We start from the raw sequence: 45,897 nt of genomic DNA on the forward strand, positions 1-45,897 counted from the left end.
GGGGTCCTGCCCGAGGTGCACGGTCCGCGTCGCACGGTGCAGAGCGGCGAACTCCGCGAACCAGCGCTGGTGGGCCGGATCGAGCGAGAGGCGGTGCGTCTGGAAGTTCAGCGACTTCCAGGTGAGCGTCGAGCGGTTCCAGGCTCCGCCGCGCCCCGGGACGACGGGACGCGTGGCGAGCCGGTGGTCGTCGCGGGCGGCGGTGTCGTAGTCCTTCGGTCCGACCCGCTCGCTCGTCGGCGCGCGCCACGGATCGTCGGCGCGACGCACGAGACGACGCAGCTCGAACTGCAGCCCGATCGGAGTGAGCGGCCCGGCGACGGCCTCGGGCCGCTGCTCCGAGCCGCTGAGCTCGCCGAGACGGGCGCGCCAGGCGGACGGGAGCGGTTCGGGAGGCACGGCCCCATGCTCCCACGGCCCTCCGACACGCTCGCCGGTCCCCCGCAGGACGGCGGCGGCGAGGAGAATCGTCGCATGACCACGAGCGACTCCCCCAGCCCCGTCCGCCTCGAGATCGGGAGCGACGAGCTCCGCGTCTCCGTCACCACGGCCGGAGCCGAGCTCACCTCGCTGCGCGACGCCGCCGGGCTCGAGTACCTCTGGCAGGCGGGCCCGGAGTGGCGGCGGCACGCGCCCGTCCTGTTCCCGATCATCGGCCGCCTGCCCGACGACACCCTCCACCACGACGGCGTCTCCTACCCGATGGGTCAGCACGGCTTCGCCCGCGATCGGGTGTTCGAGCTCGCGGGCGGCTCGGGCGACGAGGCCGTGTTCCGACTGCGCAGTGACGCCGCGACCCGCGAGGTCTTCCCGTTCGACTGGACTCTGCTCGTCGCCTACGCCGTCACCGGATCGACGCTGCGCATCACGCAGACCGTCGAGAACCGCGGAACCGGGCCGCTGGGCGCGTCAGTGGGCAACCACCCGGCGTTCGCGCTGCCGCTCCCGGGCGGGAGCGGCGAGCACCGCATCCGCTTCGCCGAGGAGGAGCCCGAGGGCTTCCGCCGCGCGCCGGGGAACCTGCTCGCGGACCCGCGCTTCCCCTCGCCGCTCGAGGACGGCGCTCTCGTCGTCGACGACGCCTGGTTCGAGCAGGACGCGGTGATCTTCGACACGCCGAAGCGCCGCGTGATGACCCTCGAGGCCGACGGAGCCCGCTCGATCACCGTCGACGCGGGTGACTTCGACGTCGTCGGCGTCTGGAAGCCGGTCGGCGCCCCGTTCGTCTGCATCGAGCCCTGGCGCAGCATCCCCACCCCGGCGGGCTGGGACGGCGACATCGTCGACAAGCCCGGGCAGTTCGTGCTGGCACCGGGCGAGCAGCGGGCCTTCTCCTACAGCATCGCGCTCAGCTGAAGGTCCTCGCGCTGCAGCTGCGCGTCGAGGAGCTCGAAACGGCGGATGATCAGCCCCTCGCGGGTGGCCCACGGGCAGATCACGAGCTTCTCGACGCCGAGCGCGTCCATGGCGGCCTCGGCCACCAGGGCGCCGGCGAGCAACTGCGGCGCGCGGAGGGAGGAGACCCCGGGCAGCGCGGAGCGGTCGGCCGCGCTGATCGCCGCCAGTCGCGAGCTCCAGAGCCGCAGGTCGACGAGGTGCAGCTCGCGGCGCACCAGGGGGCCCGCGGCGCTCGGAGCGGCGCCGGTGATGCGCGCGAGCGAGCGGAACGTCTTCGACGTGCCGGCCACCAGATCGGGACGGCCCAGCGCGAGGAACGCGCGGGCGGGGTCGGCGAGCAGATCACGGGCGTGCCGTCGTGCGGCCTTGACGCTCACGGCCGACGGAGGGTCGCCCTGCAGCAGGTCGCGCGTCACGCGTCCCGCGCCCAGCGGCACCGAGACGGCCAGCTCCGGCACCTCGTCCACGCCCATCGACAGCTCGAACGAGCCGCCGCCGATGTCGAGATCGAGGATCGAGCCGGCGCCCCAGCCGAACCAGCGTCGAACGGCCAGGAAGGTGGCGGATGCCTCCGCTTCTCCGCCGAGCTCCTGGAGGTGCACGCCGGTCTCCTCGCGGACACGGGCGAGGACCTCCGCGCCGTTGCCCGCCTCGCGGATCGCCGAGGTCGCGAACGCGAGGACGTCCTCGGCGCGGTGCTCGCGAGCGACGTCGCGCGCCTCCGCGACGAACGAGATCAGCTCGCGCTGACCCTCTTCAGTGATGTCTCCTGCGGCGTCGAGGTAGGCGACCAGCGCGAGGCTGCGCTTGTGCGAGCGGTACGGGACGGGGCGGGCTCCGGGATGAGCGTCGACGAGGAGCAGGTGGACCGTGTTGGAGCCGATGTCGAGCACGCCGAGTCGCATGCGCCCACGGTAGCGCGGCGGCGACAGCGCTCCGGACACGCGGCCACGCCCCGGACGCCCGCCTGACGCGCCGGAGGGCCACGGCTGCCGCCGCTCTGCGACCGTTCGGCACCCACGGTGTCGTCCGCAACCGAGGTCGAGAGAGCCCGCGGGGTCCGTTGCGGCCTCGAGAGCCGTTCCCGCCCTCGGTCCCGAACGCGACGGAGCACGAGCGAGCAACGCCGACCCGCGCCCTCCCGCCTCCCTCGGGCGGAGCGGCCACCAGCACGCCCGCGCCAGCGGAATCCGACACCCGGGCGGACGCGGGCCTCGATACGGCGCTGCGCGCCTCCTCGACCAGCAGAGGCACCGCGGACTCCGGGTCCAGGCGCCGCGCGCCTCCCGACCAGCCGGGGTGGCGACCTCAGCTCCTGCTCCCGAAGTGCGGCGGACGACCGTCCTCGCCCCTCGCAGGGTCACCGGCGATCCGCGTGCGAGCGGATCGTCGTACCCGGAACGCGACCCGCTCCTCCCCCGGCGCCCATGCGCGGTAGCCGACCGCGCGACGATCGACGAGGAACGAGGAGAACGTCGAAGGGCCCGGTCGCGAAGCGACCGGGCCCTTCAGGAACTCAGTGGTCCCAGTTCTCCACGGGCTCCACCGAGCTGGAGGAGCCGACGACGTGCACGCGCATGTCGTTCGTGGTGCCGGCGCGCCCGGGGGGCGATCCGGAGACGACGACGACCGTCTCGCCCGGCTTGGCGAGGCCCTTGTTGAGGAGCACGGCGTCGACCTGCGCGAACATCGCGTCGGTGTGGTTCACGCGCGGGGTCACGAAGGACTGGACGCCCCAGTTCAGCGCCATGCGGCGTCGCACCGCCGGCTCCGGCGTGAAGCCGATGATGGGGATGCCGTGGCGCAGGCGGGTCATGCGGCGCACGGAGTCGCCCGACTCGGTGAACACGCAGAGGAACTTCGCCTCGACGAACTCGGCGACCTCGGCGGCGGCCAGCGTGACGGATCCGCCCTGGGTGCGCGGCTTGCTGCCGAGCGGGGGGATCCGCTCCAGGCCGTGCTCCTCGGTCGACTCGACGATGCGCGCCATGGTCTGGACGGTGACGACCGGCCAGGCTCCGACGCTGGTCTCGCCCGAGAGCATGACCGCGTCGGCACCGTCGAGGATCGCGTTCGCGACGTCCGAGGCCTCGGCGCGGGTGGGGCGCGGGCTCTCGATCATCGACTCGAGCATCTGGGTCGCGACGATGACCGGCTTGGCCCAGCGGCGCGCGAGCTCGACGGCGTGCTTCTGCACGATCGGGACCGCCTCGAGGGGCAGCTCGACGCCCAGGTCGCCGCGCGCGACCATGATGCCGTCGAAGACGTCGATGATCTCCTGCAGGTTGTCGACCGCCTGCGGCTTCTCGATCTTGGCGATGACGGGAGCCTTGCGGCCCTCCTCCGCCATGATCTCGTGCACGCGGGTGATGTCGCTGGCGTTGCGGACGAAGGACAGCGCGATGATGTCGGCTCCCAGGCGGATCGCCCAGCGGAGGTCGTCCTCGTCCTTCTGCGACAGCGCGGGGACGTTCACCGCGACGCCGGGCAGGTTGATGCCCTTGTTGTTCGAGACGTTGCCGGGGACGACGACCTCGGTGACGACGCGGGGGCCCTCGACGGCCGTGACGCGGACCGCGACCTTGCCGTCGTCGATGAGGAGCATGTCGCCCGGGTTCACGTCGTCGGGCAGGCCCTTGAACGTGGTGCCCGAGAGCTCCTTGGTGCCCACGACGTCCTCGGTCGTGATGGTGAAGACGTCACCCTCGGCGAGGGCGTACGGGCCGCCCTCGAACTTGCCGAGGCGGATCTTCGGGCCCTGGAGGTCGACCAGGATCGCGACCGCGCGTCCGGCGTCGTCGGCCGCCTTGCGGACGATGCGGTAGATGCCCTCGTGGACGTCGTAGCTGCCGTGGCTGAGGTTCATGCGGGCCACGTCCACGCCGGCGTCGATGATCGCACGAATGGTCTCGTACGACGACGTTGCCGGGCCGAGGGTGGCGACGATTTTCGCTCGTCTCATTGAGGGGGTGCTCCGTTGTTCTGCGCCCGGAGGCGCGTCGTTAGCGGGGAGGGTGAGCAGGGATTGCCAGCGCGAGACTATCGCCTCGGCGCGACTAGAGGGTGAAGCCGCGGTCGTTCGGGCCGACGGGCGCGGGGAGCTGCGTGGTGCCCTCGAGGTAGCGGTCGACCTCGGCCGCGACGGAGCGGCCCTCGGCGATCGCCCACACGATGAGGGACTGGCCGCGGCCCGCGTCTCCGGCGACGAACACGCCGGGGGCGGTCGTCTCGAAGTTGGCGCCGCGGTCGACGTTGCCGCGGTCCGTGAACGGCACGGCGAGCTGACCTGCCAGGCGGTCCGACTCCGGGCCGGTGAAGCCCAGGGCCAGCAGGACCAGGTCGGCCGGGATCTCGCGCTCGGTGCCGCTCTTGGGGACGCGGCGCCCGTCGAGGTACTCGGTCTCGGCGACGCGCACCGCGCGCACCTCGCCGACCTCGTTCGAGAGGAACTCCACGGTGGAGGCCAGGAACATCCGCTCGCCGCCCTCCTCGTGGGCGCTCGAGACCTCGAACACGGTCGGGTCCATCGGCCAGGGCTGGCTGTCCGGTCGCTCCGACGGCGGCTGCTTGCCGATCGCCAGGTTGGTGACGGACGCGGCCTTCTGGCGGTGCGCGGTGCCGATGCAGTCGGCTCCGGTGTCGCCGCCGCCGAGGACCACGACGTGCTTGCCCTCCGCGCTGATCTGCTCGAAGACGGTGTCGCCCGCGAGCACGCGGTTGGACTGCACGAGGTACTCCATGGCGAAGTGCACGCCCGAGAGGTCGCGGCCCGGGATCGGCAGGTCGCGCGGCACGAGGGCACCGGTCGCGACCACGACTGCGTCGTAACGCGCGCGGAGATCGTCCCAGGTGATGTCCTGACCGATGTCGACGCCCGCGCGGAAGCGGGTGCCCTCGGCCTTCATCTGGTTCAGCCGCAGCTCGAGGTGCTTCTTCTCCATCTTGAAGTCCGGGATGCCGTAGCGCAGGAGTCCGCCGATGCGGTCGTCGCGCTCGTACACGGCGACGGTGTGGCCCGCGCGGGTCAGCTGCTGAGCAGCGGCGAGGCCGGCGGGGCCGGAACCGACGACCGCGACGGTCTTGCCGGTGAGGCGCTCGGGCGGGTGCGGCTGCACCCAGTCGTTGCCGAAGGCCTGGTCGATGATCGAGACCTCGATCTGCTTGATCGTGACCGCGGGCTGGTTGATGCCGAGCACGCACGACGACTCGCACGGAGCCGGGCAGAGCCGGCCCGTGAACTCCGGGAAGTTGTTCGTCGCGTGCAGGCGCTCGATGGCCTGGCGGCCCTCGCCGCGCCACATCAGGTCGTTCCACTCCGGGATCAGGTTCCCGAGCGGGCAGCCCTTGTGGCAGAACGGGATGCCGCAGTCCATGCAGCGTCCGGCCTGGCGTCGCAGCACGGCGGGATCGCCCTGCTCGTACACCTCTTTCCAGTCCATCAGCCGCACGGACACCGGGCGCCGCTTGGGCAGCTCCCGGTCCTGCACCTTCAGGAACCCCTTGGGATCAGCCACCGGTCACCTCCAGAATCCGTCCCCAGACGACGTCGCCGTCGGGGTCGAGCCCCTCTTCGACAGCGGATGCACGCGTCGCGAGCACCGCGGCGAAGTCGCGGGGCAGTACCTTGACGAAACGCGAGACGGTTCCGTCGAAATCGTCGAGCATGCCCTGGGCCAGGGTGGACTCGGTCTCGGCGACGTGGCGCTCGAGAAGGTCGCGGAGCATCTCGACATCGGCGCTGTCGAGCGCCGAGAGCGTGAGCTCCCCGGAGGCGAGGGCGTCGCGGTTGACGAGCTCGCGCTGGAGCCCGTGCACGTAGGCCGTGCCACCGGACATGCCCGCGCCGAGGTTCCGACCCGTGTCGCCGAGGATCACGGCCAGGCCGCCGGTCATGTACTCGAGCGCGTGGTCGCCCACGCCCTCGACGACCGCCGTCGCCCCGGAGTTGCGGACGAGGAACCGCTCGCCGACCATGCCGCGGATGAACATCGTGCCCTGGGTCGCCCCGTAGCCGATGACGTTGCCCGCGATCACGTTGGTCGAGGCGTCGAAGGTGCTGCGGCGGTCGGGCCGCACCACGATCTGGCCGCCCGAGAGGCCCTTGCCGACGTAGTCGTTCGAGTCGCCCTCGAGCCGCAGGGTGATGCCCGCGGGGAGGAAGGCGCCGAGAGACTGCCCGGCGGAGCCGCGCAGCGACACGACGATGGAGTCGGCCGGCAGGCCGTTCTCGCCGTAGCGCACCGTGACCTCGTGACCGAGCATGGTTCCGACCGCGCGCTCGGTGTTCTTGATCTCGCGCTCGATCCTGACGGTGCCTCGGTGATCGAGCACGTTCGCCGCGAGGCGGATGAGCTCGTTGTCGAAGTGCTTCTCGAGCTCGTGCTCCTGGGCGCGGCCGTGGCGGCGCGGCTCCTCGGCCGTGAAGACGGGGCCGACGAGGATCGGCGTGAGGTCCAGGCCGCTCGCCTTCCAGTGCTCGATCGCCTGGTTGACGTCGAGCAGCTCGCGGTGGCCGACGATCTCGTCGATGCTGCGGAAGCCGAGCTGCGAGAGGTACTCGCGCACCTCCTGGGCGATGAACTCGAAGAAGTTGACGACGAACTCCGGCTTGCCCGAGAAGCGCTTGCGCAGCTCCGGGTTCTGCGTGGCGACGCCGACGGGGCAGGTGTCGAGGTGGCAGACGCGCATCATGATGCAGCCCTCGACGATCAGCGGAGCGGTCGCGAAGCCGAACTCCTCGGCTCCGAGCAGCGCGCCGATCACGACGTCGCGGCCGGTCTTCATCTGACCGTCGACCTGCACCACGACGCGGTCGCGCATGCCGTTGAGCATGAGCGTCTGCTGCGTCTCGGCGAGACCGAGCTCCCACGGCGTGCCCGCGTGCTTGAGCGAGTTGACCGGGCTCGCGCCCGTGCCGCCGTCGTGGCCCGAGACGAGGATGACGTCGGCCAGGGCCTTCGCCGTTCCCGCCGCGACCGCGCCGATGCCGGACTGGCTGACCAGCTTGGCGTGGATGCGGGCGGAGGGGTTCGCGCGCTTGAGGTCGAAGATCAGCTGCTTGAGGTCCTCGATCGAGTAGATGTCGTGGTGCGGGGGCGGCGAGATGAGGCCGACGCCGGCGGTCGCGTGACGGGTGCGCGCGATCCACGGGTACACCTTGGTCGGCGGCAGCTGACCGCCCTCGCCGGGCTTCGCGCCCTGGGCGAGCTTGATCTGGATGTCGTCGGCGTGGGTGAGGTACATGCTCGTGACGCCGAAGCGGCCCGAGGCGACCTGCTTGATCGCGGAACGGCGCTCGGGGTCGAGCAGTCGCTCCGTGTCCTCGCCGCCCTCGCCGGTGTTCGACTTGGCGCCGAGGCGGTTCATCGCGATGGCGAGCGTCTCGTGCGCTTCCGGCGAGATGGAGCCGTAGCTCATCGCACCGGTCGAGAAGCGCTTGACGATCGACTCGACCGGCTCGACCTCGTCGATCGGCACGGGCGTCCGCCCCTCGGTGTCGAGGGTGAACATGCCGCGGAGGGTCATGAGCGAGCTCGCCTGGTCGTCGACCATCTTCGTGTACTCGCGGAACACGTCGTAGCGCCGGTTGCGCGTGGAGTGCTGCAGCCGGAAGACGGTGTCGGGGTTGAAGAGGTGCGGGGCGCCGTCGCGGCGCCACTGGTACTCGCCGCCGACGGCCAGGCGCTCGTGCGCGACGACCGCGCCGTCCTCGGGGTACGCGGCGCGGTGGCGCGCGGCGTTCTCCTCGGCGACGACGTCGATCCCGATGCCGCCGAGCTTCGAGACGGTGCCCGTGAAGTACTGGTCGACGAAGGCCTGGCTGAGGCCGACGGCCTCGAAGGTCTGCGCTCCCGCGTAGCTCGACACCGTCGAGATGCCCATCTTGGACATGATCTTCAGCACGCCCTTGCCGAGCGCCTTGATCACGTTCTTGACGGCCTTCTCGGGCGAGATGTCCGAGAGCATGCCGCTGCGCACGAGCTGCTCGCAGGTCTCCATGGCGAGGTACGGGTTGACGGCGGACGCACCGTAGCCGATCAGGGTCGCGACGTGGTGCACCTCGCGGACGTCGCCGGCCTCGACGACCAGCCCGACGCGCATCCGGTTCTCGGTGCGGATCAGGTGGTGGTGCACGGCCGCGAGCATCAGCAGGGACGGGATCGGAGCGAGGTCCTTCGTGGAGTCGCGGTCCGACAGCACGAGGAACTGCGCACCGGCCGCGATCGCCTCGTCGGCCTCGCTGCACATCTCGTCGATGCGGTCCTGCATGGCGCGGGGACCGGCGTCGACGCGGTAGAGGCCGCGGATCGTCGTGGTGATGTGGCTGAGCGGACGCGGAGCGATGTGCTGGATCTTGGCCAGCTCGTCGTTGTCGATCACCGGGAAGTCGAGGACGACCTGACGGGCGTGCTCGGCCCCGGCCGACAGCAGGTTGCGCTCCGGGCCGAGCCCGAGGCGCAGCGACGTGACGACCTCCTCGCGGATGGAGTCGAGTGGCGGGTTGGTGACCTGCGCGAACGCCTGGGTGAAGTAGTCGAACAGCAGACGGGGGCGCTTGGACAGCACGGCGACGGGCGTGTCGGAGCCCATCGCTCCGAGCGGCTCGGCGCCGGCCTTCGCCATCGGCAGCAGGAGGAGGCGGACCTCCTCCTCCGTGTAGCCGAACGTGCGCTGACGGCGGTTGACGGACGCCGGCGTGTGCACGATGTGCTCGCGCTCGGGCAGGTCCTTGAGGTTGATCCGGCCCTTGTCGAGCCACTCCTCGAAGGGACCGGACTCGGCGAGCTGCCCCTTGATCTCCTCGTCCTCGACGATGCGGCCCTGCTCGGTGTCGACCAGGAACATGCGTCCGGGCTGGAGGCGGCCTTTGCGGACCACCTTCGCGGGGTCGATGTCGAGCACGCCGATCTCGCTCGCGAGCACGACGAGGCCGTCATCGGTCACGACGTAGCGTCCCGGACGGAGTCCGTTGCGGTCGAGGGTGGCGCCGACGAGCTCGCCGTCGGTGAAGACGATGGCGGCGGGGCCGTCCCACGGCTCCATGAGCATCGAGTGGTACTCGTAGAACGCGCGGCGCTTCTGGTCGATCGCGGCGGCCTGGTTCTCCCACGCCTCCGGCACCATCATCATGATCGCGTGCGGCAGCGAGCGGCCGGCGAGGTTCAGCAGCTCCACGGTCTCGTCGAACGAGGCGGAGTCGCTGCGCCCGGGAGAGACGATCGGGAACAGCGGCGAGAGGTCGCCGAGCTCCTTGCTCTTCAGCTGGGACTGGCGTGCGCGCATCCAGTTGCGGTTGCCCTGCACCGTGTTGATCTCGCCGTTGTGCGCGATCATCCGGAACGGCTGCGCGAGCGGCCACGACGGGAAGGTGTTGGTCGAGTAGCGCGAGTGCACGAGCGCGAGCTTCGAGGTGAAGCGCTCGTCCTGGAGGTCCGGGTAGAACGGCTCGAGCTGGAGCGTCGTCACCATGCCCTTGTAGACGAGCGTGCGGCTCGAGAGCGACATGAAATACACCTCGAGCTCGCGCTCGACGCGCTTGCGCAGGCGGAAGGTCAGCCGGTCCAGGCGCACCGAGGAGAGCGGGGTCCCGGACTCGTCGGTGAGGTCGCTGCGGACGTAGAGCTGCTCGATCGCGGGCATCGCCGCGCGCGCGAGCGTGCCGATCTCGTCCGGCTGCACCGGGACGGACCGCCACCCCACGACGGTGAGGCTCTCCTCGCGGGCGATGTCGGCGATCGTCGACTTGACGCGCTCGCGCTCGAAGACGTCGACCGGGAGGAACGCGTTGCCGACGGCGTACTGGCCGAGCGGCGGCAGCTCGAAGGCCGCGACCGCACGGAGGAAGTCGTCCGGGATCTGCGTGATGATGCCGGCGCCGTCCCCGGTGCCCGCATCGGAGCCGACCGCGCCTCGGTGCTCGAGGTTGCGCAGGGCGTCGAGGGCCGCGTCGATGATGTCGTGCCCGGCGGTGCCGCGCATGGTGGCGACCATCGCGAGACCGCAGGCGTCCTTCTCGGCCGCAGGGTCGTACATGCCCTGGGCGGGCGGAGTGCCGAGGAACGGCACGACGGGGACGCGGGGCGAGGGCTGGGCGGGTGCCATGTCAGGAACCGTCCTCACGAGAGTTGTGGCGGATGGGGACGTCGCTGGCCCGCAGGGTGGTGATGGAGGGTCGGCTCCCCGATCGGGAGGGCCGTGTCGTGGGGGTCACGCGCCGTCGGCGTGACCGCACGGACGACACGCGGCAGCGCTTGTGGCTGAGCCGTGGAGTGCGATCGTGCGGTTGTCGGGCACCGGATCATCGGCCGCGGGAGTCCCGCGGCCTCCGTCAGGTGCGGGAGACCGTCGGCTTCTCGGCGCCGGCGCCGGAAGCAGCAGTGGTGGGTGCGTGCGAGTCGGACTCGACGTCCTCGAATTCTACCGCAGCCTCGGCCGGCTTCCACTCCTTGCCGGGGCGGTAGGCGGACGGTTCCGCGCCGGTGTGCTCGCGCTTCTGCACGATCACGAGGACGAGGCCGATCACGACGGCGAGCAGCGCGGCCCAGACGTTCGTCCGGATGCCCCAGAAGACCTCGCTCGGGTCGACGCGGATCGACTCGAACCAGACGCGGCCGACGCCGTACCAGATGAGGTAGGCGGCGAAGACGGTGCCCCACTGCAGCTTCAGGCGGCGCTCGAGCAGCAGGATCACCGCGATGCCGACGACGTTCCAGAGGATCTCGTAGAGGAAGGTCGGGTGGAACAGCGTGCCCTCGGGCAGCCCGACCGGGTACGCGGGGTTCGAGGTCGGGACCTCGAGGCCCCAGGGCAGCGTCGTGGGCAGTCCGTAGAGCTCCACGTTGAACCAGTTGCCGAGGCGGCCGAGGGCCTGGGCGGCGAGCATGCCGGGCGCGAGCGCGTCCGCGAAGGTCCAGAAGCGGACCCCGGTCCACCGGCAGCCGATCCAGGCGCCGACGGCACCGCCGATCAGCCCGCCGAAGATGGCGTTTCCGCCCTCCCAGATGTAGAGCGTGCGCAGCAGATCCGCGCCGTCGTAGAAGTAGTCGCCCGGGTGGGTGAGCACGTGGTAGATCCGCGCCCCCACGATGCCCAGCGGGACCGCCCAGATGATGATGTCGAGCACGACCCACGGCTCGGCGCCGCGGCGCTTCAGTCGTGCGTTCGTCATGATCGTCGCGACGACGATGCCGGCGAGGATGCACAGCGCGTAGGTGTGGATCGAGAAGGTCCGGTCGAAGAGCGTGAAGTCGTACTGACTCCACGCCTCGGGCGGGCTCGGGATGCTCAGCGGTACGGACACCGGTACGTCGACCTTTCGAACGGAGGGGTTCCCCGGGCACGACGACGTCGCGCCCCGACGGGCACTGCGATTGTAGTGGGAGCCGTCAGGCGCGCAGGCGCGTGCCGTCGGCCAGACCGCGTGCCGTCTCTGCCACGGCGTCGACTCCTCCGGACGCGAGAGCGCGCACCAGGGCGGAGCCGACGATGGCGCCGTCGGCGTAGGCGAGGATCTCGGCGACCTGCTCCCCCGTCGAGATGCCCAGGCCGACGCAGGCGCTCTCGGACCCGGCGGAGCGGAGGCGGTCGACGAGCGTCCGAGCGGCGGTGTCGACGTCGGTGCGCGCTCCCGTGATGCCCATGGTGGACACCGCGTAGACGAAGCCCCGGCTCGAGGAGACGGCCTGGCGCAGGCGCTCGTCGGTCGAGGACGGTGCGGCCAGGAACACCCGGTCCAGGCCCAGGCGCTCGGAGACGGCGATCCACTCCGCGCCCTCGTCGGGGATGAGGTCGGGGGTGATGAGACCCGACCCGCCCGCCTCGGCGAGGTCGGTCGCGAAGCGCTCCACCCCGTACTGCAGCACGGGGTTGTAGTAGGTCATGACAAGCACGGGCACGTCGACGCGGGAGCGGATCTCGCGCACGGCCTCGAAGCCGTGACGCAGCTTGAAGCCGCCGGCGATCGCGGTCTGCGTCGCCTGCTGGATCACCGGACCGTCCATGACGGGGTCGGAGTAGGGCAGTCCGAGCTCGATCGCGTCGACGCCGTTCTCGGCCATGGCGACCGCGGCGTCGATGCTCGTCGCGAGGTCGGGGAAGCCCACGGGGAGGTACCCGATGAGGGCCCCTGCGGCCTCGGTGTTGCGCCGGCGGACGGTCTCGGCGACGCTGGGCCCCACTCCGCTCACGACTGCACCGCTCCCTGGTCCATCAGGCCGAAGTAGTGCGCGGCCGTCGTCATGTCCTTGTCGCCGCGTCCGGACAGGTTGACGAGGATGGTCGCCTCCGGACCCAGCTCGCGCCCGAGCACCAGCGTGCCGGCGAGGGCGTGCGCGGACTCGATCGCGGGGATGATGCCCTCGGTGCGGCTGAGGAGCTTGAGCGCGTCCATGGCCTCGCCGTCGGTCACGGCGCGGTAGTCGGCGCGGCCGATGCTCGCGAGCCACGCGTGCTCGGGTCCGACACCGGGGTAGTCCAGGCCCGCCGAGATGGAGTGCGACTCGACGGTCTGCCCGTCCTCGTCCTGGAGGAGGAAGCTGCGCGCGCCGTGCAGGACGCCGGGGCGGCCCTTGCTGATCGTCGCCGCGTGGCGCGGGGTGTCGATGCCGTCGCCGCCGGCCTCGAAGCCGACGAGTCGGACCTCGGGGTCGTCGAGGAACGCGTGGAAGATGCCCATGGCGTTCGAGCCGCCGCCCACGCAGGCCGTGACGGCCGTGGGGAGCGATCCGGTGAGCTCGAGGACCTGCTCGCGCGCCTCCTCGCCGATGATCTTCTGGAAGTCGCGCACGAGGGCGGGGAACGGGTGCGGACCCGCGACCGTGCCGAAGATGTAGTTGGTCGATTCGACGTTCGTCACCCAGTCGCGCATGGCGTCGTTGATCGCGTCCTTGAGGGTGCGCGATCCGGTCGTCACCGAGACGACCTCGGCGCCGAGCAGTCGCATGCGGGCGACGTTGAGCGCCTGGCGCTCGGTGTCGACCTCGCCCATGTAGACGACGCACTCGAGGCCGAACAGGGCCGCGGCCGTGGCCGTGGCGACGCCGTGCTGGCCCGCTCCGGTCTCGGCGATCACGCGGGTCTTGCCGATGCGCTTGGTCAGGAGCGCCTGGCCGAGCACGTTGTTGATCTTGTGCGAGCCGGTGTGGTTGAGGTCCTCGCGCTTGAGGATGATGCGCGCACCGCCGGCGTGCGCCGCGAAGCGGGGCACCTCGGTGATGATCGAGGGCCGGCCCGTGTAGCTGCGGTGCAGCTCCATGAGCTCCGCGTGGAACTCGGGGTCGACCTTCGTGCGCTCGTACTCGGCGCTCAGCTCATCGAGCGCCTCGACGAGGGATTCGGGGACGTAGCGACCGCCGAAGTCGCCGAAGTAGGGGCCGAGTTCGTCTCGGAGGGCCATGGCAGTACCGCCAGTCGGTGTCAGTGCGCCAGGAAGCTGGCGAGGGTGGAAACGGGGTCGCCGCCGGTGACGAGGGCCTCCCCGACGAGGACGACGTCGGCGCCGGAGCGCCTGTAGTGGGCCACGTCGTCGGCGGAGAGGACCGCCGATTCGGCGACCTTCACCGCGTCGGCGGGGAAGCGCTCGGAGAGGCGGCCGAAGAGGTCGCGGTCGAGCTCGAAGGTGGACAGGTCGCGGGCGTTCACGCCGATGAGACGGGCGCCGAGGTCCGAGGCGCGCTCCAGCTCGTCGGCCGAGTGGGTCTCGACCAGCGGGGTCATGCCGAGGTCGAGGATCAGGGCGTGGAGCTCGCTCAGGACGCTCTGCTCGAGCGCCGCGACGATGAGGAGCACGAGATCGGCTCCCGCCGCACGGGCCTCGAGCACCTGGTAGGGCTCGGCGATGAAGTCCTTGCGCAGGACGGGGATCGACACCTGCGCGCGGACCGACTCGAGATCGGCGAGCGACCCCTTGAAGCGGCGCTCCTCGGTGAGGACGCTGATCGCACTCGCTCCGCCCTGCTCGTACTGCGACGCCAGGGCTGCGGGGTCGGGGATCTCGGCGAGGGCGCCGCGGGACGGGCTCGACCGCTTCACCTCGGCGATGATCCGGACGCGCTCGCCCGGAGCCAGCGCGGCGAGGGCGTCGATCGCGGGAGCGCGCAGAGCGGCTCGCCGCTCGACCTCGGCGAGCGGGACGGTCTCGCGGCGCGTCGCCGCGTCGGCCAGAGCGCCGGCGGTCAGATCGGTGAGCACCTAGGCGCGCGCCTTCGGGTTGGCCTTGGAGCCGTTCACTCCGTAGCCGGCCTTGGCCATGCCCATGCCGACGAGGAGGCCGACGATCACGAGACCGGCGGAGAGCCACACGACGAGCGGGACGTCGAACCAGAAGGCGATCGTGCCGATCGTGAACCCGACCAGCATGATGACGACGGCCGTCCACGCGGCCGGCGAGTGGCCGTGGCTGTCTTCGTCGTGCTCGGTGCTCATGGTTCTCCTCCTGGACGTGCATCGGGACCCCACGAGTCTAGCGGTTCGCGCCCGAGGGCTCCCCCGCGCTCGGGGCGGGTCGTCAGCGTCCCGATGTGGGGTCGTCGCCCCGGGAGAGCTCGTCCCAGGAGACGACGGGATCGATCGTGCCGTCGTCCGTCTCGACGGTCGAGGCGCCGTGCCCGTAGCCGTCGGCGGGCTCGAAGCGGGAGACGCGCTTCTTCTTCCGCGCGTCCGGCCAGCGGCGGACGGTTGCGAGCACTCCGACGCCCAGCACGGCCGTCAGGGCGCCCGCGACGAGGGCGACGACGGGCCACGCGGTCGCGGTCGACGATCCCACGAGGGCGGCCACCGACTGCTCGCCGGCGATGGCCGTCGCCTCCGTGACGACGGAGGAACCGGCGCGCACCGGGTCGCTGAGGGCCGTCGACGCCGCCAGGACCACGGAGGCGCCGAGCACGACCTGCAGGAGGCCGAGCACGATGCGGAACGCCGGACCGGCGATGGCCAGGGCCGCAGCGAGCGCGAGACCCGCCAGCGCGAGCGCCGAGAGCGCGGGAGCCGCCACCGTGCCCGCGACGTCCAGACCGTCGGTCGCACCGGCGAGCGTCAGCACGAACCACGTCTGCGTCGAGGAGGTCAGCTCGAGCGCGGCCAGCAGGACGATCCCGAGGATCGCCCCGTACTTGAGCCGCCGAGCGCTCACGGCTCCTCGGAGGTGACGGCGTCGAGCGGGTCCACGTCGAAGCAGGAGTGCTCCCCCGTGTGGCAGGCGGCGCCGATCTGCTCGACCTGCACGAGGAGCGCGTCGGCGTCGCAGTCGAGGGCCGCTCCGCGCACGTGCTGGGCGTGGCCGGACGTGTCGCCCTTGCGCCAGTACTCCTGTCGTGAGCGCGACCAGAAGGTGACGCGACCCTCGGTGAGCGTGCGGCGCAGGGCCTCGCGGTCCATCCAGCCCATCATCAGGACCTCGCGGGTGTCGTGCTGCTGGATGATCGCGGGCAGCAGCCCGGCGGCGTCGAAGGTCGCGCGGTCGAGGACGGCGTCGAGCTCGGGATCGGTCATCGTCGGATCTCCAGGCCTGCGCCGTCGAGGGCGCGCTTCACGTCGTCGATGGTCATCTCGCGGTTGTGGAAGACCGAGGCCGCCAGCACGGCGTCGGCGCCCGCCTCGATCGCGGGCGCGAAGTGCTCGACGGCGCCGGCGCCTCCGGAGGCGATGACCGGCACCGAGCTGACCTCGCGCATCGCGGCGACCAGCTCCAGGTCGAAGCCCTGCTTGGTGCCGTCGGCGTCGATCGAGTTGACGAGCAGCTCGCCGGCCCCGCGCTCGACGGCTTCGGCCGCCCACGCGAGGGCGTCGACGGTGGTCTCGCGGCGACCGCCGTGGGTCGTGACGACGAACCCGGACGGCGTGGCGTCGCTCCGCTTGACGTCGAGCGAGAGGACGAGCACCTGCGCCCCGAAGACGTCGGCGATCTCGCCGACGAGCGCCGGGCGGGCGAGGGCGGCGGAGTTGACGCCCACCTTGTCGGCGCCGTGCGCGAGCAGGCGCGACACGTCGTCGACGCCGCGCACGCCGCCGCCGACCGTCAGCGGGATGAAGACCTGCTCGGCCGTCGCGCGGACCACGTCGTAGGTGGTGGAGCGGTCGTCGACCGTCGCGGTCACGTCGAGGAAGGTCAGCTCGTCGGCGCCCTGCTCGAAGTAGAGGCGGGCGAGCTCGACCGGGCCGCCGGCATCGCGGAGGTTCTGGAAGTTGACGCCCTTGACGACGCGCCCGGCGGCGACGTCGAGGCACGGGATGACGCGGACGGCGAGGCTCATCGCTGCCGTCCTAGAGGCGCGCGGCGTGGATCGACGTGACCAGGATGGCGCGGGCGCCCAGGTCGTACAGGCGGTCCATCACCTGGTTCATGTCGGCGCGCGGCACCATCACGCGGACGGCGACCCAGTCGGCGTCGTGCAGCGGCGAGACGGTCGGCGACTCGAAGCCCGGTGCGATGTCCGTCGCGGCCTCGAGGAGGGCGACGGGGCAGTCGTAGTCGAGCAGCACGTACTCGCGGGCGACCAGCACGCCCTGGAGGCGGCGCAGCAGGACGGGGATGCCCTCGGGCTCCCCCGCGGCCGAGACGAGCACGGCGGTGGAGTCGAGGATGACCGGGCCGAAGATCTCGAGTCCGGCCTTGCGGAGCGTGGTGCCGGTCTCGACGACGTCGGCGATCACGTCGGCCACTCCGAGCTGGATCGCGGACTCGACCGCTCCGTCCAGGCGGATGAGCGACACCTCGACTCCGTGCTCGCGGAGGAAGGACCCGACGAGCCCGGGGTAGCTCGTGGCGACGCGCAGGCCGTCGATCTCGGAGAGGTCCGTGTAGCGGCCCGCGGGGCCGGCGAAGCGGAAGGTCGAGTTCGCGAAGCCCAGGCTCGCGATCTCACGGGCCTCGGAGCCCGAGTCGATGAGCAGGTCGCGGCCCGTCACTCCGACGTCGAGGGCGCCCGAGCCGACGTAGGTCGCGATGTCGCGCGGCCGGAGGTAGAAGAACTCGACGCCGTTGCGCTCGTCGACGACGTGCAGCTCCTTGGGGTCGCGGCGGCCGGTGTAGCCGGCCTCGGCCAGCATCTGGCCGGCGGTCTCGGAGAGCGAACCCTTGTTGGGAACGGCGACGCGCAGGAGCGCGGGCGGGGTGGTGGTCACGGCAGGACGTCCTCTGGAGCTCGAGGGTGATTCGGTGAGCGGCGGTCTCGTCGTCGACACGGCGGTCGCGGACGCGCCTCGATGTGCGTGGGAGCGCGCGGCGACGGAGCGTCGGCGCACTCCGGCGATCGGAGGGAGGCTCACAGATGTCGGTAGACGTCGGCCGTCGTCAGGCCCTTCGCCAGCATCAGCACCTGGAGGTGGTACAGCAGCTGCGAGATCTCCTCGGCGGTGCGCTCGTCGCCCTCGTACTCGGCGGCCATCCAGACCTCGGCGGCCTCCTCGACGATCTTCTTGCCGATGAAGTGCACACCGGCGTCGAGCTCGCGGACCGTGCCCGACCCCTCGGGGCGCGCGGCGGCCTTCTCGCCCAGCTCAGCGAAGAGGTCGTCGAAAGTTTTCACCGGGGAAGTCTATACGCGCGGCGCCCCGGGGCAGGATCAGTGGCGGTGCAGGATCGAGGACGCGGTGTCGCGGAGGGCGGCGATCGCCTTCTCGGGGTCGTCGGCGCCGAAGACGGCCGAACCGGCGACGAACGTGTCGGCGCCCGCCTCGGCGGCGATCTCGATGGTGCCGGGGGCGATCCCTCCGTCGACCTGGAGCCAGACGTCGAGCCCGGAGTCGCGGACGGCGCGGCGGAGCGCGTGCAGCTTGGGCATCGTCTCCTCCATGAAGGACTGGCCGCCGAAGCCGGGCTCGACCGTCATCACGAGCACCTGGTCGAACTCGGGCAGCAGCTCGAGGTACTCCTCGACGGCCGTCCCGGGCTTGAGGGCGATCCCCGCGCGCGAGCCGATGTCGCGGAGCCGGCGCGCCAGGGCCACGGCGTCGCGCACCGCCTCGGCGTGGAAGGTGACGGAGTAGGCGCCCGTCTCGGCGTACCCGGGCGCCCAGCGGTCCGGGTCCTCGATCATCAGGTGCACGTCGAGCGGGCGCGGCGTGACCTCCTGGAGGCGCTGCACCATGGGCAGCCCGAACGTGAGGTTCGGGACGAAGTGGTTGTCCATCACGTCGACGTGCACGAGATCGGCCGACGCGATCCGCTGCAGCTCGGCCTCGAAGTTGACGAAGTCGGCGGAGAGGATGCTGGGGTTGATCCGTGCGGGCATGCCGACCAGCCTAGGAGATCGCCCCGGCCGGATCCGCGCGCCGCAGCAGCTGGATGAACATGGCGTCGGTGCCGTGGCGGTGCGGCCAGAGCTGCACGTGGCGCGCCCCCTCCGGCAGATCGAGCTCGTCGAGCGTCACGCGCCGGAGGACCTCCGGGGTGTCCATCAGCTCGAGGCCGTCCCCGTAGCGCTCCTGGGCCAGAGCGAGGACCCGTCGCGTCTCGCCGAGGTGCGGCGAGCACGTGACGTAGGCGAGAACGCCGCCCGGGGCGAGCGCCTGGAGCGCCGAGTCGAGCAGCTCGCCCTGAAGGGACGCGAGCGGCTCCACGTCGGCCGCCGTCTTGCGCCAGCGCGCCTCCGGTCGTCGGCGCAGGGCTCCCAGCCCGGTGCAGGGGGCATCGAGGAGGATCCGATCGAAGGCACCGGGCTGCTCGACGCCGAGATCACGGCCGTCGCCCGTGCGCACCTGGACGTCCGGGTCCACTGCGGCGAGGGCCTGGCGGACGAGACCCGCGCGGCCGGGCACGACCTCGTTCGCGAGGAGCGACGCGCCGCCCAGGCGCGCCTCGGCCGCGAGGAGGGCCGCCTTGCCGCCGGGGCCGGCGCAGAGGTCGAGCCAGCGCTCCCCCTCGCGGACCGGGAGTGCTCGCGACAGCGCCAGCGCCGCGAGCTGCGAGCCCTCGTCCTGCACCCGCACGCGCCCCTCGCGCACGGCGTCGACGGCCTCGGGGTTGCCTCCCGTGCTCACGAGTCCGACCGGGGACCAGCGGTCGGCGGCGGCATCGGGCACGTCCGCGGCGTCGGCGAGACCGGGGAGCGCGACGAGGTTCACCCGCGGAGCCGCGTTGTCGGCCGCGAGAAGAGCGTCCAGCTCGTCGGCGCGGCCCTCCGCCGCCAGAGCGCGGCGCAGCGCCTTGACGATCCAGAGCGGGTGGGAGCTGAGGGCCGCGATGCGGTCATCGGCCGAGACCGCCGCGGCTGAGACGCGCTCGCGCCACTCCTCGGCCGAGCCCCGCGAGACGCTGCGGAGCACGGCGTTGGCGAAGGAGACCGCCCCCCGGGACGCATCGGCGGCCACGAGGGCGACGCTCTCGTTCACCGCCGCGTGCGGAGCGACGCGGGTGCCGAGGAGCTGGTGCACGCCGAGGCGGAGGGCGTCGAGGACGGGCTCGTCGATCGACTCGATCGCCCGCCCGGCCGCGAGCACGATCACGCGGTCGTAGTAGCCGGACATGCGCAGCGTCCCGTAGCAGAGCTCGGTCGCGAGTCCGGCGTCGGCCGGCGAGAGTCCTGCGGCGCGGATCCGGCCGGGGAGGACGAGGTTGGCGTAGGCGTCCGACCCGCTGACGGCGCGCAGGACGTCGTACGCGACCCGGCGGGCGGGGGCGACCTCGCGACGGGCGCTCATCGCAGCACCGTGCTCTCGCGCAGGCCCCTGGCCCAGTCGGCGGCGGCCATCGGCTTCTTGCCCGCCGGCTGCACGGTGACGAGCTCGACGGCTCCGTCGCCGGTGCCCACGAGCGCACGGCCCTGCTCGACGAGGACCGCGCCCGGCTCGAGCGCCGGCGCCTCCTCGACCGCGCGAGCCGCCAGCACCTTCAGGCGGGAGTCGCCGAGGGCGGTGGAGGCGCCCGGCTCCGGCGTCGTCCCGCGGATCAGGGCGAGGACGCGACCGCTCGACGCGCTCCAGTCCAGGCGCCCGTCGGACACGTCGAGCTTGGGGGCGAGCGTCACCTCGCCGGACTGCGGCACGGACACGGCGGTCCCCGCGGCGATCGCGTCGACGACCTCGGTCGTGAGAGCGGCACCCGACGCCGCGAGGACCTCGAGGAGCTCTCCCGCTGTGCGCCCGCGCACCTCCTCCGCCAGCTCGGCGAACACGTCACCGGCGTCGAGCTCGGCCACGAGCTGGAACACGCTCGCGCCGATCGTCTCCTCCCCCGCCATCAGGGCACGCTGCACGGGAGCCGCTCCCCGCCAGCGCGGGAGGAGGGAGAAGTGCAGGTTGATCCAGCCGCGAGCCGGCACCGCGAGCAGGCGCGCGCGCACCAGCCCGCCGTACGCGACGATGACGCCGAGATCGGGCGAGAGGGCCTCGATCCGGTCGGTGACGGCCTCGTCGAGGCGGTTCGCCTTGAGGACGGGCAGTCCGAGCTCCTCCGCGACGACGGCGACGGGAGAGGGCGTGAGCACGCGCTTGCGGCCCACGGGGGCGTCCTCGCGGGTGACGACGGCGACCACCTCGTGGTCGGAGGCGGCGAGCGCGCGCAGGGTCGGGACGGCGGGGGCCGGCGTGCCGGCGAAGACGAGGCGCACGGGGTGGGCTCCTGAGTGGCGGTGGTGCGGGCGGATCTAGAGGATGTCGGGATCGTCGAGGCGGACCCGCAGCTTCGGGGCCGGTCGGAAGCGGCCCGGAGTGGTCGGCGGCCGACGGCGGCGGGTGGCGTTGCGGACGACGGCGGACCGGAGCCGGGCGGCCACCTCCGCACCGCGAGCGTAGTCGAAGCGCACGATGGCCCGGACGGAGCCGTCCTCGAGCCCGACCGGTCCGAGGACCTCGTGCCGGTCGCTCTCGTCCAGCGCCTCGAGCGCCTCCTCGACCGCGTGCGCGTCGCCGCTCACGGTGGCCAGGCGCACCGCGGGCGGGAAGCGCAGGGCCCGGCGCTCGAGCAGCTCGGCGCGGAGGTACTCGGCCTGCCGCCAGGTGGCGAGGGCGGTGGCGATCCGCCCGCCCACCCCGACGAGCAGCACCGGGGCCCCGGGCCTGGCCAGCGCGGCCGCGTTCGACCACGTGCGCAGGGCGTCGTCGGCGACCCGCAGGCTCTCGCGCGCCAGCATCCGCTCGCCGTCGAGGAGGAGGACGGCGTGGTAGCCGCCGTCGGCCCGCGGTTCGGCGCCCCGGGTCGCGACGACGAGCGCCGGCTCGTCGGTGAGGGTGAGCACCGGCCGCTGACCGTCGGCGACGACGACCTTGGCACCGGGGAAGGCGCGCCCGAGCTCCTCCGCGGTGCGGCCGGCGCCGAGCGTCACGAGACGGAGCGAGGTGGCCTCGCAGACGGAGCAGCTCCACTCCGCCGCGATCAGCCCGCACCAGCCGCAGCTGGGCCGCGCACCCGCCGAGTGCACGGCCAGCGGTCCCTGGCAGCGGTTGCAGCGCGCGACCGTGCGGCAGCGGGCGCAGGCGACGACGGGCGCGTACCCGGGGCGCGCGACCTGCACCAGCACGGGACCGGAGTCGAGGCCGATGCGCGCCTGCCGCCAGGCGGAGGACGGGATGCGGGCGGCGGCGTCGTGCTCGTCGGCCGCGGACTGCTGCGCGGTGGGCACGACGTGGGGGCGGCGCGCGGGACGCGGCTCGACCTCGGCGGCGAAGCCGATCTCGACGAGGCGCTCGACCTCCACGGTGCGGGTGTGGCCGAGCAGGACGAGGCCGGCCCCGCTCTGCTCCTGGCGGACGAGGGCCACGTCGCGGGCATGGGCGTAGGGGGCGAGGGGCTCGGCGAAGAGCGGATCCCCGTCGTCCCAGAGGGCGATCAGCCCGGGCGACGTCGAGGGTGCGTAGAGGACCGAGCGGTTGCCCACGATCACGCGCGGTCCGGGACCGAGGCAGCGCAGGAACGCGGCGTACCGCTCGGCGCCCTTCTGCCGCGCGTCGAGCCGCACCACGAGCTCCGCCGGCAGCAGGTCGGCCAGGGCGAGCTCGAGCTGCTCCTGGTCCCGGTAGTCCGGCACGGCGAGGATCGCGTCGCCGCCCGCGACGACCGCGTTGCGCGCGAGCTCGGCGAGGGTCAGCGCCCAGCCGCCGATCCAGGTCCCGGTGGAGAGCTGGACGGGGGCGGGCACGGCTCCGACGGCGAGCCGCCCGCCGAGGGGCAGCGCGTCGAAGGCGCCGTCGGCGTACCCGGCGACCGGTGCGGACGCCACCGGGACCGGGACGACCGCCCGCTCCGCCGCGAGGTGCGCCTTCTCGACCCGCACGTGCCGGCGCGGCACCGCGAGGCGCAGGACGTCGCTCGCTCCCCCGGCCGCACGATCGGCGACGCGGCGGGCCAGCGCCCACACCTCGGGGGTGAGGACCACCACCGGCGAGACGAGCTCCTCGAGCTCGCTGAGCGCGCCCGCGTGCTCGGATCCCTCGCCGACCTCGACCACGAAGGCGTCGGCGATGCGGCCGCCGGTGCGCAACGGGACGCGCACGCGGACACCCGGGCGCACCTGCGCCTGCAGCGGCGGCGGGACCGTGTAGTCCAGGAGCCGGTCGAGCTGGGGCAGCGGCGAGTCCAGGAGGACGCGCGCGACGACGGCCGACGCGCCGGAGGGGCTCTCCACCGCCTGCGCCGGGCCCGCTACGAGAGGCCCGCGGCGGAGCGGAGGTCGTCGACGCGGTCCAGGCGCTCCCAGGTGAAGTCGGGGAGCTCGCGGCCGAAGTGCCCGTAGACCGAGGTCTGCGAGTAGATGGGGCGCAGCAGGTCGAGCGCGTGGATGATCGCAGCGGGGCGCAGGTCGAAGACGGACCGGATCGCCTCGGTGATCTGCTCGTCGGGAACGGTGCCGGTGCCGAAGGACTCGACGTAGAGGCCGACGGGAGCGGCCTTGCCGATCGCGTAGGCGACCTGCACCTCGAGGCGGCGGGCGAGCCCGGCCGCGACGGCGTTCTTGGCGACCCAGCGCATCGCGTAGGCGGCCGAGCGGTCGACCTTCGACGGGTCCTTGCCCGAGAAGGCGCCGCCGCCGTGCCGCGAGGCGCCGCCGTAGGTGTCGACGATGATCTTGCGGCCGGTGAGCCCGGCGTCGCCCTGCGGGCCGCCGATCTCGAAGCGCCCGGTGGGGTTGATCAGCAGCCGCACCGCGGAGGAGTCGAGGTCGACGGTCTCGAGGACGGGTCGGATCACGTGCGCCTCGATGTCGGCGTGGATCGTCTCAGTGCTCACGTGCTCGGCGTGCTGCGTCGAGAGGACCACCGTGTCGATGGAGCGGGGCGTCGTGCCGTCGTAGCCGATGGTGACCTGGGTCTTGCCGTCGGGACGGAGGTACTCGAGCTCGCCCGACTTGCGGACGGCGGCGAGGCGCTCGGCGAGACGGTGCGAGAGCCAGCTCGGCAGCGGCATGTACTCGGGGGTCTCGTCAGTGGCGAAGCCGAACATGAGCCCCTGGTCGCCCGCTCCCTGGCGGTCGAAGGCGTCGTCGTCGGACGAGTCGGTGCGGACCTCGAGGGCGGTGTCGACGCCGGCGGCGATCTCGGGCGACTGCTGGCCGATCGAGACCGAGACGCCGCAGGAGCGGCCGTCGAAGCCCTTCTCGGAGGAGTCGTAGCCGATCTCGACGATCGTGTCGCGGACGATCTTGGGGATCTCGACGTAGCCGGAGGTCGAGACCTCACCGGCGACGTGCACGAGGCCGGTGGTGACGAGGGTCTCGACGGCGACGCGGCTCTTGGGGTCCTCGCGGAGCAGGGCGTCGAGGATGCGGTCCGAGATCTGGTCGCAGATCTTGTCGGGGTGCCCCTCGGTCACGGACTCGGAGGTGAAGAGGCGCAGGGGTCCGGAGGAGGTCATGCGGCGGGTCTCATTTCGTTCCGGGGACTGTTCGGCCGGGGCGTCGAGCGCGGTCGGCCCACGGGGAGCGAGGACCACCGACGACGGCAGCGGGGCGCGGCGTCGTGCGGACACGGATCGTCGGGCTCGGGGTGTTCCGCGTCCGACCGGCGGAGGGGCCGCGCTCGGATCTGGTCCGCGCACGCGCGGGACCGCCTGAGAGCAGCCGCCGTCGGCTAGCGCGCGACCACGTCGAGGACGCGGTCGGCCACCGACGCCTTGGTGCCGGAAGCCTCGATCACTATATCCCCGGCCCGATCGAGGACCACGACGGAGTTGCTGTCGCTCTGGAACCCCTCGGTCCAGCCGACCCTGTTGAGGACGAGCAGGTCGCAGCCCTTGCGCGCGATCTTCGCGCGGCCCAGGGCGAGCATCGCCTCGCGGTCGGGCTCGGTCTCGGCGGCGAACCCGACGACGAGCTGGTTCCCCGACCGGGCGGCCGCGATCTCGGCGAGGATGTCGGGGTTCTTCACGAGCTCGAGGACCAGGCGGTCGCCCTGCTGCTCCTTCTTGATCTTCGACTCCGAGACGTCCGCGGGCCGGTAGTCGGCCACGGCCGCCGCCATGACGACGATGTCCGCGTCGGCCGAGGCGGAGAGCGCCGCCTCGCGGAGTTCGAGGGCGGTGCCGACGGCGACGACCGTCACTCCGCGCGGCGCCTCGATGTCGAGGTTCGCCGCCAGAAGGGTCACGCTCGCTCCTCTGGCCGCCGCCGCGAGGGCGAGGGCGACGCCCTGCCGGCCGCTCGAGCGGTTCCCGACGAAGCGGACCGGGTCGAGCGGCTCGCGGGTGCCGCCCGCGGTGACGAGGACCCGCAGGCCCTCCAGGTCGCGCTTCGCGCCGGTCGTGCGGCGGTGGACGGCGAGGGCCTCGGCGACGATCGTCGCCGGCTCCTCCATGCGTCCGGCACCGGAGTCGGTACCCGTCAGCTGCCCGACGGCCGGTCCGACGAGGTGCACGCCGCGCGAGCGGAGCGTCTCGACGTTCGCGACGGTGGCGGGGTTCGCCCACATCTCGGTGTGCATGGCGGGAGCGACGACGAGCGGCGCGGTGCTCGCGAGCACCGTGTTGCCGAGCAGGTCGTCGGCGAGGCCGGTCGCGAGCTTCGCGAGGGTGTGCGCCGTGGCGGGAGCGATCACGATCAGGTCGGCCGCCTGGCCGATCGCCACGTGCCGCACCTCCGCGACGCCCTCGTAGAGCTCCGTGTGCACGGCGTTCCTCGAGATCGCCTCGAGCGTCGGCTTGCCCACGAAGCGCAGGGCGGCCTCGGTGGCCACCACGTGGACGTCGTGGCCCTCGAGGACCAGGGCGCGCACGACTCCGACCGCCTTGTAGGCGGCGATGCCGCCGGTGATGCCGACGACGACGTTCAACCGCCGAGCGGCCTTCCGGGACGAGCGCACCCGCGGGGGGCCGTGCTACTCGGCGAGGGGCTGGGCGACGAGCTTGTCCTCGTTGATCTCGTGGAGAGCGACCGAGAGCGGCTTGTCGTCGATGGTCGAGTCGACCAGCGGGCCGACGTTGTCGAACAGGCTGCCCTCGTGGAGGTCGGCGTAGTAGTCGTTGATCTGGCGCGCGCGCTTGGAGGCGAAGATCACCAGCGCGTACTTCGAGTCGACCTTCGAGAGGAGCTCGTCGATGGGCGGGTCGATGATGCCGAGGTTGTTGGCCATGGTGTCTCCTTGTTGGCTTGTCAGCTTGTTGGCTTGTCAGCACTGCGGGGCGCGTGAGCGCCGATCTGCGGCTCCGGAGGCGCGCGACGCGGCGGCGCCTCGGGGCTGGGCCCTGTCGGCGGTCGGGGCGTCGGCCCGGAGGTGGTCGGTGGCCCGGACGTCAGCGGCCCGGGTCGGCGGGCGCGCCGTCGGAACGAGGCGACATCAATTCTACGACCTCGCGGGCCGCTTCGGGCACTGTGCTGTTCACGACCGCGAAATCGAACTCGTCCTGCGCGGCCAGTTCGACCCGTGCCGTGGCCAGCCGGCGCTGCTGCTCCTCGGGGCTCTCGGTGCCCCGGCCGACCAGGCGGCGCACGAGCTCGTCCCAGCTGGGCGGCAGGAGGAAGACCAGTCGGGCGTCCGGCATCCGCTCGCGGACCTGCCGGGCCCCCTGGATGTCGATCTCGAGCATGACCTGCCGGCCCTGCGCGAGCGCGGCGTCGATCGGGCCGCGCGGAGTGCCGTAGCGGTAGGCGTTGTGCACGGTGGCGTACTCGAGGAACTCCCCCGCCTCGACCATGCGGTCGAACTCGGCGTCGTCGATGAAGTAGTAGCTGACGCCGTCGACCTCCCCTGGACGCGGCGCCCGGGTCGTCGCCGACACCGAGAGCAGGACCTCGGGGTAGTTCTCGCGGATGTAGGTGGAGACGGTGCCCTTGCCGACGGCGGTGGGTCCGGCGAGGACGACGAGGCGGGTCCGCTCACCGCGGCGCTGGCGCGCCTCGCGCTGCTCGAGGAAGGAGTTCAGTCCCTCCACCTGGCGGCGGCCGAGACCGCCGAGGCGCTTGGACGGAGCGATCTGCAGCTGCTCCATCACCCGCGGCGTCTTCACGACCCCGAGAGCCGGGACCGCGCGCAGCAGCTCGCTCACGCGCATCCGTCCCTCCACTCCGGTGGGGTCGGTCTGCGCCGCGGCCAGGACGGCGGTGGCGGGACGCTCACCCGAGGCGACGTCCTTCTTCACGCTCGCCCGGGCGCGCCGGGCGGCGATCGCGGCGGCGGACGCGGCGAGACGGTCGACCTCGGGGGGCGACGGACGGCGGCTGCCGGTCGTGACCGGTCCGGTCTCGGCGGGGCTCACGGCTTCAGCGGACAAGGGTCTCCTGGATGTCTCGGGCGCGGCGGTCGATCTCGGCGGCGATCCCCTCGGGACCGGCGCCGAGGACACTGCGCGACTCGCTCACGAGCGTCGTGGCCGCGAGGGCCCCGAACAGCCGGGGCGCGTCCGCGAGAGACGCGCCCTGGTGACCGAAGCCCGGTGCCAGCACGGGGAGCCCGGGGGTGAGCACGTCGTCGGTCCGGATGCCGTAGTCGCCGAGCGCGACCGTGGCTCCGAGCACGACGCCGACCGAGCCGATCGGCGAGCGCGCGTGTCCCGCGTTCCAGGATGCCACGTCCGCCAGCACGGCGCTGGCCAGCGGCGACCCGGCGTGCTCGCCGTCCTGCACGAGGGCCCGCTGAACGGCGCCCGCCTCCGGATTGGAGGTGGCGGCGAGGACGAAGACGCCCTTCCCCGCCTCCTCCGCGAGCTCGAGCATGCCGTCGAGGGAGCCGAGCCCCTGATAGGCGGAGGCGGTCATCGCGTCGGCCTCGAGGGGCGAGCCCGGGCGCAGCCACGCCTCGGCGTAGGCGGTGACGCTCGTGCCGATGTCGCCGCGCTTGACGTCGGCGATCACCAGGAGCCCGGCTGCGCGCGCGTCGGCGAGGACGCGCTCGAGCGCGAGGTAGCCCGCCGAGCCGTGGCGCTCGAAGAACGCGACCTGCGGCTTGACCACGCCCACGCGTCCGGCCGCGGCTTCGACGACCCGGCGGCCGAACGACTCCAGGCCGGCCGCGTCGTCGTCGAGCCCCCACGCGTCCAGGAGGAACGCGTGGGGGTCGATCCCGACGCAGAGCTGCCCGTGCGCGTCGAAGGCGCGCTCGAGACGCGCTCCGAAGGACTCGGTCACGCCAGGCGCTCCGCCCGACGCAGCGCGTAGTCCTGCAGGCTCGTGACCTCGAAGGGCTCGCCCGCCACGTCGAGCGAGGCGACGGCGGCCGCGAGCTGCGCGATGGTGGTGAACAGCGGCTTGTCGGCGGCGACCGCTGCGGCGCGGATCTCGTAGCCGTCGGCGCGGGAGGCTCCTCCGCTGGGCGTGTTGATCACGACGTCGACCTCGTCGCGGCTGACCAGCTCGACGATCGACGGCGAGTCGCCGACGGCCTCCTCGCTGTACTTGCGCACGACCCGCGTCCGGATGCCGTTGCGGTTCAGCACCTCGGCGGTCCCCTCGGTCGCGAGGATCTCGAAACCGAGCTGGCGCAGGCGCAGCGCCGGGAGCACGATGGCGCGCTTGTCTCGGTCGGCGACCGAGATGAAGACGGTCCCGCTCGAGGGCATCCCGCCGTAGGCCGCGTCCTGGCTCTTCTTGAAGGCCCTCGGGAAGTCGCGGTCGATGCCCATGACCTCTCCGGTCGAGCGCATCTCGGGGCCGAGAAGGGAGTCGACGATCTGGCCCTCCTTGGTGCGGAAGCGCTTGAAGGGCAGCACCGCCTCCTTGACCGCGATCGGCGAGTCCATCGGCACGTCGGAGCCGTCGCGCTCGGGCAGCAGGCCCTCGGCCTTGAGCTCGGCGATCGTCTCGCCGACCATCAGCCGCGACGCCGCCTTCGCGAGCGGGATCCCGAGCGCCTTCGAGACGAAGGGCACGGTCCGGGAGGCGCGGGGGTTGGCCTCGAGGACGTAGAGCACGCCCTGCCCGATCGCGAACTGCACGTTGAGGAGCCCGCGGACCCCGACGCCCCGGGCGATGGCGAGGGTCGCGTCGCGCACCTCGTCGATCTGCCGACGGCCGAGGGTCACGGGCGGGAGGGTGCACGCCGAGTCGCCGGAGTGGATCCCGGCCTCCTCGATGTGCTCCATGACTCCGCCGATGTAGAGCTGCTCGCCGTCGTACAGCGCGTCGACATCGATCTCGATCGCGTCGTCGAGGAACCGGTCCACCAGCAGCGGGTGCGTCGCGTCGATGATGCCCTGGTCGGCCATCCGCTCGAAGTAGTCCTCGAGCTGCGCGGCGCCGTAGACGATCTCCATGCCGCGACCGCCGAGCACGAAGGACGGCCGGACCAGCACCGGGAAGCCGATCCCGGTCGCGACGCCGAGGGCGCCCTCGAGGTCGATCGCGGTGCCGTTGCGAGGAGCGAGCAGGCCCGCCTCGTCGAGGATGCGGGAGAACGCTCCGCGCTCCTCCGCCAGGTCGATCGCGGCGGGGGTCGTGCCGAGGATCGGGACGCCCGCCTCCTCCAGCCCCTTCGCCAGGCCCAGAGCGGTCTGCCCGCCGAGCTGCACGACGACGCCGACGAGCTCGCCGGACTGCGACTCCGCGTGGATGACCTCGAGGACGTCCTCGAGGGTCAGCGGCTCGAAGTAGAGCCGGTCCGACGTGTCGTAGTCGGTCGAGACCGTCTCGGGGTTGCAGTTGATCATGATCGTCTCGTAGCCGGCCGCCGAGAGGGCGAACGAGGCGTGCACGCAGGAGTAGTCGAACTCGACGCCCTGGCCGATGCGGTTCGGGCCGGAGCCGAGGATGACGACCTTGCGGCGGTCGGCTGCCACGACCTCTGTCTCCTCGTCGTACGAGGAGTAGTGGTACGGCGTGAGCGCCGGGAACTCCCCCGCGCAGGTGTCGACCGTCTTGAAGACGGGGCGGACGGCCAGCTCGTAGCGCGTCGCACGGACCTCCGCCTCCTCCAGGCCGCGGAGCTCCGCGATCTGGATGTCCGAGAATCCGTGGTCCTTCGCGAGGCGCAGCAGGCCCGCGTCCAGCGCCGGGTGCTCGCGCACGAGGTCGGCGATCTCGTTGATGAGGACGATCTGATCGAGGAACCAGGGGTCGATCTTCGTCGACTCGAAGGCCTGCTCGACGCTCGCGCCGAGGCGCAGCGCCTGCTGGACGGTGACGATGCGGCCGTCGGTCGGCGTCTTCGCGATCTCGAGCAGCTCGTCGACCGAGTGCTTCTGCTCGCCCCAGTGGAAGGAGGAGCCGCGCTTCTCGAGCGAGCGGAGCGCCTTCTGCAGGGCCTGGGCGTAGTTGCGGCCGATCGCCATCGCCTCGCCCACCGACTTCATGGTGGTGGTCAGCGTCTTGTCGGCGGCCGGGAACTTCTCGAACGCGAAGCGCGGGACCTTGACCACGACGTAGTCGAGCGTCGGCTCGAAGCTCGCCGGGGTGACCTTCGTGATGTCGTTGGGGATCTCGTCGAGACGGTAGCCGATGGCGAGCTTCGCCGCGATCTTGGCGATCGGGAAGCCGGTCGCCTTCGAGGCGAGGGCCGAGGAGCGGGAGACGCGCGGGTTCATCTCGATGACGATGATGCGGCCGTCGGCGGGGTCGACCGCGAACTGGATGTTGCAGCCTCCGGTGTCCACACCCACGTCGCGGATGATCCGGATGCCGATGTCGCGCAGCTTCTGGTATTCGCGGTCGGTGAGCGTCAGCGCGGGGGCCACCGTGATGGAGTCGCCCGTGTGCACGCCCACCGGGTCCACGTTCTCGATCGAGCAGACGACGACCGTGTTGTCGGCCGTGTCGCGCATGAGCTCGAGCTCGTACTCCTTCCAGCCGAGGATCGACTCCTCGAGGAGCACCTCGGTGGTGGGGCTCTGGTGCAGTCCGTCGCCGACCATGCGCACGAGCTCCTCGCGGGTGTACGCGAAGCCGGAGCCGAGGCCGCCCATGGTGAAGGACGGGCGGATGACGAGCGGGTAGCCGAGGTCCTCGGCGTACTCGATCGCCTCCTCGACGGTGTGCGCGATGTAGGACTTCGCGACGTCGGCGCCCGCGTCCAGCACGAGCTGCTTGAAGATCTGGCGGTCCTCGCCGCGGTTGATCGCCTCGAAGCTCGCGCCGATGAGCTCGACGTCGTACTTCTCGAGGATTCCGAGGTCGTGCAGCTGGATGGCCGCGTTCAGAGCGGTCTGGCCGCCCAGGGTGGGCAGGATCGCGTCCGGCTTCTCCTTGGCGATGATCGCCTCGATCGCCTGCGGGGTGATCGGCTCGACGTAGGTGGCGTCGGCGAAGTCGGGGTCGGTCATGATCGTCGCCGGGTTGGAGTTGACGAGGATCACGCGCACCCCCTCGGCACGCAGCACGCGGCAGGCCTGGGTGCCCGAGTAGTCGAACTCGACCGCCTGGCCGATGACGATCGGGCCGGAGCCGATGACGAGGACGCTGTTGATGTCTTCCCTGCGCGGCATTACTTCTGCTCTCCGGTGGTGCTGGTCGAAAGGATGTCGTTCGCGGGCTCGGCGCCGCCCTGCTCGGCCGTGCGCTGCACGACCATGGCGCGGAAGCGGTCGAACAGGTAGTTCGAGTCGTGCGGTCCGGCGGCCGCCTCGGGGTGGTACTGCACCGAGAAGGCGGGGATGTCGAGGCAGCGCAGGCCTTCCACGACCGAGTCGTTGAGGCTGTAGTGGCTGACCTCGACGCGGCCGAAGCCCTCGGGCGAGTCGAGCTCGCCGTCGATGGGCGCGTCCACCGCGAATCCGTGGTTCTGCGCGGTGATCTCGACGCGGCCGGTGAGCTTGTCGAGCACCGGCTGGTTGATGCCGCGGTGGCCGAAGGGCAGCTTGTAGGTGCCGAAGCCGAGCGCGCGGCCCAGGAGCTGGTTGCCGAAGCAGATGCCGAAGAAGGGCAGATCGGCGCGCAGCGTCGTGCGCAGCAGGTCGACGTGGCGGTCGGAGGCCTCCGGGTCTCCCGGTCCGTTCGAGAAGAACAGGGCGGACGGGTCCAGCGCCAGGACCTCGTCGGCGGTGACCGACTCGGGCAGCACGTGCACGTCGAAGCCGCGCTCGGACAGGTAGTGCACGGTCGAGGTCTTCACGCCGAGGTCGATGACGGCGACGGAGCCCACGCGCTCGCCCTGGGCGGGCACCGTGTACTGCTCGGTCGTCGAGACGGCCGAGGAGAGGTTCATCCCCTCCATCTGCGCGCCCCCGAGGACCAGTGCGAGCTGCTCCTCCTCCCCCAGGGCGAGGTCCTCGCCCGAGAAGACGCCGGCCCGCATCGAGCCCGCGGAGCGGATGTGGCGCGTGATCGCCCGGGTGTCGATCCCCGAGATGCCGACGATGCCGTCGGCCTCGAGGTCGTCGTCGAGCGAGCGCTGAGCGCGGAAGTTCGACACGACGCGGGAGGGGTCGCGGACGACGTAGCCGGCGACCCAGATGCGGCGCGACTCCTTGTCCTCGTCGTTCGTGCCCGTGTTGCCGATGTGCGGTGCGGTCTGCACCACGATCTGGCCGGCGTAGGACGGGTCGGTCAGCGTCTCCTGGTAGCCGGTCATGCCGGTCGCGAAGACGATCTCGCCGAGGGTGCGCCCGCGCGCGCCGTAGGCCTGACCCTGGAATCGTCGTCCGTCCTCGAGGACGAGGACGGCGGTGGGTTCGGTGCTGAGGCGTGACGTTGGCACGGACTAGGAGCCCTTCTGGTTCGGGGAGGAGCCGCCGTCGGCGGCTCCCGGGGTGGAGGGGGAGGATTCGGGGCCGGCGAGCCGGCGGAGCTCCGCGACGAGGTGCCGGCGCAGGGCCGGCTCGGCGACGCGGAGATAGGAGTCGACCGTCTCGGCACCGCGCGGCGACCACGAGAGCACGAGCAGGCCGCCCTCCTCGACGGCGCGGTCGATGGCGTAGCTGCCCTCGCCCGCACCGCGCAGCAGGGCCGCGGGGATGACGGTCGGTCGCTCGCCGACCGGCGCGAGGACGACTCCGCGTTCGTGCAGCCGCAGCGTCGCCTTCCCGCGGAAGCCCAGGCCCGGCAGCACGACGCGCTCGAGCGGCTGCTCGAAGCGTGTCGTCGCGACGTAGGGCAGCTCGACCGACTCAAGCTCCGCGCCGAGGGACTCGGCGGGGACGGCGTCGGGGACGAGGTCGGCGGAGCGGCGGCGGCGCGCCCGCCACGAGAGGATCATCCCGGCGAAGACCAGGACGACGACCGCGGCGATCACGATCGTGATCGCGGTCCTATCCACGGGCGGACCTCGCGGCTGCTGCGACCACCGCGGCATCGACGAGCTCGCCGTCGAGGACCGTGGGGTAGCCGTCGTGGAGCGTCGCGACGACGCGACCGGGAAGCTCCCGCCCGAGGTACGGGGAGTTGGTGCTGCGCCCGCGGAGGTCGGACGTCGAGAAGCTGCGGCGCACCTCCGGGTCGTAGAGCGCGATGTTCCCCGGTGCGCCGACCGCGATGCCGCGGTCGTAGCCGTCGAGCCGGCCGATGCGGGCGGGCGCCTGCGACAGCACGCGGGCGACGTCCGCCCAGGTCATCCGACCGTCGGCGACGACGGCGGCGTGCACGACCGACAGGGCGCTCTCGAGGCCGACCATGCCGAACGCGGCGGCGTCCCACTCGCAGTCCTTCGACTCGACCGGGTGCGGGGCGTGGTCGGTCGCGACGATGTCGATGGTGCCGTCGGCGAGGGCCTCGCGCAGGGCGAGCACGTCCTCGTCGCGGCGCAGCGGCGGGTTCACCTTGAACCGGGCGTCGTAGCCGCCGCCGCCCTCGCCGTTCGCCGCGATCAGCTGCTCGGTGAGAAGCAGGTGGTGCGGGGTGACCTCGGCGGTGACGTCGATGCCGCGGGCCTTCGCCCAGCGGATCACGTCGACCGAGCCGGCCGTCGAGACGTGGCAGACGTGCAGTCGGGAGCCCACGTGCTCGGCCAGGAGGACGTCACGCGCGATGATCGCCTCCTCGGCGACCGCGGGCCAGCCGGCGAGGCCGAGGGCGCTCGAGACGGCTCCCTCGTTCATCTGCGCGCCGACCGTGAGCCGCGGCTCCTGGGCGTGCTGCGCGACGACGCCGTCGAACGCCTTCACGTACTCGAGCGCGCGGCGCATCAGCAGAGCGTCCGAGACGCACTTCCCGTCGTCCGAGAAGACGCGGACCGCCGCGCGGCTGCGCGCCATCGCGCCGAGCTCGGCGAGGGACTCCCCCGCCAGGCCGACGGTCACGGCGCCGATCGGCCGCACGGTCGCGTAGCCGGCGTCCTCGCCCAGGCTCTGCACCTGCTCGACGACGCCCGCGGTGTCCTGCACCGGCGACGTGTTGGCCATCGCGAAGACGGCGGTGAAGCCTCCCGCAGCGGCCGCGCGCGATCCGGTGAGGACCGTCTCGCTCTGCTCGAAGCCGGGCTCGCGGAGGTGAGTGTGCAGATCGACCAGGCCGGGCAGCGCCAGCAGGCCGTCGGCGTCGATCACGCGGGCGCCGCGCGAGTCGAGGTCGGTGCCGATCTCGACGACGACTCCGCCGTCGACGAGGACGTCGGCGGTGCTGTCGTCGGCGAGCGTCGCTCCCGAGATCAGGATCCGCCGGGGGCTCTCGGTGCTCATCAGTGGACCTCCCGTTCGCCGGACAGCAGCAGGTAGAGCGCGGCCATCCGGACCGAGACCCCGTTGGTGACCTGTTCGAGCACCGTGGAGCGGCTCGAATCGGCGGCGGCCGAGGAGATCTCGACGCCCCTGTTCATGGGTCCGGGGTGCATGACGATGGTATCGGGGCCCAAGCGGGCCAGGCGCTCGTCGTCGAGACCCCAGATGCGCGCGTACTCGCGGCCGTTGGGGAAGAAGCCGCTCGACATGCGCTCGAGCTGGATGCGCAGCAGCATCACGACGTCGGGGAGCCCGGAGTCGATCGCCTCGTCGAGGTCGAATCGGATGGTCGCCGGCCAGTCGACCGTGTCGACGGGGACGAGCGTGGGCGGCGCGACCAGGGTGACCTCGGCGCCGAGCGCGGTGAGCAGCCAGACGTTCGAGCGGGCGACCCGCGAGTGCAGGATGTCGCCGACGATCGTGACGGCCACCCCGTCGAGCCCCTTGCCCCGGGAGGCGGTGGGGCCGTGCAGCCGGCGGCGGATCGTGAAGGCGTCGAGCAGCGCCTGGGTCGGGTGCTCGTGCGTGCCGTCGCCGGCGTTCAGGATCGACGCGTCGATCCATCCGCTCGCCGCGAGCACGGCCGGGGCTCCGGACGCGCTGTGACGCACCACGACGCCGTCGGCGCCCATCGCGGCGAGGGTCTGCGCCGTGTCCTTCAGGCTCTCGCCCTTCGACACGCTGGATCCCTTGGCGCTGAAGTTGATCACGTCGGCCGAGAGCCGCTTGGCCGCCGCCTCGAACGAGATGCGGGTGCGGGTCGAGTCCTCGAAGAAGAGGTTGACGACCGTCTTCCCGCGCAGCGTCGGCAGCTTCTTCACCTCGCGGTTCTGCACGTCGGCCATGTCCTCGGCGATGTCGAGGAGGCCGATCGCGGAGGAGCGGTCGAGGTCGCGGGTCGAGAGCAGGTGCTTCATGCGGTGCCCCCTCCGCCGGCGGCCTCGTCCGCCGGGCGCGTCGACTCGATCGCGACCAGGTCCTCGCCGTCGACCTCGAGGAGGCGGACGTTGATCCGCTCGCTGAGACTGCTCGGCAGGTTCTTGCCCACGAAGTCGGCCCGGATGGGGAGCTCGCGGTGGCCGCGGTCGACCAGCGCGGCGAGGCGGACCGCCCGGGGCCGGCCGATGTCGCTCAGGGCGTCGAGCGCGGCGCGGATGGTGCGACCCGAGAAGAGGACGTCGTCCACCAGCACGACGGTGCGTCCGTCGATGCTCGCCGGCACGGCGGTCCTCGCCGGGGTGCGCACCGGGTTCCGGGAGAGGTCGTCGCGGTACATCGTCACGTCGAGGGAGCCTGCGAAGACGGGAGCCGCCTCCGGCTCGATCCGGGCGATGGTCTCGGCGATCCGCTGGGCGAGGACCACGCCGCGGGTCGGGATCCCGAGGATCACCAGCGACTCCGCTCCCCGGTTGGACTCGAGGATCTCGTGGGCGATGCGCGTCAGAGCGCGCGTGATGTCAGCGCCGTTCAGCACGATTCGTGCCGTCACACCGACCTCCTTCCCCGTCTCTCCGGACGGCCTTAAAGGAAATGTCTCGATGAGTATAGGGGCGCGGGCCGCGTCCCTCGGGTGCGCGGGCCCGCTCCCGGCTCGCAGGAGCACGCCCGGCCCGCGGACCCGCCCGATCGTGCGAGTCGGATCCGGCGAGCCGGAGGTGCCCGCCCCCGATCGGGTCGAGCGCCCGGGGTCAGACCGCCGTGCGCGACTCCGCGACGGAGGCGAGCAGCCCGTTGATGAAGCCCGCCGAGTCGTCCGTCGAGAGGACGGTCGCGGCCTCGACGGCCTCCGAGATCGCGACGCCGTCGGGGACCTCGTCGTTGTGCAGGATCTCCCAGACGCCGATGCGCAGGATCGCGCGGTCGACGAGGGGCATCCGCGCGAGCGTCCAGCCCTTCGAGAGCCGCTCGATCAGCCCGTCGATCTCGGCGGAGTGGTCGATGACGCCGTCGACGATCTCACGGGCGTAGAGCCAGGAGGCCTCGCGGGCGGGCTCGTGGACCGCCCGCTCCGCTTCGGCCCGCAGCGACTCCGCGAACGGGATCTGCCGGACATCGGCGTTGTAGATGATGTCGAGGGCGCGCTTGCGCGCCTTCGTGCGTGCACTCACGGACGCCCCGGCTCAGCTGACGCGGCCGAGGTAGTCGCCCGTGCGGGTGTCGACCTTGACCTTCGTGCCCTGCTCGAGGAAGAGCGGGACCTGGATCTGGTAGCCGGTCTCGACGGTGGCGGGCTTGGTGCCGCCGGTCGAGCGGTCGCCCTGGAGGCCCGGCTCGGTGTAGGTGATCTCGAGCACCACGGACGCGGGGAGGTCGATGTAGAGCGGGTCGCCGTCGTGCAGCGCGAGAGTGACGTTCTGGTTCTCGAGCATGAAGTTCGCGGCGTCGCCGACGACGGCCTCGGGGACCGTGATCTGGTCGTAGTCCGAGGTGTCCATGAACACGAAGTCCTGGCCGTCGCGGTAGAGGTACTGGAAGTCGCGCCGGTCGACGTTGGCGGTGTCGATCTTGGCCCCGGCGTTGAACGTCTTGTCGACGACCTTGCCGGTCAGGACGTTCTTCATCTTGGTGCGGACGAACGCGCCGCCCTTGCCCGGCTTGACGTGCTGGAAGTCGATGACGTTCCAGAGCTGACCGTCGATGTTGAGGACGGTGCCGTTCTTGATGTCGGTGGTAGAGGCCATGCGAAGGGGGATCCGTTTCGGTGGAAGTCTGCTGCCGGTGGGCCCGGCTCCGGGCGCGGCGATATCGGCCGGTACGGCTGACCCGTCGAGTGTAGTCGATCGCCCCGCCCGGGCCGAGGGAGTCCGGACGAGGGGTCCCGATCCTCCCGCGCCGCGTGCGCACGGGAGAGGATGGGAGGGCGTTGCGAGAGGAGACCCGCCGTGAACGACGTCCCGACCCCCATCGACACCGGCGCGCTGAACGCCGCGTTCGCCGTGGTCCCGATCGTGATCGCCGCCGTCGTGGTCTTGATCGCGGTCCTGATCGTCGTGAACCTCCGCCGCGCGAGGACGCTCGGAGTGCATCCGCTCACCCTGCAGACGGACGTCGCCTCGAAGCTCGCCACCGGCGGATTCGGCGCCGAGCGCCCCCTCGGCGAGCGGCTCGCCGAGATCGACGGGCTGCTGGCCGCGGGCACGATCACCGAGCAGGAGCACGCCGCGGCGAGACGGGCGGCGCTCGAGGGCCGCACCTGAGGCCTGCCCGCTCCTAGGAGCCGATCTCCTGGTACGCCGCGAACAGCAGGGAGGTCTCGGGCCCCTGGAGGATGCTGGGCCGCGCGATGTCGTCCAGCACCACGAACCGGAGGATCCCCGCTCGGGACTTCTTGTCGCGCTGCATCGCGGCGAGGAGCGTCTCCCACCGCCCGAGCGGGTAGCTCGTCGGCAGGGTCAGCGACTCGAGGACGCTGCGGTGGCGGTCGACCGCCGAGTCGCTGAGCGAGCCGGTGAGGCGCGACAGCTCCGCGGCGAACACCATCCCGACCGAGACGGCGGCGCCGTGACGCCACTGGTAGCGCTCGGCGTGCTCGATCGCGTGCCCGAGGGTGTGCCCGTAGTTCAGGATCTCGCGCAGCCCCTGCTCCGTGAAGTCCTCGCCGACGACCCGGGCCTTGATGCCGATCGAGAGCTCGACGAGTCGGCGGAACTCCTCCGAGCCGGGGTCGGTCGCCAGATCGACGTCCGACTCGATGATGTCCAGGATCTGCGGTTCCGCGATGAAGCCGTACTTCACGATCTCGCCGAAGCCGGCGAGGATCTCGTTGCGCGGCAGGCTCGAGAGCACGTCGAGGTCGGCGACGACCGCTCGCGGGGCGTGGAACGCGCCGACGAGGTTCTTCCCCTCGGCCGTGTTGATACCCGTCTTTCCGCCCACGGCGGCGTCGACCATCCCGAGGACGGTCGTGGGAACCTGGACGAGGCCGACGCCCCGGAGCCAGGTGGCGGCCACGAACCCGGCCAGGTCGGTGATCGCTCCCCCGCCGAAGCCGACGACGACGTCGGTGCGGGTGAAGTCGGACTGGCCCATGACCTGCCAGCAGAACGCCGCGACCTCGACGCGCTTGGCCGCCTCGGCGTCGGGGACCTCGGCCAGCAGCACCTCGTAGCTCTCGAGCAGGCTCTCGCGGATCTCCGCGGCGAGGACCGCGAGCGTGGGCGGGTGCACGATGAGCACCTTCGCAGCGCGCGGGCCGATGGCGTCGGCGAGCCCGTCGAGCAGCCCGCGGCCGACGGTGATGTCGTAGCCGGCGGCGCCGGGCACGGTGATGGCGGTGGAGCCGTCGTTCATGGAAGTCTTCCGCTCGGGCGGCCGGAAGGGGCCGCCGGGTCTGCTGCGCGGCCGCCGGCGGCGATCGCGTCGTGGGTTCGGGGGTCTCGGGCCGGTCGGGCGCGCACCCAGTCGGCGATCTCCGCAGCGATCGCGGTGATGGGCCGGCGGGAGGTGTCGAAGGTGACGTCCGCGAGCGCCTCGTAGAGCGGGCGCCGCTGCTCGTGCAGACGGGTCCAGTCGGCGACGCCGCCGCGGACGAGGGGTCGGCTCCCGGAGCCGAGACGGTCCCTGACGGCCTCGGCCGTCGTGGTGAGCAGGACCACGGGGACCTCGGCGAGATCGGCCTGCGTGTCCGGATCGAGCACCGCTCCCCCGCCGAGGGCCAGCACGACGTCGCGGCGGACGGCGCTCTCGACGACGAGGCGCTCCTCGCGGCGGAAGGAGGCCTCGCCGTGCGTGTCGAAGTACGCCGCGATCGGGCCGTGGCCCGCGACGAACTCGGCATCGGAGTCGACGAAGGCCGCCGCGAGGGACTTCGCGACCCGCTTCCCGATGGTCGTCTTCCCCGCCCCCATGGGGCCGATGAAGACGACGCGGGCGCGGGCCGCGCCGGTATCGTGCCCGGCCATCAGCGCTCTCGCCCGAGGGCGGACCCGCGGATCACGACACGCCCAGGGCGGGGTTGCTCGCGCTCGCCGTCCGCAGCTCGGCCGGGATCGCCTCGAGGTAGCCGCGCAGATTGCGGCGGGTCTCGGTGACGCTGTCGCCGCCGAACTTCTCGAGCACGGCGTTCGCGAGGACGAGGGCCACCATCGCCTCCGCGACGACTCCCGACGCGGGGACGGCGCAGACGTCGGAGCGCTGGTGGTGGGCTCCGGCCGCCTCGCCCGTCGCCACGTCGACCGTGCGCAGGGCGTGGGGAACGGTCGCGATCGGCTTCATCCCCGCGCGCACGCGCAGGACGGTGCCGGTGCTCATGCCGCCCTCGGTACCCCCGGCGCGGTCGCTGGAGCGCGAGATGCCCGCGGCGTCCTGGAACAGCTCGTCGTGCGCCTCGGACCCGCGGCGGGTCGTGGTGAGGAACCCGTCGCCGACCTCGACGCCCTTGATGGCCTGGATGCCCATGAGAGCCGCGGCGAGCTGGGAGTCGAGCCGCCGGTCCCAGTGGACGTAGGAGCCCAGTCCCGGCGGGAGACCGTAGGCGAGCACCTCGACGACACCGCCGAGCGTGTCGCCGTCGTCGTGAGCCCGGTCGACCTCGGCCACCATCAGCGCGCTGGTCGCGGCGTCGTGGCACCGCAGCGGATCGGCGTCGAGCGAGTCCACGTCGGCCGCCGTGGGCAGTGGGGATCCCTCCGGCACGCGCACCGGGCCGATGGCGAGGGTGTGGCTGACGAGCTCGATGCCGAGTTCGCCGAGGAACCGCCGGGCGATGGCGCCCAGGCTCACACGTGCCGCCGTCTCGCGCGCGGAGGCCCGCTCGAGGACGTTGCGCGACTCGGCGAAGCCGTACTTCTGCATGCCGACGAGGTCCGCGTGCCCGGGCCGGGGCCGGGTGAGTGCGGCGCCGCGGCCCTTCGGCAGGGTCTCGGGGTCGCGCGGCTCGGCCGACATCACGTCGACCCAGCGGGGCCACTCGGTGTTGCCGATGCGCAGCGCGATCGGGCTGCCCATGCTGGCGCCGTGGCGGATCCCGGACGAGACGGTGAGCTCGTCCTGTTCGAAGTTCATCCGTGCGCCGCGGCCGTAGCCGAGCTTGCGCCGGGCGAGATCGGTGCGGATGTCCTCGAGGGAGACGGGGACCCCCGCGGGGAGTCCTTCGAGGACGGCGATGAGTTCGGGGCCGTGGGATTCCCCGGCCGTGAGCCAACGGAGCATCCACAGATTCTCGCACACGGGGCGGGGCCGCACCGCCGGGCGGCCCCGCCCCGGCGGTGCGGGGTCAGGAGCCGTCGGGCACGGCCGCGCGCATCGCGGCGAGCACGTCGTCCTCCCGGGGCAGCGTGCGCGTCGGATCCCCGCCGGCGAAGATCCGCACCTGGACGAGCGCCTGGTGCAGCAGCATCCCGAACCCCGAGACCACGGACGACCGCCGGGCGCGCCAGCGTATCGCGAGGGGGCTCGGCCACGGGGCGTACGCCACGTCGAAGAGGGTCGAGGCGGCGATGACGTCGTCGGGCACCGCGAGCTCCTCGGCGGCCGCCCCGGGCAGCGTCGAGATCACGAGCGGATGCGGCTCCCCCGCCGACCACTCGTCGAACGACCGGATCTCGAGCACGGTGCCCAGTGTCTCGGCGACCGCGCGCAGCGGCTCCGCCCGAGCCGGAGCGCGGACGGTCGCGGTGACGCTGGACGCGCCGAGCTCGGCCGCGGCCGCGATCGCCGACGCGGCCGTCGCTCCCCCGCCGAGCACCTCGACGCGGTCGACGCGGGTGACGCCCGCGTCGCCCAGCGCTCGGACGATCCCCGCCACGTCGGTGTTGAAGCCGCGGCGGCGGACCGAGGAGCCGTCCCGCTCCAGCAGCACCGTGTTGACGGCCCCGGTGGCGCGGGCGACGAGGTCCTCCTCGTCGAGCAGCGGCCGGACGGCGTGCTTGAGCGGCATGGTGAGCGAGAGGCCGTGCCAGCGTGCGACCGGGTCCTCGAGGACGGCCGCGAGGGTCTCCTCCGTCGTCTCGAGTGCCGTGTAGCTCCAGTCGAGACCGAGCACGCCGTATGCGGCGGCGTGCAGGGCCGGCGACTTCGAGTGGGCGATCGGCGAGCCGAGGACCGCGAGGCGGCGCCCGGACGCGGTCACTGGTACTCCGGGTGGTCCCGCATCCAGGCCTGCCACTGCGCCACCGCGGCGTTGTGCTCGGCGTCGGTCGTCGAGTACACGGTCTCGCCGGTCTCGAGGTTGACGGTGACGAAGTACATCCACGTGCCCTCGGCCGGCCGCAGCACCGACTCGATCGCGATGTCGCCCGGGTTCGAGATGGGGGCGGGCGGGAGGCCGTCGCGCTGGTAGGTGTTGTAGACGTTGTTCACGTCGCCGCGCTCGGCGTCCGTCGTGGTCACCCGGTCGGTCGCTCCGGTGCCGTAGGCGACGGTCGCGTCCGACTGCAGGCGCCAGCCCTGGTCGAGCCGGTTCTGGAACACCCGTGCCACCTTCGGGAAGTCGTCGGCGATGCGCGCCTCCCGCTGCACGAGCGAGGCGAAGACGATCACGCGGTAGCGGTCCTCGACCGGCACCTGCGCCTCGTCGAGAGCCTGGTACATGCGGTTCACGAGGGTCTGCAGGATGTCGTGGGCAGGAGTGCCCGGGTCGACGTCGTAGGTGGCCGGGAAGAGGAAGCCCTCGAGGCTCGTCGCCTCGGCGGGGAGTCCGAACGAGCCCCAGTCGGCCGCCGCAGCCTGGAGCTCCTCGACGGGCACGCCCGTGCCGTCGGCGATGAGGGGCAGCGCCGAGGTGAGGGCGGTGCCCTCGGGGATCACGAACGTGTTGGCGAGCCGCGTGGACTCGGAGTCGAGCAGCGCGGCGAGAGCGGACTTGGCGCTCATCTCGGCCTTCATCGAGTAGGCGCCCGGCTGGAACACCGGCTCCGGCGTCGTCGAGACGAGGAGCTCGTAGAACGGCGCGTACGACTTGATCACGCCGTCCGAGACGAGGTTCTCGGCGATGTCGCTGCCGCCGTCGCCCTGGTGGATCGTGAAGACGACCTCGCTCGTGCCCGTGCCGGCGAAGTCGGTGGCCTCCGGCTCGGCGAACAGCGCCCGGACGGGCTCGAGGAAGACGGTCACGGCGACCGCGACCAGGGCGGCGAAGACGCCGAAGGCGAGCAGCCCGCCGATCAGGCCGCGGTGGTTGCGCCGCTTCCGCGGTGCTCCGGCCGCCTGCCGGCGACGACGGCGGGTCGACGCCTTCGCCTCCGGATGCGCCGCGGCGACGGCCTCGCCGCGATCGCGCGGAGCAGGCACATCCGGCCCGGAGAAGAGCCGGTCGAGTGGATCGTGGCCGGACTGCTCCGTCGGGCCGTCACTCGAGGCGGGGGGCTCCTGCGGAGGCGTCGGGAGCTGATTCTGCTGATCGGCCTCGGTGGCGCGGGCGGCGCGGCGGCTCGGGGGGACGTCGGTCACGGGTGGGTCGTCCTTCGTTCGGTTCGAGCGGGATCCCGGCGGGGGTGCCGGAGGAGCGCTCGGAATCGATGGCGTGCTGCAGGATCACCACGGCGGCGACCTGGTCGATCACTGCGCGGGAACCGCGCGTGTCGCGTCCGGAGCGGTGGAGGGCGCTCTGCGCGGTCACCGTCGACAGGCGCTCGTCGACGAGTCTGACGTGCGCCGCGGGGATCGCTCGCGCCAGTCGGCCGGCGAACTCCCGCGCGTCGTCGGTCGACGCGGTCTCGGCGCCCGAGAGCGAGAGCGGCAGCCCGACCACGATCGCGACCGCGAGGTGCTCCTGCGCGATCGCGGCGATGCGGGCGACGTCGGCGCCGCTCCCGGCGTCCTTCTCGCGGACGACGGTCTCGACCGGCACCGCGAGCAGACCGTCGACGTCGCAGCGGGCGACACCGATGCGGGAGCGTCCCACATCGATGCCGAGCCGGACGCCGAACCGGTCCATGCTCAGCGTGCCGCTTCCGCGACGACGGCCTCGAGCGCGGCGCCGATCGCCGACACGTCGGAACCGCCACCCTGGGCGAGATCCGGCTTGCCGCCTCCGCCGCCGCCGAGGACTCCCGCGGCGAGCTTGGCGAGGGGTCCGGCCTTCGCGCCGGCATCGCGAGCGGCCTGGTTGGTCGCGACGATCACGGCGGGCTTGCCCGACACGTCCGCGGCCAGGGCCACCAGGGCGGCCTCGGAGCCGAGTCGCTCTCGCACCGAGGTGACCAGCGAGCGCAGCTCGTCCGCCGATCCCGCCGTGCCGACGTTCTCGGCGACGACGGTCAGCCCGTTCACCCGCCGCTGGTTCGCGACGATCGCGGGGACGCGGTCGGCGAGGGCGCGGGCCTCGAATGCGGCGATCCTCTTCTCGGCCGCCTTCAGACTCGCGACGAGGTCCGCGATGCGCTCGGGGAGCTGCTCGCGGGGCGTCTTGAGCGAGGACGAGATCGTGCTGACGAGGGCGCGCTCGGCGGCCAGGTCCTGGAACGCCTCACGGCCGACGAGCGACTCCACCCGGCGGTTCGTCGATCCGACCGACGACTCGCTGACCAGGCTGATGAGCCCGATCTCGGACGAGCTCCCGACGTGGGTGCCGGCGCAGAGCTCGCGCGACCAGGGGCCGCCGATGTCGACGACGCGGACGACGTCGCCGTACTTCTCGCCGAACAGCGCCATGGCGCCGAGCGCCTTCGCCTCGTCGAGGGGCAGCTCGCGCGTGACGACCTCGAGGTTGTCGCGGATCGCGGTGTTCGCGATGTCCTCGATCTCGCTGCGGGTGTCGAGCGACAGCGCCTGGTTCCAGGAGAAGTCGAGGCGGAGGTAGCCGGCCTTGTTGTACGAGCCGGACTGGTGCGCCTGCGGGCCCAGCACCTGGCGGAGAGCCGCGTGGATCAGGTGCGTGCCGGAGTGCGCCTGGGTCGCCCCGCGCCTCCAGTCGCGGTCGACGACCGACGTCGCCGCGTCGCCGACGCCCACCTCGCCGCTCGCGACCTGGACGGTGTGGCTGATGAGCCCCTTGACGGGCTTCTGCACGTCGAGGACCTCGAGGTCGAAGCCATTGCCGACGATGCGGCCTGCGTCGGCCTCCTGGCCGCCCGACTCCGCGTAGAGCGACGTGGCCTCGAGGATCACCTCGGCGATGTCGCCGGCCGAGGCCTTGGTCACCGAGCGCCCGCCCACGACCAGGCCGACGACGCGCGACTCGGTGTCGAGCACGTCGTAGCCGGTGAAGAGCGTCTCGCCGTGCGCGCGGAACGCGGCGTAGACCGAGAGATCGGCGAGGGCCGACTTCTTCGACTTCGCATCGGCCTTGGCGCGGGCGCGCTGAGCCGACATCAGCGAGTCGAAGGCCTCGCGGTCGACGCTGAGCCCGGACTCCTCGGCGATCTCGAGCGTGAGGTCGATCGGGAAGCCGAACGTGTCGTGCAGGAGGAACGCCGTGTCGCCGGGGAGGGTCTCGGCGTCGGCCTTCTTGGTCTTGAGCACCGCGAGGTCGAGGATCTCGGTCCCGGCGGCCAGGGTGCGCAGGAACGCCTCCTCCTCGCCGAACGCGCTGGTCGACAGCCGCTCGTACTCCGTCTGCACCTCGGGGTAGGCGGCGGCCATGGCGTCGCGCGAGGCGGCGAAGAGCTCGGGGAACACGGCGGTGTCCACGCCGAGCAGGCGCATGGCGCGCACCGTCCGGCGCATCAGCCGGCGCAGGATGTAGCCGCGACCCTCGTTCGACGGGGTGACCCCGTCCGACAGCAGCATGAGCGAGGAGCGCACGTGGTCGGCGATGACGCGCATGCGCACGTCGTCCTCGTGATCGGCGCCGTAGCGGCGGCCCGACAGCTCGGACGCGCGGTCGAGCACCGGGCGCACCTGGTCGATCTCGTACATGTTCTCGACGCCCTGCTTGAGGAACGCGACGCGCTCGAGCCCCATGCCGGTGTCGATGTTCTTGCGCGGGAGCTCGCCGAGGATGTCGAAGTCGACCTTGCTCGTCCCCTCCCCGCGCAGGTACTGCATGAAGACGAGGTTCCAGATCTCGACGTAGCGGTCGTCGTCGGTGGCGGGGCCGCCGTCGATGCCGTAGGCCGGGCCGCGGTCGAAGAAGATCTCGGAGCAGGGGCCGGCCGGTCCGGGCTGACCGGTCGACCAGTAGTTGGTGTCCTTGTCCAGGCGCTGGATCCGCTCGTCGGGCAGGCCCGCGATCTTCTTCCAGAGCGAGATGGCCTCGTCGTCGTCCTTGTAGACGGTGACCCAGAGGTCCTTCTCGTCGAACCCGAGCCCGCCGTCGGCCTCCGTGCCGGTGAGCAGCTCCCAGGCGTAGCCGATCGCCCCCTCCTTGAAGTAGTCGCCGAAGGAGAAGTTGCCGTTCATCTGGAAGAACGTGCCGTGGCGGGGGGTCTTGCCGACCTCCTCGATGTCGTTGGTCCGGATGCACTTCTGCACGCTGGTCGCGCGGGGGTACGGCGCGGGGACGACTCCGGTCAGGTACGGCACGAAGGGCACCATGCCGGCGACGGTGAAGAGGAGGCTCGGGTCCTCGCTGACGAGCGAGGCGGACGGCACCACGGTGTGGCCGCGGCCTCCGAAGAAGTCGAGCCAGCGGGTGCGGATTTCAGCGGTCTGCATGGGGTCCGTTACGTGTTCGGTCGGTG

Annotated in this window: 41 protein-coding genes (1 of these 41 running past the window's edge); 2 read left to right on the forward strand and 39 right to left on the reverse strand. The window is 72.2% G+C overall.

What is annotated here, in order from left to right:
* Positions 1–399 carry the 5' end (the start) of a DEAD/DEAH box helicase gene (locus IOC53_RS01615; RefSeq protein ID WP_207402641.1) on the reverse strand. 2,622 nt of this gene lie to the left of the window's left edge, so only the first 399 of its 3,021 coding nucleotides appear in the window; its start codon is at positions 397–399; the stop codon falls past the left edge of the window.
* Between the two features lie 75 nt (positions 400–474).
* On the opposite strand from IOC53_RS01615, the gene IOC53_RS01620 reads away from it, so the two are divergent.
* The gene (locus IOC53_RS01620; protein WP_207402642.1) at positions 475–1,356 is read left to right on the forward strand and encodes an aldose 1-epimerase family protein; all 882 of its coding nucleotides are present in this window, start codon (positions 475–477) and stop codon (positions 1,354–1,356) included.
* Here the strand turns inward: IOC53_RS01620 and IOC53_RS01625 are convergent.
* The 31 genes from IOC53_RS01625 to efp all read right to left on the reverse strand — a co-directional run bounded on the left by IOC53_RS01625 (position 1,335) and on the right by efp (position 37,017).
* Positions 1,335–2,303, reverse strand: a complete 969-nt coding sequence (locus tag IOC53_RS01625) for a Ppx/GppA phosphatase family protein (RefSeq protein ID WP_207402643.1) — start codon at positions 2,301–2,303, stop codon at positions 1,335–1,337. The genes IOC53_RS01620 and IOC53_RS01625 overlap by 22 nt on opposite strands.
* A gap of 611 nt (positions 2,304–2,914) precedes the next feature.
* On the reverse strand, positions 2,915–4,360 hold the full coding sequence (pyk, locus tag IOC53_RS01630) for a pyruvate kinase (RefSeq protein ID WP_056867201.1): 1,446 nt from the start codon (positions 4,358–4,360) through the stop codon (positions 2,915–2,917).
* A 94-nt stretch (positions 4,361–4,454) separates the two neighbouring features.
* On the reverse strand, positions 4,455–5,912 hold the full coding sequence (locus IOC53_RS01635; RefSeq protein WP_207402644.1) for a glutamate synthase subunit beta: 1,458 nt from the start codon (positions 5,910–5,912) through the stop codon (positions 4,455–4,457).
* Complete coding sequence (gltB, locus tag IOC53_RS01640; RefSeq protein WP_207402645.1) at positions 5,905–10,500, reverse strand: glutamate synthase large subunit; 4,596 nt, start codon at positions 10,498–10,500, stop codon at positions 5,905–5,907. Before gltB ends, IOC53_RS01635 begins: the two co-directional genes overlap by 8 nt.
* Before the next feature lie 226 nt (positions 10,501–10,726).
* Positions 10,727–11,698, reverse strand: a complete 972-nt coding sequence (gene lgt, locus IOC53_RS01645) for a prolipoprotein diacylglyceryl transferase (RefSeq protein ID WP_307786023.1) — start codon at positions 11,696–11,698, stop codon at positions 10,727–10,729.
* Between the two features lie 85 nt (positions 11,699–11,783).
* On the reverse strand, positions 11,784–12,584 hold the full coding sequence (trpA, locus tag IOC53_RS01650) for a tryptophan synthase subunit alpha (RefSeq protein WP_207402646.1): 801 nt from the start codon (positions 12,582–12,584) through the stop codon (positions 11,784–11,786).
* Positions 12,581–13,792, reverse strand: a complete 1,212-nt coding sequence (gene trpB, locus IOC53_RS01655) for a tryptophan synthase subunit beta (protein WP_207402647.1) — start codon at positions 13,790–13,792, stop codon at positions 12,581–12,583. The genes trpA and trpB overlap by 4 nt, the downstream gene beginning before the upstream one ends.
* 20 nt (positions 13,793–13,812) lie before the next feature.
* Positions 13,813–14,586, reverse strand: coding sequence for an indole-3-glycerol phosphate synthase TrpC (gene trpC / locus IOC53_RS01660; protein WP_207402648.1), 774 nt, complete (start codon positions 14,584–14,586; stop codon positions 13,813–13,815).
* Entirely contained in the window at positions 14,587–14,820 is a 234-nt protein-coding gene (locus IOC53_RS01665; protein ID WP_056867205.1) for a DUF6704 family protein, read from the reverse strand.
* A gap of 82 nt (positions 14,821–14,902) precedes the next feature.
* Entirely contained in the window at positions 14,903–15,526 is a 624-nt protein-coding gene (locus tag IOC53_RS01670; protein WP_207402649.1) for a Trp biosynthesis-associated membrane protein, read from the reverse strand.
* Positions 15,523–15,885 carry a phosphoribosyl-AMP cyclohydrolase gene (gene hisI, locus IOC53_RS01675; protein WP_207402650.1) on the reverse strand — a complete coding sequence of 121 codons (363 nt, stop codon included), beginning with the start codon at positions 15,883–15,885 and terminating at the stop codon, positions 15,523–15,525. Before hisI ends, IOC53_RS01670 begins: the two co-directional genes overlap by 4 nt.
* On the reverse strand, positions 15,882–16,646 hold the full coding sequence (hisF, locus tag IOC53_RS01680; RefSeq protein WP_207402651.1) for an imidazole glycerol phosphate synthase subunit HisF: 765 nt from the start codon (positions 16,644–16,646) through the stop codon (positions 15,882–15,884). Before hisF ends, hisI begins: the two co-directional genes overlap by 4 nt.
* A gap of 10 nt (positions 16,647–16,656) precedes the next feature.
* Positions 16,657–17,517 carry an ATP phosphoribosyltransferase gene (gene hisG / locus IOC53_RS01685; RefSeq protein ID WP_207402652.1) on the reverse strand — a complete coding sequence of 287 codons (861 nt, stop codon included), beginning with the start codon at positions 17,515–17,517 and terminating at the stop codon, positions 16,657–16,659.
* Between the two features lie 140 nt (positions 17,518–17,657).
* On the reverse strand, positions 17,658–17,921 hold the full coding sequence (locus tag IOC53_RS01690) for a phosphoribosyl-ATP diphosphatase (RefSeq protein WP_055791842.1): 264 nt from the start codon (positions 17,919–17,921) through the stop codon (positions 17,658–17,660).
* A 36-nt stretch (positions 17,922–17,957) separates the two neighbouring features.
* Positions 17,958–18,626: a ribulose-phosphate 3-epimerase gene (gene rpe, locus IOC53_RS01695; protein ID WP_207402653.1), complete on the reverse strand. Its 669-nt coding sequence runs from the start codon at positions 18,624–18,626 to the stop codon at positions 17,958–17,960.
* Positions 18,627–18,636: 10 nt separating this feature from the next.
* Positions 18,637–20,034: an RsmB/NOP family class I SAM-dependent RNA methyltransferase gene (locus IOC53_RS01700; RefSeq protein ID WP_207402654.1), complete on the reverse strand. Its 1,398-nt coding sequence runs from the start codon at positions 20,032–20,034 to the stop codon at positions 18,637–18,639.
* Positions 20,031–20,942, reverse strand: a complete 912-nt coding sequence (gene fmt, locus IOC53_RS01705) for a methionyl-tRNA formyltransferase (RefSeq protein WP_207402655.1) — start codon at positions 20,940–20,942, stop codon at positions 20,031–20,033. The genes IOC53_RS01700 and fmt overlap by 4 nt, the downstream gene beginning before the upstream one ends.
* 36 nt (positions 20,943–20,978) lie before the next feature.
* On the reverse strand, positions 20,979–22,955 hold the full coding sequence (locus tag IOC53_RS01710) for a primosomal protein N' (protein ID WP_207402656.1): 1,977 nt from the start codon (positions 22,953–22,955) through the stop codon (positions 20,979–20,981).
* Between the two features lie 17 nt (positions 22,956–22,972).
* Positions 22,973–24,181 carry a methionine adenosyltransferase gene (gene metK, locus IOC53_RS01715; protein WP_207402657.1) on the reverse strand — a complete coding sequence of 403 codons (1,209 nt, stop codon included), beginning with the start codon at positions 24,179–24,181 and terminating at the stop codon, positions 22,973–22,975.
* 215 nt (positions 24,182–24,396) lie between these two features.
* Positions 24,397–25,593 (reverse strand): bifunctional phosphopantothenoylcysteine decarboxylase/phosphopantothenate--cysteine ligase CoaBC, encoded by a 1,197-nt coding sequence (gene coaBC, locus IOC53_RS01720; protein ID WP_207402658.1) that lies wholly within the window; start codon positions 25,591–25,593, stop codon positions 24,397–24,399.
* 45 nt (positions 25,594–25,638) lie between these two features.
* On the reverse strand, positions 25,639–25,893 hold the full coding sequence (rpoZ, locus tag IOC53_RS01725; RefSeq protein WP_055791825.1) for a DNA-directed RNA polymerase subunit omega: 255 nt from the start codon (positions 25,891–25,893) through the stop codon (positions 25,639–25,641).
* 160 nt (positions 25,894–26,053) lie between these two features.
* Positions 26,054–27,016: a guanylate kinase gene (gene gmk / locus IOC53_RS01730; protein ID WP_207402681.1), complete on the reverse strand. Its 963-nt coding sequence runs from the start codon at positions 27,014–27,016 to the stop codon at positions 26,054–26,056.
* Positions 27,017–27,020: 4 nt separating this feature from the next.
* Complete coding sequence (gene pyrF, locus IOC53_RS01735; protein ID WP_207402659.1) at positions 27,021–27,884, reverse strand: orotidine-5'-phosphate decarboxylase; 864 nt, start codon at positions 27,882–27,884, stop codon at positions 27,021–27,023.
* Positions 27,881–31,171 (reverse strand): carbamoyl-phosphate synthase large subunit, encoded by a 3,291-nt coding sequence (gene carB, locus IOC53_RS01740; protein ID WP_207402660.1) that lies wholly within the window; start codon positions 31,169–31,171, stop codon positions 27,881–27,883. The genes pyrF and carB overlap by 4 nt, the downstream gene beginning before the upstream one ends.
* The gene (gene carA / locus IOC53_RS01745) at positions 31,171–32,382 is read right to left on the reverse strand and encodes a glutamine-hydrolyzing carbamoyl-phosphate synthase small subunit (RefSeq protein WP_207402661.1); all 1,212 of its coding nucleotides are present in this window, start codon (positions 32,380–32,382) and stop codon (positions 31,171–31,173) included. The genes carB and carA overlap by 1 nt, the downstream gene beginning before the upstream one ends.
* A 3-nt stretch (positions 32,383–32,385) precedes the next feature.
* Positions 32,386–32,940: a hypothetical protein gene (locus tag IOC53_RS01750; protein ID WP_207402662.1), complete on the reverse strand. Its 555-nt coding sequence runs from the start codon at positions 32,938–32,940 to the stop codon at positions 32,386–32,388.
* Positions 32,933–34,297 carry a dihydroorotase gene (locus tag IOC53_RS01755; protein WP_207402663.1) on the reverse strand — a complete coding sequence of 455 codons (1,365 nt, stop codon included), beginning with the start codon at positions 34,295–34,297 and terminating at the stop codon, positions 32,933–32,935. Before IOC53_RS01755 ends, IOC53_RS01750 begins: the two co-directional genes overlap by 8 nt.
* The gene (locus IOC53_RS01760; RefSeq protein WP_207402664.1) at positions 34,297–35,253 is read right to left on the reverse strand and encodes an aspartate carbamoyltransferase catalytic subunit; all 957 of its coding nucleotides are present in this window, start codon (positions 35,251–35,253) and stop codon (positions 34,297–34,299) included. Before IOC53_RS01760 ends, IOC53_RS01755 begins: the two co-directional genes overlap by 1 nt.
* Positions 35,250–35,825 carry a bifunctional pyr operon transcriptional regulator/uracil phosphoribosyltransferase PyrR gene (gene pyrR, locus IOC53_RS01765; RefSeq protein WP_207402665.1) on the reverse strand — a complete coding sequence of 192 codons (576 nt, stop codon included), beginning with the start codon at positions 35,823–35,825 and terminating at the stop codon, positions 35,250–35,252. Before pyrR ends, IOC53_RS01760 begins: the two co-directional genes overlap by 4 nt.
* A 199-nt stretch (positions 35,826–36,024) precedes the next feature.
* Positions 36,025–36,444, reverse strand: a complete 420-nt coding sequence (gene nusB, locus IOC53_RS01770; RefSeq protein ID WP_207402666.1) for a transcription antitermination factor NusB — start codon at positions 36,442–36,444, stop codon at positions 36,025–36,027.
* Between the two features lie 12 nt (positions 36,445–36,456).
* A complete protein-coding gene (gene efp / locus IOC53_RS01775; protein WP_055791792.1) occupies positions 36,457–37,017 on the reverse strand; it encodes an elongation factor P in 561 nt (186 codons plus the stop codon).
* A gap of 201 nt (positions 37,018–37,218) precedes the next feature.
* Here efp and IOC53_RS01780 point away from each other — a divergent pair, with 201 nt between their 5' ends.
* Positions 37,219–37,533 (forward strand): hypothetical protein, encoded by a 315-nt coding sequence (locus tag IOC53_RS01780; RefSeq protein ID WP_207402667.1) that lies wholly within the window; start codon positions 37,219–37,221, stop codon positions 37,531–37,533.
* 13 nt (positions 37,534–37,546) lie between these two features.
* On the opposite strand, the gene aroB is transcribed toward IOC53_RS01780, so the two are convergent.
* The 7 genes from aroB to alaS form a co-directional block, all read right to left on the reverse strand.
* Entirely contained in the window at positions 37,547–38,626 is a 1,080-nt protein-coding gene (aroB, locus tag IOC53_RS01785) for a 3-dehydroquinate synthase (RefSeq protein WP_207402668.1), read from the reverse strand.
* Positions 38,623–39,237, reverse strand: coding sequence for a shikimate kinase (locus IOC53_RS01790; RefSeq protein ID WP_207402669.1), 615 nt, complete (start codon positions 39,235–39,237; stop codon positions 38,623–38,625). Before IOC53_RS01790 ends, aroB begins: the two co-directional genes overlap by 4 nt.
* A 31-nt stretch (positions 39,238–39,268) precedes the next feature.
* The gene (aroC, locus tag IOC53_RS01795; protein WP_207402670.1) at positions 39,269–40,486 is read right to left on the reverse strand and encodes a chorismate synthase; all 1,218 of its coding nucleotides are present in this window, start codon (positions 40,484–40,486) and stop codon (positions 39,269–39,271) included.
* Between the two features lie 64 nt (positions 40,487–40,550).
* Positions 40,551–41,405 carry a shikimate dehydrogenase gene (locus tag IOC53_RS01800; protein ID WP_207402671.1) on the reverse strand — a complete coding sequence of 285 codons (855 nt, stop codon included), beginning with the start codon at positions 41,403–41,405 and terminating at the stop codon, positions 40,551–40,553.
* A complete protein-coding gene (mltG, locus tag IOC53_RS01805) occupies positions 41,402–42,724 on the reverse strand; it encodes an endolytic transglycosylase MltG (RefSeq protein WP_207402672.1) in 1,323 nt (440 codons plus the stop codon). Before mltG ends, IOC53_RS01800 begins: the two co-directional genes overlap by 4 nt.
* Positions 42,624–43,211, reverse strand: coding sequence for a Holliday junction resolvase RuvX (gene ruvX, locus IOC53_RS01810; RefSeq protein ID WP_374070130.1), 588 nt, complete (start codon positions 43,209–43,211; stop codon positions 42,624–42,626). The genes mltG and ruvX overlap by 101 nt, the downstream gene beginning before the upstream one ends.
* A 2-nt stretch (positions 43,212–43,213) precedes the next feature.
* The gene (gene alaS, locus IOC53_RS01815; RefSeq protein WP_207402683.1) at positions 43,214–45,871 is read right to left on the reverse strand and encodes an alanine--tRNA ligase; all 2,658 of its coding nucleotides are present in this window, start codon (positions 45,869–45,871) and stop codon (positions 43,214–43,216) included.
* Positions 45,872–45,897 lie beyond the last annotated feature (26 nt).

Origin of the sequence: Rathayibacter sp. SD072 (assembly GCF_017355185.1) — a bacterium.
GTDB lineage: Bacteria > Actinomycetota > Actinomycetes > Actinomycetales > Microbacteriaceae > Rathayibacter.

Bases quoted from the DNA above. Each gene is read 5' to 3' on its own strand.
- IOC53_RS01620 (WP_207402642.1), top strand. From the start codon at position 475: ATGACCACGAGCGACTCCCCCAGCCCCGTCCGCCTCGAGATCGGGAGC.
- IOC53_RS01625 (WP_207402643.1), bottom strand. From the start codon at position 2,303: ATGCGACTCGGCGTGCTCGACATCGGCTCCAACACGGTCCACCTGCTC.
- pyk (WP_056867201.1), bottom strand. From the start codon at position 4,360: ATGAGACGAGCGAAAATCGTCGCCACCCTCGGCCCGGCAACGTCGTCG.
- gltB (WP_207402645.1), bottom strand. From the start codon at position 10,500: ATGGCACCCGCCCAGCCCTCGCCCCGCGTCCCCGTCGTGCCGTTCCTC.
- trpB (WP_207402647.1), bottom strand. From the start codon at position 13,792: ATGGCCCTCCGAGACGAACTCGGCCCCTACTTCGGCGACTTCGGCGGT.
- IOC53_RS01665 (WP_056867205.1), bottom strand. From the start codon at position 14,820: ATGAGCACCGAGCACGACGAAGACAGCCACGGCCACTCGCCGGCCGCG.
- hisI (WP_207402650.1), bottom strand. From the start codon at position 15,885: ATGACCGATCCCGAGCTCGACGCCGTCCTCGACCGCGCGACCTTCGAC.
- hisF (WP_207402651.1), bottom strand. From the start codon at position 16,646: ATGAGCCTCGCCGTCCGCGTCATCCCGTGCCTCGACGTCGCCGCCGGG.
- rpe (WP_207402653.1), bottom strand. From the start codon at position 18,626: ATGCCCGCACGGATCAACCCCAGCATCCTCTCCGCCGACTTCGTCAAC.
- IOC53_RS01700 (WP_207402654.1), bottom strand. From the start codon at position 20,034: ATGAGCGCCCGTCGCGAGGTCGCCCCCGCCCGCCGGGTCGCGTACGAC.
- metK (WP_207402657.1), bottom strand. From the start codon at position 24,181: ATGACCTCCTCCGGACCCCTGCGCCTCTTCACCTCCGAGTCCGTGACC.
- rpoZ (WP_055791825.1), bottom strand. From the start codon at position 25,893: ATGGCCAACAACCTCGGCATCATCGACCCGCCCATCGACGAGCTCCTC.
- carB (WP_207402660.1), bottom strand. From the start codon at position 31,171: ATGCCGCGCAGGGAAGACATCAACAGCGTCCTCGTCATCGGCTCCGGC.
- IOC53_RS01755 (WP_207402663.1), bottom strand. From the start codon at position 34,297: ATGAGCACCGAGAGCCCCCGGCGGATCCTGATCTCGGGAGCGACGCTC.
- IOC53_RS01760 (WP_207402664.1), bottom strand. From the start codon at position 35,253: ATGAAGCACCTGCTCTCGACCCGCGACCTCGACCGCTCCTCCGCGATC.
- efp (WP_055791792.1), bottom strand. From the start codon at position 37,017: ATGGCCTCTACCACCGACATCAAGAACGGCACCGTCCTCAACATCGAC.
- aroB (WP_207402668.1), bottom strand. From the start codon at position 38,626: ATGAACGACGGCTCCACCGCCATCACCGTGCCCGGCGCCGCCGGCTAC.
- IOC53_RS01790 (WP_207402669.1), bottom strand. From the start codon at position 39,237: ATGGCCGGGCACGATACCGGCGCGGCCCGCGCCCGCGTCGTCTTCATC.
- aroC (WP_207402670.1), bottom strand. From the start codon at position 40,486: ATGCTCCGTTGGCTCACGGCCGGGGAATCCCACGGCCCCGAACTCATC.
- ruvX (WP_374070130.1), bottom strand. From the start codon at position 43,211: ATGGACCGGTTCGGCGTCCGGCTCGGCATCGATGTGGGACGCTCCCGC.
- alaS (WP_207402683.1), bottom strand. From the start codon at position 45,871: ATGCAGACCGCTGAAATCCGCACCCGCTGGCTCGACTTCTTCGGAGGC.